Origin of the sequence: Aquaspirillum sp. LM1 (assembly GCF_002002905.1) — a bacterium.
In the GTDB taxonomy this organism is placed as follows: Bacteria; Pseudomonadota; Gammaproteobacteria; order Burkholderiales; family Aquaspirillaceae; genus Rivihabitans.
Genome location: NZ_CP019509.1, coordinates 1,602,992 through 1,660,329 on the forward strand (window position 1 = coordinate 1,602,992; position 57,338 = coordinate 1,660,329).

The 57,338-nt window shown below is 58.9% G+C and carries 51 protein-coding genes and 1 pseudogene (1 of these 52 cut by a window edge); 24 read left to right on the forward strand and 28 right to left on the reverse strand.

Going from position 1 to position 57,338, the window contains the following annotated elements:
- Positions 1-386: 386 nt before the first annotated feature.
- The 5 genes from BXU06_RS06880 to BXU06_RS06895 all read right to left on the reverse strand — a co-directional run bounded on the left by BXU06_RS06880 (position 387) and on the right by BXU06_RS06895 (position 4,508).
- A complete protein-coding gene (locus BXU06_RS06880) occupies positions 387-908 on the reverse strand; it encodes a M15 family metallopeptidase (protein WP_171982139.1) in 522 nt (173 codons plus the stop codon).
- A 531-nt stretch (positions 909-1,439) separates the two neighbouring features.
- Positions 1,440-2,321 (reverse strand): hypothetical protein, encoded by an 882-nt coding sequence (locus tag BXU06_RS06885; protein ID WP_171982140.1) that lies wholly within the window; start codon positions 2,319-2,321, stop codon positions 1,440-1,442.
- Positions 2,322-2,348: 27 nt separating this feature from the next.
- Positions 2,349-2,723 carry a hypothetical protein gene (locus BXU06_RS18595; RefSeq protein ID WP_077298074.1) on the reverse strand — a complete coding sequence of 125 codons (375 nt, stop codon included), beginning with the start codon at positions 2,721-2,723 and terminating at the stop codon, positions 2,349-2,351.
- A gap of 42 nt (positions 2,724-2,765) precedes the next feature.
- Positions 2,766-3,227, reverse strand: a complete 462-nt coding sequence (locus BXU06_RS17340; RefSeq protein WP_150125138.1) for a hypothetical protein — start codon at positions 3,225-3,227, stop codon at positions 2,766-2,768.
- Positions 3,228-3,323: 96 nt separating this feature from the next.
- Complete coding sequence (locus BXU06_RS06895) at positions 3,324-4,508, reverse strand: NAD(P)/FAD-dependent oxidoreductase (RefSeq protein WP_077298076.1); 1,185 nt, start codon at positions 4,506-4,508, stop codon at positions 3,324-3,326.
- A 231-nt stretch (positions 4,509-4,739) separates the two neighbouring features.
- Here BXU06_RS06895 and sodB point away from each other — a divergent pair, with 231 nt between their 5' ends.
- A complete protein-coding gene (sodB, locus tag BXU06_RS06900; RefSeq protein ID WP_077298078.1) occupies positions 4,740-5,318 on the forward strand; it encodes a superoxide dismutase [Fe] in 579 nt (192 codons plus the stop codon).
- 160 nt (positions 5,319-5,478) lie between these two features.
- Here sodB and map read toward each other — a convergent pair whose 3' ends face one another.
- From map to hrcA, 6 genes are all read right to left on the reverse strand, one after another.
- The gene (gene map / locus BXU06_RS06905; protein WP_077298080.1) at positions 5,479-6,276 is read right to left on the reverse strand and encodes a type I methionyl aminopeptidase; all 798 of its coding nucleotides are present in this window, start codon (positions 6,274-6,276) and stop codon (positions 5,479-5,481) included.
- 158 nt (positions 6,277-6,434) lie between these two features.
- Entirely contained in the window at positions 6,435-7,520 is a 1,086-nt protein-coding gene (locus tag BXU06_RS06910) for a porin (RefSeq protein ID WP_077298082.1), read from the reverse strand.
- A gap of 252 nt (positions 7,521-7,772) precedes the next feature.
- Complete coding sequence (locus tag BXU06_RS06915) at positions 7,773-8,045, reverse strand: nitrogen fixation protein NifZ (RefSeq protein WP_077298084.1); 273 nt, start codon at positions 8,043-8,045, stop codon at positions 7,773-7,775.
- A 4-nt stretch (positions 8,046-8,049) separates the two neighbouring features.
- Positions 8,050-8,376 (reverse strand): ferredoxin, encoded by a 327-nt coding sequence (locus BXU06_RS06920; protein WP_077298086.1) that lies wholly within the window; start codon positions 8,374-8,376, stop codon positions 8,050-8,052.
- Positions 8,377-8,593: 217 nt separating this feature from the next.
- Positions 8,594-9,652 carry a porin gene (locus tag BXU06_RS06925; protein WP_077298088.1) on the reverse strand — a complete coding sequence of 353 codons (1,059 nt, stop codon included), beginning with the start codon at positions 9,650-9,652 and terminating at the stop codon, positions 8,594-8,596.
- Between the two features lie 259 nt (positions 9,653-9,911).
- Complete coding sequence (hrcA, locus tag BXU06_RS06930) at positions 9,912-10,937, reverse strand: heat-inducible transcriptional repressor HrcA (protein WP_077298090.1); 1,026 nt, start codon at positions 10,935-10,937, stop codon at positions 9,912-9,914.
- Between the two features lie 270 nt (positions 10,938-11,207).
- Here hrcA and BXU06_RS06935 point away from each other — a divergent pair, with 270 nt between their 5' ends.
- The 4 genes from BXU06_RS06935 to BXU06_RS06950 all read left to right on the forward strand — a co-directional run bounded on the left by BXU06_RS06935 (position 11,208) and on the right by BXU06_RS06950 (position 17,083).
- Entirely contained in the window at positions 11,208-12,392 is a 1,185-nt protein-coding gene (locus tag BXU06_RS06935) for a hypothetical protein (RefSeq protein WP_077298092.1), read from the forward strand.
- On the forward strand, positions 12,389-15,142 hold the full coding sequence (locus BXU06_RS06940) for a tetratricopeptide repeat protein (RefSeq protein ID WP_077298094.1): 2,754 nt from the start codon (positions 12,389-12,391) through the stop codon (positions 15,140-15,142). Before BXU06_RS06935 ends, BXU06_RS06940 begins: the two co-directional genes overlap by 4 nt.
- A gap of 136 nt (positions 15,143-15,278) precedes the next feature.
- Entirely contained in the window at positions 15,279-16,361 is a 1,083-nt protein-coding gene (recA, locus tag BXU06_RS06945) for a recombinase RecA (protein ID WP_077298096.1), read from the forward strand.
- Positions 16,362-16,507: 146 nt separating this feature from the next.
- Complete coding sequence (locus tag BXU06_RS06950) at positions 16,508-17,083, forward strand: regulatory protein RecX (RefSeq protein WP_150125139.1); 576 nt, start codon at positions 16,508-16,510, stop codon at positions 17,081-17,083.
- Positions 17,084-17,766: 683 nt separating this feature from the next.
- Here the strand turns inward: BXU06_RS06950 and BXU06_RS06955 are convergent.
- Entirely contained in the window at positions 17,767-19,353 is a 1,587-nt protein-coding gene (locus tag BXU06_RS06955) for a PAS domain-containing methyl-accepting chemotaxis protein (RefSeq protein ID WP_171982141.1), read from the reverse strand.
- A 175-nt stretch (positions 19,354-19,528) separates the two neighbouring features.
- Between BXU06_RS06955 and BXU06_RS06960 the strand changes: the two genes are divergently transcribed.
- A complete protein-coding gene (locus tag BXU06_RS06960) occupies positions 19,529-19,873 on the forward strand; it encodes a helix-turn-helix domain-containing protein (protein WP_077298103.1) in 345 nt (114 codons plus the stop codon).
- Positions 19,874-20,153: 280 nt separating this feature from the next.
- Here the strand turns inward: BXU06_RS06960 and BXU06_RS06965 are convergent, their stop codons facing one another.
- Both BXU06_RS06965 and BXU06_RS06970 read right to left on the reverse strand, forming a co-directional pair.
- Positions 20,154-21,014 carry a hypothetical protein gene (locus BXU06_RS06965; RefSeq protein WP_150125140.1) on the reverse strand — a complete coding sequence of 287 codons (861 nt, stop codon included), beginning with the start codon at positions 21,012-21,014 and terminating at the stop codon, positions 20,154-20,156.
- Positions 21,015-21,082: 68 nt separating this feature from the next.
- A complete protein-coding gene (locus BXU06_RS06970; protein ID WP_077298107.1) occupies positions 21,083-23,116 on the reverse strand; it encodes a Cache 3/Cache 2 fusion domain-containing protein in 2,034 nt (677 codons plus the stop codon).
- Between the two features lie 527 nt (positions 23,117-23,643).
- On the opposite strand from BXU06_RS06970, the gene BXU06_RS06975 reads away from it, so the two are divergent.
- From BXU06_RS06975 to BXU06_RS06995, 5 genes are all read left to right on the forward strand, one after another.
- Complete coding sequence (locus BXU06_RS06975) at positions 23,644-24,213, forward strand: aminodeoxychorismate/anthranilate synthase component II (RefSeq protein WP_077298109.1); 570 nt, start codon at positions 23,644-23,646, stop codon at positions 24,211-24,213.
- Between the two features lie 63 nt (positions 24,214-24,276).
- Entirely contained in the window at positions 24,277-25,305 is a 1,029-nt protein-coding gene (gene trpD, locus BXU06_RS06980) for an anthranilate phosphoribosyltransferase (RefSeq protein ID WP_077298111.1), read from the forward strand.
- 91 nt (positions 25,306-25,396) lie between these two features.
- Positions 25,397-26,059: a cytochrome b/b6 domain-containing protein gene (locus BXU06_RS06985; protein ID WP_077298113.1), complete on the forward strand. Its 663-nt coding sequence runs from the start codon at positions 25,397-25,399 to the stop codon at positions 26,057-26,059.
- 156 nt (positions 26,060-26,215) lie between these two features.
- Positions 26,216-28,072, forward strand: coding sequence for a dihydroxy-acid dehydratase (ilvD, locus tag BXU06_RS06990; RefSeq protein ID WP_077298115.1), 1,857 nt, complete (start codon positions 26,216-26,218; stop codon positions 28,070-28,072).
- Between the two features lie 516 nt (positions 28,073-28,588).
- Positions 28,589-29,251: a sulfite exporter TauE/SafE family protein gene (locus BXU06_RS06995; protein ID WP_077302728.1), complete on the forward strand. Its 663-nt coding sequence runs from the start codon at positions 28,589-28,591 to the stop codon at positions 29,249-29,251.
- A 37-nt stretch (positions 29,252-29,288) separates the two neighbouring features.
- Here BXU06_RS06995 and recR read toward each other — a convergent pair whose 3' ends face one another.
- The 4 genes from recR to mltB form a co-directional block, all read right to left on the reverse strand.
- Positions 29,289-29,888, reverse strand: a complete 600-nt coding sequence (recR, locus tag BXU06_RS07000) for a recombination mediator RecR (protein ID WP_077298117.1) — start codon at positions 29,886-29,888, stop codon at positions 29,289-29,291.
- Between the two features lie 130 nt (positions 29,889-30,018).
- Positions 30,019-30,345 (reverse strand): YbaB/EbfC family nucleoid-associated protein, encoded by a 327-nt coding sequence (locus tag BXU06_RS07005; protein ID WP_077298119.1) that lies wholly within the window; start codon positions 30,343-30,345, stop codon positions 30,019-30,021.
- On the reverse strand, positions 30,345-32,504 hold the full coding sequence (gene dnaX / locus BXU06_RS07010; RefSeq protein WP_077298121.1) for a DNA polymerase III subunit gamma/tau: 2,160 nt from the start codon (positions 32,502-32,504) through the stop codon (positions 30,345-30,347). Before dnaX ends, BXU06_RS07005 begins: the two co-directional genes overlap by 1 nt.
- Positions 32,505-32,613: 109 nt before the next feature.
- A complete protein-coding gene (gene mltB, locus BXU06_RS07015) occupies positions 32,614-33,609 on the reverse strand; it encodes a lytic murein transglycosylase B (protein ID WP_077298123.1) in 996 nt (331 codons plus the stop codon).
- 181 nt (positions 33,610-33,790) lie between these two features.
- Between mltB and BXU06_RS07020 the strand changes: the two are divergent.
- Positions 33,791-35,012, forward strand: a pseudogene (locus tag BXU06_RS07020) (IS3 family transposase).
- Between the two features lie 12 nt (positions 35,013-35,024).
- On the opposite strand, the gene BXU06_RS07025 reads toward BXU06_RS07020, so the two are convergent.
- Both BXU06_RS07025 and BXU06_RS07030 read right to left on the reverse strand, forming a co-directional pair.
- A complete protein-coding gene (locus BXU06_RS07025) occupies positions 35,025-35,195 on the reverse strand; it encodes a helix-turn-helix domain-containing protein (protein WP_077298125.1) in 171 nt (56 codons plus the stop codon).
- Between the two features lie 492 nt (positions 35,196-35,687).
- The gene (locus BXU06_RS07030; protein ID WP_256364072.1) at positions 35,688-36,008 is read right to left on the reverse strand and encodes a UvrB/UvrC motif-containing protein; all 321 of its coding nucleotides are present in this window, start codon (positions 36,006-36,008) and stop codon (positions 35,688-35,690) included.
- A 318-nt stretch (positions 36,009-36,326) separates the two neighbouring features.
- Here BXU06_RS07030 and BXU06_RS07035 point away from each other — a divergent pair, with 318 nt between their 5' ends.
- Entirely contained in the window at positions 36,327-37,949 is a 1,623-nt protein-coding gene (locus tag BXU06_RS07035; RefSeq protein WP_077298129.1) for a DUF4435 domain-containing protein, read from the forward strand.
- Positions 37,950-38,215: 266 nt separating this feature from the next.
- Here the strand turns inward: BXU06_RS07035 and uvrB are convergent, their stop codons facing one another.
- Positions 38,216-40,219 carry an excinuclease ABC subunit UvrB gene (gene uvrB, locus BXU06_RS07040; RefSeq protein WP_077298131.1) on the reverse strand — a complete coding sequence of 668 codons (2,004 nt, stop codon included), beginning with the start codon at positions 40,217-40,219 and terminating at the stop codon, positions 38,216-38,218.
- Between the two features lie 103 nt (positions 40,220-40,322).
- Here uvrB and BXU06_RS07045 point away from each other — a divergent pair, with 103 nt between their 5' ends.
- The 5 genes from BXU06_RS07045 to BXU06_RS07065 all read left to right on the forward strand — a co-directional run bounded on the left by BXU06_RS07045 (position 40,323) and on the right by BXU06_RS07065 (position 45,729).
- Positions 40,323-41,249: a serine hydrolase gene (locus BXU06_RS07045; RefSeq protein WP_077298133.1), complete on the forward strand. Its 927-nt coding sequence runs from the start codon at positions 40,323-40,325 to the stop codon at positions 41,247-41,249.
- Between the two features lie 196 nt (positions 41,250-41,445).
- Positions 41,446-42,549, forward strand: coding sequence for a bifunctional 3,4-dihydroxy-2-butanone-4-phosphate synthase/GTP cyclohydrolase II (ribBA, locus tag BXU06_RS07050; protein WP_077298135.1), 1,104 nt, complete (start codon positions 41,446-41,448; stop codon positions 42,547-42,549).
- Between the two features lie 54 nt (positions 42,550-42,603).
- A complete protein-coding gene (gene ribH / locus BXU06_RS07055) occupies positions 42,604-43,077 on the forward strand; it encodes a 6,7-dimethyl-8-ribityllumazine synthase (protein ID WP_077298137.1) in 474 nt (157 codons plus the stop codon).
- Positions 43,074-43,529 (forward strand): transcription antitermination factor NusB, encoded by a 456-nt coding sequence (nusB, locus tag BXU06_RS07060; protein WP_077298139.1) that lies wholly within the window; start codon positions 43,074-43,076, stop codon positions 43,527-43,529. The genes ribH and nusB overlap by 4 nt, the downstream gene beginning before the upstream one ends.
- Before the next feature lie 946 nt (positions 43,530-44,475).
- Positions 44,476-45,729 carry an Hsp70 family protein gene (locus BXU06_RS07065; protein ID WP_077298141.1) on the forward strand — a complete coding sequence of 418 codons (1,254 nt, stop codon included), beginning with the start codon at positions 44,476-44,478 and terminating at the stop codon, positions 45,727-45,729.
- A 115-nt stretch (positions 45,730-45,844) separates the two neighbouring features.
- On the opposite strand, the gene BXU06_RS07070 is transcribed toward BXU06_RS07065, so the two are convergent.
- Positions 45,845-46,621, reverse strand: coding sequence for a ferredoxin--NADP reductase (locus BXU06_RS07070; protein ID WP_077298143.1), 777 nt, complete (start codon positions 46,619-46,621; stop codon positions 45,845-45,847).
- A 190-nt stretch (positions 46,622-46,811) separates the two neighbouring features.
- Positions 46,812-47,744, reverse strand: coding sequence for a cysteine synthase A (cysK, locus tag BXU06_RS07075; protein WP_077298145.1), 933 nt, complete (start codon positions 47,742-47,744; stop codon positions 46,812-46,814).
- Between the two features lie 241 nt (positions 47,745-47,985).
- On the opposite strand from cysK, the gene gltX reads away from it, so the two are divergent.
- On the forward strand, positions 47,986-49,383 hold the full coding sequence (gene gltX / locus BXU06_RS07080) for a glutamate--tRNA ligase (RefSeq protein ID WP_077298147.1): 1,398 nt from the start codon (positions 47,986-47,988) through the stop codon (positions 49,381-49,383).
- Positions 49,384-49,551: 168 nt separating this feature from the next.
- Here gltX and BXU06_RS07085 read toward each other — a convergent pair whose 3' ends face one another.
- Positions 49,552-49,920 (reverse strand): hypothetical protein, encoded by a 369-nt coding sequence (locus tag BXU06_RS07085; RefSeq protein ID WP_077298149.1) that lies wholly within the window; start codon positions 49,918-49,920, stop codon positions 49,552-49,554.
- Positions 49,921-50,274: 354 nt separating this feature from the next.
- On the opposite strand from BXU06_RS07085, the gene BXU06_RS07090 reads away from it, so the two are divergent.
- The 5 genes from BXU06_RS07090 to BXU06_RS07110 all read left to right on the forward strand — a co-directional run bounded on the left by BXU06_RS07090 (position 50,275) and on the right by BXU06_RS07110 (position 54,331).
- Positions 50,275-51,543 (forward strand): SpoIIE family protein phosphatase, encoded by a 1,269-nt coding sequence (locus tag BXU06_RS07090; RefSeq protein WP_077298151.1) that lies wholly within the window; start codon positions 50,275-50,277, stop codon positions 51,541-51,543.
- Between the two features lie 80 nt (positions 51,544-51,623).
- Positions 51,624-52,208, forward strand: coding sequence for a SiaB family protein kinase (locus tag BXU06_RS07095; RefSeq protein ID WP_253189546.1), 585 nt, complete (start codon positions 51,624-51,626; stop codon positions 52,206-52,208).
- A gap of 30 nt (positions 52,209-52,238) precedes the next feature.
- Entirely contained in the window at positions 52,239-52,622 is a 384-nt protein-coding gene (locus tag BXU06_RS07100; protein ID WP_077298153.1) for a DUF1987 domain-containing protein, read from the forward strand.
- A gap of 224 nt (positions 52,623-52,846) precedes the next feature.
- The gene (pgeF, locus tag BXU06_RS07105) at positions 52,847-53,593 is read left to right on the forward strand and encodes a peptidoglycan editing factor PgeF (RefSeq protein WP_077302732.1); all 747 of its coding nucleotides are present in this window, start codon (positions 52,847-52,849) and stop codon (positions 53,591-53,593) included.
- Between the two features lie 15 nt (positions 53,594-53,608).
- Positions 53,609-54,331 carry an SDR family oxidoreductase gene (locus BXU06_RS07110; protein WP_077298155.1) on the forward strand — a complete coding sequence of 241 codons (723 nt, stop codon included), beginning with the start codon at positions 53,609-53,611 and terminating at the stop codon, positions 54,329-54,331.
- A gap of 149 nt (positions 54,332-54,480) precedes the next feature.
- Here BXU06_RS07110 and lipA read toward each other — a convergent pair whose 3' ends face one another.
- The 4 genes from lipA to BXU06_RS07130 form a co-directional block, all read right to left on the reverse strand.
- Entirely contained in the window at positions 54,481-55,434 is a 954-nt protein-coding gene (lipA, locus tag BXU06_RS07115; protein ID WP_077298157.1) for a lipoyl synthase, read from the reverse strand.
- Positions 55,431-56,096, reverse strand: coding sequence for a lipoyl(octanoyl) transferase LipB (gene lipB / locus BXU06_RS07120; protein WP_256364073.1), 666 nt, complete (start codon positions 56,094-56,096; stop codon positions 55,431-55,433). The genes lipA and lipB overlap by 4 nt, the downstream gene beginning before the upstream one ends.
- Entirely contained in the window at positions 56,093-56,368 is a 276-nt protein-coding gene (locus tag BXU06_RS07125; protein WP_077298161.1) for a YbeD family protein, read from the reverse strand. Before BXU06_RS07125 ends, lipB begins: the two co-directional genes overlap by 4 nt.
- 500 nt (positions 56,369-56,868) lie before the next feature.
- Positions 56,869-57,338: the final stretch of a D-alanyl-D-alanine carboxypeptidase family protein gene (locus tag BXU06_RS07130; RefSeq protein WP_077298163.1), read on the reverse strand. 679 nt of this gene lie beyond the right edge of the window; the window shows 470 of its 1,149 coding nt (coding positions 680-1,149); its start codon lies off the right edge, out of view — the gene reads right to left on this strand; its stop codon occupies positions 56,869-56,871.

Below are 57,338 nucleotides of genomic sequence, written 5' to 3' on the forward strand. Positions count from 1 at the left end.
AAAGGGGATTTTAGCAGGTCTTGGCGGGGGCATGAGTGTGCTGGCGCGGCATGGTGCCAAGCCGGGTGAAACTGAAGGGTGCAGACGAAGCCGGCGGGATAGTCGCCATGCTGGCGTTTAGTTTGGCACTGGACAGGCCATGCTGAAAAAACCGTCATCCCCGCACCAGCAGAAATTCAGCACATCATCACCGTGCCGTCGTCCCCGCGAGGGAGGGGAACCAGCATTTTGATTTTGCAAGGTTTTCTGTTTAAGGATGCGCTGAAAAAATCGTCATGCCCGCGAAGGCGGGAATCCAGGGCGTTGATTTTTCCGGGTGTTGCTTTTGGCAAAAACGATTTTTCTGAATCAATCAGCGCTGACTTAAAAAAGCAACATTGACTGAATCACTCTGCATCAAAAATCAACTCTTCCACAGCACCATACCGCGCCTGGGCGCTGCCAGTCACGCACGCCCAATAGCGGTCACCATAAGAAAAATGCCACCACTCCCTCGGGTAATTCACCAACCCGGCAGCGGTCATCACTTCCAGCAACAACCGCCGATTGCTCGCCGCCGCGTCGGTCAGACCCGCATACTGCGTGGCACATAATTCGGGCGGAATCTCACCCCAATCAGACAAGGCCATGCCGAAATCCAGCGACTGCCCAGCGGCATCGATAATGTCAATATCCACCGCGCCGCCGGTGCTGTGTGGCGGAATCATCGGCTCCCCGGCAAAGGTGCGCAACGGCGAAGCCAACTGCGCCGCTTGTACATAACACCACGCGGCGCTTTGGGTGGGGTGCGCTATTTGCATCCTGCGCCACTGCGCGTCAAACAGCATTTGCTGGATTTTTGGATGCCGGTAGCCCTCGTACACACGCAAACGCAAACCCGCTGGCAAATATTGCTGCGCTTGTTCCAATCTGGCGACTACTCCACTGCGCAATAAGCGGTAAAACGGCGCGGTTTCCGGGCATTCCGGTGGCGGGCCGCAGGTGATGAGGCCGCTGTGGGTGACGTCGATTAAAAGCTCTCCGCAGTCAGCGATGGGAATGGCTTGGACTTGGGGGGAGGAGAGTTCGGGTGGAGGATGGGGTGGCAAAATAAATAATCCCAGTTCTGTTGTATTTGGCTACAAGTGCGCTAATTTATTCAGAAAAACTGTTTTGCCAAAAGCCACCCTCAGCAAAATCAACACCCTGGATGCCCACTTTCGCGGGCATGACGATTTTTTCAGCGTGCCCCTAATAGCTGCAAGATCCTTCCATTTTCTGCCATGTTCTGCACAAAGCACTCAATAGAGATAAATAAATATGTAACGAGAATTATTTTTCGCAAGACATTTGCTTGTGGTGCAAATATTTTTACCTTAGTTATGCAATTTTACTTGGCACTTAATATCTAAATCAAATGGATAGCCAATAGAAAGGCAGGGTTATATCAAGTTTTATTTCTACCTTGATCTATCCTGGCCTTCTTCAAAAAATGGCACCAAGTCAATATTTAATGCGGCATGGTCAGGACTGTTTAAGGATAAATGTTTTATGTTGCTCTCACATGAGTTTTCCTGCCTTACAATTTCAGCCGCACTAAATTTTAGGGCATGTTGAGCTACAGCAGCTAGCACTGATGCATTATCACTTTCAATTTTTTCTATCTGTCTCATCATTTGATGGGTCGCACTAGATTCTTTTAAGTGCCGTGATGCCATTTCTGCCAAATAACTGTTACGACCATCAATTTCGAGCTGCCTTACCATTTCTATTGCAGCTGAGTTTGCGTGATGCCCATAAAGAATAGAAGACTGCACTGAGGTCATTCCAGCTAAAGCTCTGATATCCTTACAATTATCAACTGAGGGGATTAGCCGAAGTTTTCTAACTTCATCTTGTAGCTGACTAAGCTTTCTCTTTGTTTCCTCATCTTGTTGCTTTCCTTTTTTTAGATCAGCAATCATGCTAGCCATAGCGGTCAATGCTTCTTCTTTTTCGCGGTTTGCTCGAGCTAGTTCCGTATTAGTCTCTTGGAGTCCATTCATTAACTTTTTTACAAAAGCCCCCATTTCATCTGCACTTCCTGCCAATCGATTAAATATGGTCAAAAAATAGGAAATAAGTGGATCATCCGAAAAATTCGGATAACGTACTCTATGGTCAATTTCACTCCAGGCTTCTTCAAAAATCGTACGGACTTGAATCTCCACTAAAACCTCTCGCAGGCCAGGCTGGCTCGAACAAATATAATGAACTGAACGGTAGCCAGCAGGATGTTGCTTAACATCAAATCCTAATTTTTTAAATTCTTCTGTTAGACTCGAGGAGTCACCTTCGCGCACATATGCAATAGGGGTTTCTACTGGGGGCTACCTTCCCTTGAGGTCAGAGTTTATTAAAAGACACTCATCTTTAAATAAATGTAAAACCCTAACTCCCACCAGATCCGAAACAATCTTAAAGTAGTTGTCTTTATTAATATCTCTGTATTTATCATTATGCGCAGCGCGCTTGCGAACAATCTTCTCGAGAAGGTGGTGGGTATCCTTTACTCTCCAGCGGACAGAATGTACTGTAGAAAATCTTTGCATGGTTCGAGCAAAAATTTCTGCAACATCGGATAAAGATTCAAGCTGAATCTCATGATCGTTCGCGATTTCTTTAAGCACGGTCCAATCAATATTGGCCCGAGTCCAAGTTTCATCATCGATTCTATTAATATTAAGAAAGTCTTCTTTATTCATGATGATCTACGAGAATTGATTAAATGTCTTCTGTGTACACATTCACTTCGGGCGAGAAGAATGATCCGCAAAACTCTTTAAGAAGTCTTCGATAAGAACAATAACGGAACGTTGATGTCCTTCAATATTCACAAACCAATCTTGCCAATTTTCACCCACATGTCCTGCGCTACTCCAAAAATCGCTATGCTCCCATTGAAGATCTTCTCGCACAGCCTGAGCATTACAGTGCTTTGTGCCATTGGCTAGTTGACGTATTACATCCCATTCGGGGTAGCAAGCCTTCATCTCTTCTCTTTCAGGCGTACTAAAATTTTTTCTATTAAGGTCTTTGATATAGTGCCAGTCAGCGATATGGTTTGCCATCAAAATCGCGCTGATTAGATCACGGTACTGTTTAGATTTTCTGAACTGTTGAACAGCTTCATTTGTCAATGCTGCAAGGTCATCTGCACATTGAATTTCAACGACATTCATCTTTATTTCATCCATCTTTATTTCCATGAAAATAATTTCTATACATTAAAAAATGGGCAACACGGAATTGATGTTTATTTTTTTATGACATAATACTCCACACCACCCACGGCTGTCACCCCCTCAACACCTCCCCCCCACCACATACCCCGACGACCACGCCCACTGGAAGTTGTACCCCCCCAGCCACCCCGTCACATCCACCACCTCCCCGACAAAAAACAACCCCGGCACCTTGTTCGCCATCAGCGTTTTCGACGACAGTTCCCGCGTGTCCACCCCGCCCACCGTCACTTCGGCCTTCTTATAGCCTTGTGTGCCGCCAGGGCGGATGGGCCAGGCGTGGATCTGCTCTGCCAGCGTGGCGAGGGTTTTCGGGCTGAGCTGCCGCATCGGCGCGTCGGCCACGCCTTGGGTGGCCAGCCATTGCACGGCAAAGCGTTTGGGCCAGGCTTGGGCCAGTACGTTGGAGAGTTTTTGCTCGCTATGCGCTTCGCCGTCAAGCACGTCGCGCGCGTTGCCGCCGGGCAGCAAATCCAGCTGGATCAGCTGGCCGGGCTGCCAGTATGAAGAAATCTGCAGGATGGCCGGGCCGCTGACGCCTTTGTGGGTGAACAGTGCCTGTTCCCGAAAACTGGCCTTGCCCAGTTCGGCGGCAATCTCCAGCGACAGGCCGGCCAGCGGGCCGAAGGCGTGTTGTTCGGCGGCGTCGAAGGTAAGCGGCACCAGGCCGGGTTTCAGCTGGGTGATGGCCAGGCCAAATTGTTCGGCCAGCCGGTAGCCCCACGGCGTGGCACCGATGGCGGGGATGGACAGCCCGCCGGTGGCCACCACCAGCGATTCGGCGTCGAATTCGCCGTGTGAGGTGGCCAGCACAAAGCGGCCTTCGTCGCTGCGGCTGACGTTGTGGATGGCGCAGCCCATCCGCCGGAGCACCTGGCCGTCATGGCATTCGGCGTCGAGCAGGTCGATGATCTGCTGGGCGCTGTCGTCGCAAAACAGCTGGCCAAGGGTTTTTTCGTGGTAGGTCACGCCGTGGCGTTCAATCAGCTTGATAAAGTCCCACTGGCTGTATTGCGCCAGTGCCGAGCGGACAAAGTGCGGGTTGGCCGACAGATAGCGCTCGGGGTGGATGTTCAGGTTGGTGAAGTTGCACCGCCCGCCGCCGGAGATGCGGATTTTTTCCGCCAGTTTGTCGCTGTGGTCCAGCAGCAACACCCGTCGGCCACGCTGGCCGGCGGTGGCGGCGCACATCAGCCCGGCGGCGCCGGCACCAACAATGACAACATCAAAAGACTTGGCGTGCATGCCCGTTTGCCTTATAACAAAAAATTAGTTTACTGATTTACTCAGGAATTGGCGAGCTTCACCCTATCCGGTAGAATCAGGGGTCAGAAGCTGTTGACGATCCAGGCAGCCAGCCTTGTTGTCAGATCGTCAGCAGGTTTTCAGGTGGAGCACACCGCCTGCATGACCCCCCCCGGCCTTGCCCACCCGGCAAGTCACCGCAACCCGACATTATCTCTCAGGAGTTGATTCATGGAACACAAACTGCCCGAACTGCCGTACGCACTGGATGCCCTGGCCCCGACCATCTCCAAGGAAACCCTGGAGTTTCACTACGGCAAGCATCATCAAACCTACGTGACCAACCTGAACAACCTGATCAAGGGCACCGAGTTCGAAAACGCCAGCCTGGAAGAAATCGTCAAGAAATCCAGCGGCGGCATTTTCAATAACGCCGCCCAGGTGTGGAACCACACCTTCTACTGGTTTGGTCTGAGCCCGAACGGCGGCGGCGAGCCGACTGGCGCGCTGGCCGATGCCATCACCGCCAAGTGGGGCAGCTTTGACGAGTTCAAGAAGGCGTTCAACGCCGTGGCCGCCGGCACGTTTGGTTCGGGCTGGGCCTGGCTGGTGAAAGCTGCTGATGGCTCGCTGGAACTGGTGTCCACCAGCAACGCCGCCACCCCGCTGACCGGCGACAAAACCCCGCTGCTGACCTGTGACGTATGGGAGCACGCCTATTACATCGACTACCGCAACAGCCGCCCGAACTACCTGGAAGGCTTCTGGAAGCTGGTGAACTGGGACGTCGTGGCGAAAAACTTTGCCTGATTCCCGCGCCTGGCCCGGCGCGCTGGCCTGATGCATTCAGACAGGCCAGCGCGCGCGGGCTGATGCAAAAAAACCCCGACCGGTGCGAGATGACGCACGGGCCGGGGTTTTTTGCTGGGGCGTACTGTTTGCGCGGCTTGCGCATCTGCGCTCACACGCTTTACTCGCGTCCTGGGCGCGCGGGCGTGGCGGCGGACAGGGTGAGCACGTCGTGGCCGGTTTCGGTGACCAGAATGGTGTGTTCCCACTGCGCCGACAGGCTGCGGTCTTTGGTGACCACCGTCCAGCCGTCGTTGAGGATTTTCAGGTGGCGCTTGCCGGCATTGATCATCGGTTCGATGGTGAAAATCATGCCTGGTTCCAGCTCCACCCCGGTGCCGGCACGGCCATAGTGCAGCACTTGCGGTTCTTCATGAAAGCCCCGGCCAATGCCGTGGCCGCAAAATTCCTGCACCACGCTGTAACCGCAGGCTTCGGCGTATTTCTGGATGGCGGCACCGATATCGCCCAGGTGTCCGCCGGGCTTGACCTGGTCAATGCCAATCCACAGGCATTCGTGGGTGATGCGCACCAGCCGCTGTGCCTGTGCGGTGGTTTCTCCCACCAGAAAGGTGCGGCTGGTGTCGCCGTGAAAGCCGTCCTTGATCACGGTGATGTCCAGGTTGACGATGTCGCCTTTTTTCAGCGCCTTGTCGCACGGCACGCCATGGCAGATGACCTGGTTGACCGAGGTGCAGATCGACTTCGGGTAAGGGGCATGGCCGTCGGGGGCGTAGTTCAGCGGTGCCGGGATGCAGCCCTGCTGATGCACCATGTAGTCATGGCACAGCTGGTCGAGTTTTTCGGTGGTGACGCCGGGTTGCACATACGGGGTGATGTAGTCGAGCACTTCACTGGCCAGCCGGCAGGCCACGCGCATTTTGGCAATATCGTCGGCGTTTTTGATCTGAATAGGCATTGAGAACGAACACGGGAAATCGAAAGAATTTACCATCTTAGCAAAAAAAACAGGGCCCGGTGGTGGCCCTGTTCAATCACTGAAACCTGAAAGCTGCCTGGCGCGTTTGGTCTGCTGCCTGGCCGGCAGCCCCGTCACGCGCCCAAAACTGGCCTGGCTTAGAACTTGTGGCTCAAGCCAACGCCAAAGCCGGTGGGATTGGAACCTGCGGCAATGCCGGAAATCCCGTTGCTGTCAAAGTTGATCTTGGCAGCATTTTTGTTGTCGATGCGGGTGTAGAAGGCATAAGCCTGGGTGCGCTTGGACAGGTCGTAAGTGCCCGACAGCGCCCATTGGTTGGCTTTGTAGTCTTCATCCTTGACCGCGCCACTGCCTGCGCCCTTGCGCTTGCCCAGGCTGACGTAGGCCAGGCCCAGACCGAAGTTGCCAAAGCGCTGGGTCACGGCGGCCATCCAGGCACCTTGCTTCTGGTCTGCGCCGGTCACGCGGTCCTGGTTTTCATATTCGTAGCCCAGGCCCAGCTCGGTGTCGGCAAACTTGTAGCGCGCCACGGCTTTCCAGAAATCCTGGTTGTTGGTGGTCTTGCTGCCGCCGGCCACGGCACCGGTGTCGTCACGGCGTTCAAATGCGCCGCCAACGGTCAGGCCATTGGCGCTGTACTGGGCAGCCAGTGCCCAGACTTGGGCGTTGGTGCGTTCGGTATTGGCCAGGGTCACGCGCGATTCATCGGTGCCGTAGGAAGCGCCCAGGCTAAAGCCGCTGAAATTCGGGCTGCGGTATTGCAGGCTGTTTTTCAGGCGGTTGCTGCCACGGTTGATGATGCCATCCTTGCCAGTGAAGTCGGCCACGCCGTCTTCCAGCGGTACCAGGTATTTCACCATCTTGTAGGCGCTGTCGTAGTTGCCCAGCATCACCTGACCAAAGCTGCCGTCCAGGCCAACAAAGCTGTTACGACCAGCCCAGGTGCCTTTGCGCGTGCCACCGTCGTCGATGGAGATTTCCTGCTCCACTTGCCAGATGGCCTTCAGGCCATTGCCCAGGTTTTCATTGCCTTTGAAGCCGATTTTCGAGGTATTGCTGCTCACCCGGCTGGTGGATTTGACATCGTTGGCCGAATTGGCGGCACCAGTGGCTTTCACCGATTCCAGCGAGGTATTCAGCGTGCCGTAAATGGTGGCGTCGGCCAGGGCCAGCGGGGAAACACAAGCTGCGCTCAGCGCAACGGCAAGCATTTTGCGGTTCATGAGTATTTGCTCCGAGGGGGAAGGTTCACATGGCGTGTGTCATCAGACAAACTGCCGCCAGCTTACGGAGCAAACATGACGAGACTGTGGTGAAAATGTGACGTGTGGCGTTTTAGTTGCAGATTGGCCGATCAATCTGGCCAAAAGTGGTAAAAAAACGGCAGAGACCGGCAAAAAATGGGTCAACCACCGTGATTGCCTGCACCACGGCCCTTCTGCTGGAGCAGGGATGGCGCAGGCAGTCGGTGACAATCAGCTGCTGATGGGCTGTTCCTGGGTCAGCTCTTCTGGCAGGCAGCCAATCGGCTGGCCCAGTTCGCCGTTGGCGTCTTCAAAACGCACCAGATAAATCATTTGCTGTTCGTCGGCTTCCAGATAGCCGGTTTGCACCACCATGCCACGGCTGCCCAGCGCAACCAGCACGGCGTCTTCATCGGCATCGGGCATGCCGCCATCGTTGAGCAGATCTTCGGTGCAGCAGAATACCAGTTCACCGATTTCATAGTGAGAAGAGGTGGCGCTCATGGTTTCAGCTCCAGACATCAGCCGGCGCGCGCAGGCGCTCGACCGGTTGGTCAAACATCAAATGTTCGTCAATGATCACACCCACATCTTCTGGCTTGACCCCGGTGTACATCACTCCTTCCGGGTAGACAATCACCGTTGGCCCCAGATGGCAAGGCCCCAGACAGCCGGTATTGGTCAGCAGAAACTGCGCCCACAAATTGCGTTGCTGAAATTCGTTGGAAAACGCCTGAAACACCTCGTTACAGCCTTTGGATTGGCAGGAGCCGCGCGGATGGCCGGGTGGGCGGCCCTGAACACAGACCAGAACATGTTTTTGCGGCTTGGGCATGATGGCATTCCTGTTGAACATGACGATGCTGCTGCACAGCAAATCTCGCGCCAGTCAGCAAGTGAATGTTTTAACAGGAAAATGGCTTTGGCAGGCTGTCATGAAGCTGACAATTGTGCGTGAGGAAAGCACAGCGCGAAGATCAGGGCGACGGGTAAATGCAAAACGGGCGTCCGAAGACGCCCGTTTCAGCCACAGTCAAATCGTCAGGAAACGATTAGAACTGGTGACGGATGCCCACGCCAATGGCTTGCGGGTCGGAGCCAGCAGCCACACCGGTCAGCTGGTTGATGCCGAAGTTGCGGGTAGCCGACTTGTTGTTGCTCAGCTTGGTTGCGTAAGCTTGCACTTGGGTACGCTTGGACAGGTCGTAGGTACCAGCCAGCACCCATTGCTTGGCCTTGCCGTCAGCTTCGGTACCGTTCTTTTCCTTGCCCAGCCAGCTGTAGGAAGCACCCACGCCAAATGCACCCAGCTTTTGGCTCACAGCCAGGGTGTAGCCGTCTTGCTTCTTGGAAGACTTGCCAGCCACATCCATGTCGCTACGTTCGTAGCCAGCGCCCAGGGTGGTGTCGCCCAGCTTGTAGGCAGCAACCAGCTTGTAGAACTCGGTATCCAAGCTCACGCCACCAGCGGCGTCATTGCGGTTTTCGTAACCGGCAGCCACAGACAGGCCACCCACGACGTACTTGCCACCCAGCGACAGCACGTAGGCATTGGCACGGTTGCCGCCCACGGTAGCGCGGGTTTCGTCAGTGCCGTACGACACGCCAGCGCTGAAGCCGCCCACCACGTTGCTGTAGTAGTGTACGCTGTTGCTCATGCGGCTATCGCCACGGCAGAAGATGGCCGGGCCGTTGCAGGTATCAGCCGAGGTGTCCGGCAGAACGTTGGTACCCAGACCGATGGTCAGGGTCTTGTAAGCGCTGTCATGCTTGCCCAGCAGCACGCGGCCAAAGTCGCCTTGCAGGCCGATGAAGCTGTTGCGGTTGGCCCAGCTGGTGCTGGAGTTGCCGGTGTCGATGTCAACGTTTTGTTCGACTTGCCAGATAGCCTTCAGGCCGTTGCCCAGATCTTCCCAGCCCTTGAAGCCGATGCGGGAGTTGTTGGCGGTCACGCGGTTGACCGACTTCACGTCCAGCGCGGAGTTGGTGGCGCCAGTGGCCTTGGCGAATTCGACGGAGGAATTGATCACGCCGTAGGTGGTCACATCAGCAAAGGCAGCCGGGGCAACAAAGGCAGCAGACAGGGCAGCAGCAAGCAGTTTCTTGTTCATAGGGTTTCAGCTCCACAGGGTTGTCGTGATGGACTGTGCCGCTTTGAATATGCGGTTTCTTTACAAATCCATGGCGGATGCTAACAGAGCTTGACGAGGAGGGCGGCAAAGTTTTGTTGCATTTTTGCGCGGCATTGCAGCAAATGTTGTTTTTTTACATCATCAAAGTGATATTCCCAGCGAATTTGCGTCATACAGCAACGCAATCGCGACATCCTCCCGCGCCAAATTGCCACAATGGCCGGCAAGCCCCGCCCGTTCAGGCTTCCATCGGGTAAGACAAGGCCGACGACACCAGCCGGGCGGTAATGTCCACAATGGGAATCACCCTTTCATACGCCATCCGCGTAGGGCCTACCACCCCCAGCGTGCCCACCACCTGGCCATTCATCCGGTAAGGCGCAGTAATCACCGAACAGCCATCCAGCGTATTCAGGCCGGATTCCTCGCCAATGAAAATATGCACGCCATGCGCTTCGCGGCTGAGATTGAGTAATTGCAGCAATTCGGTTTTATGCTCGAACAAATCAAATAATTGGCGCAAATTGGCCAGATTGGCCGACAGGTCGTCACTATTGAGCAGGTTTTTTTCGCCAGTGACCATCACCGACTGCTGCAAACCCAGCGTGCTTTGCCCGGCCACAATGGCCGCCCCCATCAAATTGGCAATATGTCCCTGCAGATAATGCAGCTCGGTTTCCACCTCGCGCGCCACCGCTTCCAGGCTGCGCCCGGCACCGTGCCGATTCAGAAACAGCGCGGCTTCGGCCAGCTCGCTGATGGTGTAATCGCGCTCGGTCAGCAGCAAGTGGTTTTGCACATCACCGTCGGCGGTAACAAAAATCAGCAGCACGCGCTTTTCCGACAGGCGCAGAAACTCCACCTGGCGAAACGTGGTACTGGCGCGCTCCGGCGTGGCCACCACCCCGGCAAAGCGGGTCAGGTCGGCCAGCAGTTGCGAAGCGGCGCTGACAATCCGCTGCGGGCTGTCCGGGTGCAGCTCGGTTTCCAGCTGCAGGCGTGCGGCGTGCTCCAGCGGCTGGATGGTGAGCAGATTGTCAACAAACACCCGATACCCCCGCGCCGTGGGCACCCGGCCCGCCGAGGTATGCGGGCTGCACACCAGCCCCATGTTTTCCAGATCCACCATCACATTGCGGATCGACGCGCTGGACAAGTCCAGCCCGGCGTGCATCGACAGCGTGCGCGAGCCCACCGGCTGACCATCGGCAATATAGCGTTCCACCAGAATTTTCAGCAGGCGCTGGGCGCGGTCGTTAAGCATGGGGAGTTCCTGAAAAATTAAGATGGCCAAGCACACCTGAACATCGGCGCAACCGGGGGAAATTCAAGCGGGGGCAGGCAAACCGCCTTGGGAAATGCGGAAAAAACCGTTGTCTGCACACCAGCCAGAATCCCGGCGCTTGTGCGGGGACGGACGGGGGATGGCCAACACCATGGTACAGGATTGGCCACAGCGGATTGCCTGCTTGCCATCGCCGGAAGAATATACCATCATTCATATGAATTTAAATTCATATGAACAAGGTCAAGCATGACAGTTCTTGCTCCGCACGCCCATCTGCTGCACAACCCGAAGTTCCGTTTTCGGGATAAAGAAATTGACCAGATTCACTATTGCTGGTCAGACGGCCAAAGCGTGCTGCTGACTGGCATCCGCCGCACTGGCAAAAGCGAAGTGCTCAAGGCGGCGTTGTGGCGCTATGCCCAAGCTGGCCAGGCCATTGCCCACCTGGATGTGCAGGATCAAAACAATCTGGCCAAGTTCTACCAGGACTTGCTCAAGGCCGTGCTCGGTGCCTTGCCCCGTGATATTGGCGAGCAGCTTGGCCAGGCCCTGGCCCAGGCCATGCAGCTACCCAATGCATTGTGCCTTTGGGTGCGCAGGCAAATCCGCAGCGTCAGCGTGGCGGAGCTGGTGGATGTCGAGCTGGTGCCGCCGCCAGAAGACGCCCATTTGGTGCGCCACTGGCAAGCGCTATCTGAACAGATTGCCGCCACCCTAGCCGGGCAATCACCAGACGCTTTGCCGGTGGTTGGCATAGATGAATTGCCGTTCATGCTGGAAAATTTGCTGCGCGAACACGTCAGCGCCAATGAGCTGATTCTGATGCTGGCCAGCCTGCGTAAACTGCGCGACGCCGGCTTGCGCTTTATCATTGCCGGCTCAATCAGCTTTGAAAACCTGCTCAGCCTGCACGGCATCCCGCACACCGTGCTGGGTGGGCTGGCGCGCCAGAATATCCCGCCATTCAGCCGTGAGGAAGCCCAGCAATATCTGACGGAAAAACTCCGCAGCCGCCCGGCGGCAGAGCACTTGGAACACATTCTGGACGGCCTGCCAGACTATGTACCAGAGTTTCTGCGCATTGCGGAGCCTTATTTATTCTCCTGCAAAGACGCCAACGCCTGCCGGCATGCCTTGAGCAACGATATTTTGCCAGCCATTCGCCGCGCGTTTTTACAGCAATTTGACGAGCGCCTGAACAAAAACTACCTGTCTGGCGAATTGCCCACTGCCCACGCCATTCTGGACCGCATTGCCCAGGCCGATGCCGCTGGTGCGGCGATTGATGGCCGCGCCCTGCCGGAGGATTACCAACGGGTGCTGCTCAAGCTGCAATACGATAATTTTTTGATTGAAGGCGAAGGGTTTAACTGGTGCTTTAGCCTGAACCTGATTCGCCAGTGGTGGCGCGGCCAGCGGGGCATGGCATGAGCGGCGTCCATGATGTGCGCTGGTTTGACCCACGCGGCATGCGCGACGAAGCCATTTTACAACTGGCCACCGGGCGCGACGTGCTGCTGCGCCAGCTGCTTGACGCCATCCACGAACGGCTGGTGCAACCCGGCACACTGAGCCACTGGCTGCTGACCGGCAACCGGGGGGCAGGAAAATCGTTTTTTCTGCGCCTGCTGCAAGCCAAGTTTGCCGCGCATTTTGAAGGGCGGGCGCGCTTTGTGCTGCTGCCGGAGGAACACAGCAATATTTTTGCCGCACATGAATTTCTGGCGGAAACCGAACGCATGCTGTCGGTTGAACAAGGGGCCACCGGCGCGCCGCCCAGCTGGAAAGTCAGCCAGCCCGAAGCCGCCTGGACACAGGCGCTGGATTCACTGCTGGCGGCATTCAGCGAGCCCTTGCTGGTGATTGGCGTAGAAAACTTTGACCAGCTGTTGGAGCAAGCCTTTGCCGATGACGCCAATAATGCCCGCCTGCGCCATCTGCTCAGCAACCAGCCGCGCATCATGCTGGTGGCCACCGCCGTGCATGGCCATTTTGACGAGCAATACCACCAGCGCCTGTTTCGCCAGTTCGAGCACCACCCCATCCCGCCCTGGGATGGCGCTGACCACCGCGATTATCTGACCCGCCGCGCCGCCCGCGCCAGGCAAACGCCCAGCGCCATCCAGCTGGCGCGTCTGCAAGCCTATAGCCATTACACCGGCGGCAACGCCCGCGCTGCTGCCGTGCTGGCGGGGTTTATTCTGGATGAAGACGACCCGCTGGCCGGCGCGCTCGACCTGGACGCCGCCATTGAAAAAATGAGCGACTACTACCGGGATTTGCTGAAAGCCGTGCCCACCCAATCGCGCAAACTGCTGGATGCGCTGATTCGCGGCGGCGAGCCGGCCTCGCAAAGCGAAGTGGCCGAGCGCACCGGTGCCCGGCAAAACGACATCTCGCGCGCTTTTGCCTGGCTGGTGGACCAGGGCTATGTCAGCGAATCACGCCTGCCCGGTGCCAAGGCCAAGCAATACCGGCTGCGTGACCGCCTGCTGGTGCAGTATTACCGCATGCGCTATATCCATCCCGGCCAGCGCAGCAAGCTGGCGCTGATGGCCGAACTGCTGGCCGACACCCTGGCGTTTCCAGATAAATGGCAATACGCCAACCGCTATATTGCCGATGGCCAGGAGCACGAAGCGCACACCCTGCTGGAACTGGCGCTGAAAGAACGCCAGGTGCTGTGGGATTTGCTGCCCACCTCACTACAAAACCCGCGCTCACTGTGCGCCGCTGGCGGCGACTGGGCAGCGTGGGATGCGATTTTGGCTGCGCCAAAAGGCACACAGTTTGAGGAAATGTTGCGGCGCTTTCCCGATGATGCCAGCTTTAAACGCAGCATGGACAGCGCCTATGCCCTGGCCAGGGCGGCCAGCCGGGAGGAGGTGTCGGGGGAGCAATTGGCACCCATGGTGTGGGCGTCGCTGTCGCTGGGCTTTGCGGAAAAATTTCGTGTATTGATTAGCATGCTGTCGCCCAGCATGACGGCATACCAATGGCGCGAACTGGTCAAAGTTTTGGAAGCGGGGGAGCAAAAGTTTGCTGAGCTGACGGAAAAATACCCAGATGCCATCGACCAGCTGTATGTAAGCAGAACCCTCGGTGAGCAGTATCCTCGCACACAAGCCATGACAGAAGGAGTGGAAAAGCTGTTAGCACAAGGCACACATGCCATGGTTTCCTCGGCAGAACTGCCGACTATCGCCCGCTGGGCCAGCGAAGCCGCGTTAGCCTGGCTGGCTGCCGAACACCCCGTTGAGGCCGATGGCGCACTGGAAATCTGCTGCGGTGCCTTGTTGAAAATGCAAGACGATGTGCGCTATTCGCCTGAACAGGTGTTGGCGCTATGCCAGCCCTTGCTGCCTTGGCAAGCGCAGTTTTCACTGGCACCTCGCCATATGTTGTATGAACGCCTTGGCGTGGCGCAGGTGGAGCTTGGTCGATATGCTGAAGCGTTGGCCTCGCACACCATGGGGCGTGATTTGGCGCAACAGGCGGGCCAAGCTAAAGTTGCCACCTGGAATTTAGCAAAAATGGCTTGGAGCTTAGGCCAATCGGGTCAGCCTGAGCAGGCCATGGCGCTACACCAGCAAGCCTTGGCCGAATGTCTCGCGCAACAAGATTTTGAACGCGCAAGCTGGTGCCTCGGCCAGATGGCCCGGCACACAGCCTCATTGTCCGGCTTGGACGCAGCCTGGGCATTACTGGATGCGGAACTGACGCATCTCCCCGGCCATGAAGTTAAGGCGGCACAACAGCTGGCCGATGCAGTCGCCGATGCAGCCCATCAGCAACATGAGGCTGCTGCGTTTGTCCTGGGCAAAGCCATGTTGCTGGGTTTGACGCAACGCCCGGCGCTGCCCACCGAGGCCGTATTGCGTGCGTGGTGGATCGACATGGTGGAGATGGCGGCGCCACACAGTGTGCAGCGCGATTTGCTGGACGAATGGCCAGTGGTGTTTGCCGAGCAAGCCTCCTCGCTGGAGGCCTTGCGTCAGATCTTGCGCAGCTGGCTGGATGACCTGGACACCCCCGCCGCGCAGCGGGAGCGCCGCCGACAAACGCTGGACCCGGACTTGGCCACCACCCTGAGCGCGCTGGATGCTGCTTTGCCGCCACGCGCGCGCCGGCGTCTGCGCTTGCTGCCGCCACCCACGCAGGAGGACAGTCACGACAAATAACGCCACATCGACATACTACACACCCGCCCCGTCACACAATTCGCGTTTCTGTCACGCCAATTGTGTGCCATAATGCCGGCATTGCCGCGAGCCGTGCCTGGACGCGGGCGTTTTATCCCATTTCCCTGGAGACACCATGGCAGACAACGACAAGGCCAAAGCACTGGCCGCCGCCCTTGCGCAAATCGAAAAGCAGTTTGGCAAGGGTTCGATCATGAAAATGAACGAAACGCAGGTCAATGAAAACCTGCAAGTGATCTCCACCGGCTCGCTGGGGCTGGACCTGGCGCTGGGGGTGGGCGGTCTGCCGCGTGGCCGCGTGGTGGAAATCTTTGGCCCGGAATCGTCGGGCAAGACCACGCTGTGTCTGCAAGTGGTGGCTGAAGCGCAAAAGCTGGGCGGCACCTGCGCCTTTATCGACGCGGAAAACGCGCTGGATCCGCAGTACGCCCGCAAGCTGGGCGTGATGGTGGATGACCTGCTGATCTCGCAGCCGGACACCGGCGAACAGGCACTGGAAATCTGCGACATGCTGGTGCGCTCGGGTGGCGTGGACGTGATTGTCATCGACTCGGTGGCGGCGCTGGTGCCCAAGGCAGAAATCGAAGGCGAAATGGGCGACAGCCACGTGGGCCTGCAAGCCCGGCTGATGAGCCAGGCGCTGCGCAAGCTGACCGGCAATATCAAGCGCACCAACACCCTGGTGATTTTCATCAACCAGATCCGCATGAAAATTGGCGTGATGTTCGGCAGCCCGGAAACCACCACCGGCGGCAATGCGCTGAAGTTCTACGCCTCGGTGCGTCTGGACATCCGCCGCATTGGCGGCATCAAGAAGGGCGACGAAGTCATCGGCAACGAAACCCGAGTGAAAGTGGTGAAAAACAAGGTCAGCCCGCCGTTCCGTCAGGCGGATTTCGACATCCTCTACGGCGAGGGCATCAGCCGCGAAGGCGAAGTGATCGAACTGGGCGTCACGCACAAGTTCATCGAAAAATCCGGTGCCTGGTACAGCTATAACGGCCAGAAAATCGGCCAGGGCAAGGACAATGTCCGCGAATACCTGAAGGATAATCCCGGCCTGGCGCACGAAATCGAAAACAAGGTGCGCGCCGCCGTGGGCGTGGGCGGCCTGCCCGAGTTCGAACCCAGCGAAGAAGAAAAGAAAGAAGCCGCACTGCCGGACGATCCGGTGGTGCTGGACGACAAGCTGCTGTAAGCCACCCCGGCTGACGCGCTCCCGCGCCCACCCCGGCCACGCCCTGACCCGGCATGGCCGGGGTGGGCGTTTTGCTGTACCGTGGACCCGCCGCCCGGCACCGGCCACGACTGGCTTGCTTACCCAACCCAAAAGGATCACGCCCGATGAGCGACACCTTGCGCCGACGGGCGCTGGATTTACTCTCCCGCCGCGAATACAGCCGCGCCGAACTGGCGCGCAAACTCACCCGGCTGGGCAAAGACGCTGAAGCCGCCGCCGACGCCGCCGAACTGGATGCCCTTGATAATACCCTGGACGCCGACGAAAGCATTGACCTGTCCCAGGCGGATGCTGATGCAGCAGAGATTCCCGCTTCGCTCAGCGACACGGTGAACGCCTTGCTGGATGAACTGGCCGAAACCGGCTGGCAGTCTGACCAGCGTTTTGCCGAGATGTGGATTCAGGCGCATGGCCGCCGCCATGGGGCAATGCGCCTGCAGCAGGATTTGCGCCAGCGTGGCATTCCTGCCGAGCTGATTCAGGCCGCGCTGGCCGAGCACCAGGCCGCCACACCAGAACAGGACGAACTCAGCCGCGCCAGGGTGATCTGGGCGCGCAAGTTTGCCCACCCGCCCAGCAACCCGCAGGAACGCAACAAGCAGTATCGCTTTATGCTGTCGCGCGGTTTCAGCGCCAGCGTGGTCAGCAAGGTGCTGGCGGGCAGCAGTGAGGATGCCTAGTAGCCAGTCACGTTGAAACACGAGGGTGCCTGCGAGCAAGCCGACGTCGGATGTCTTGCTTTATTTATGTCAAACATCTTGATTTGACACAGCGAACCATCCGCCGCACCCCACCGCGTCATTCCCGCGCAGGCGGGAATCCAGGAGCATCCACAGCGCGCTGACTATCCGACAACGCTCAACACCCACCGCGCACGCTGTAGCGCGGTCTGGGTTCCCGCCTGCGCGGGAACGACAAGTGAGGTGGAGCTCATGCCGAAAGAGGTCTGGTCACCCATCACTTTGAAACGCAAGGGCATATGTGAGCAAACTGACGCCGGGCATCTCTATTTATTGTTCTAAAACAAAACCTTGCCTTGCCTAGCCACAGCGAACTACCCGCCGCACCCCGACCCCGTCATTCCCGCGCAGGCGGGAATCCAGGAGCATCCACAGCGTGCAGCAGGTGCGAGTTCTCACGACCACCACGCCACGCTCAACCCCCACGGCGCACGATGTGGCAAGACCTGGGTTCCCGCCTGCGCGGGAACGACAAGTCAGGCCAGGCTCATACCGAAAGAGGTTGAGTCACCCATCACCTTGAAACGCAAGGGTACATGCGAGCAAACTGACGTCGGGCATCCGCACCAATGATCCGGTTATATCATGATGAATGACTGCTGGCGTGTCCTTAACTAACGGCCTTAACCGCGCCGATCCCCGGTATCAAACCGTCTGACCATCCCCTGCACTTGGTCGGCCTTGGTGGCCAGTTCGGCAATCAGCGTGCCGGCCTGGGCAATTTCCTGGGTGGATGCCTCAATCCGCGTGCTGATATTGATCGTGCGTTCGGCCAGGTCGTGGGCGGTGGCCGATTGCTGCACATTGGTGTCGGCAATGCCACGCATCATCTGCTCCACCGCCCGGCTGGCCTGCAGGATGTCATCCAGGCTGCGGGCGGTGTCGGCCAGGTGGATTTCGCTTTGCTCCGAACTGTCGCCCACTTTGCGCATATTGGCGACAGCCGAGTCGGTGACCACACGGATGCTGGCAACAATCTGGTTGATTTCGGCGGTGCTGTGGCCGGTGCGCTCGGCCAGCCGGCGCACTTCGTCGGCCACCACGGCAAAGCCGCGTCCCTGCTCGCCAGCACGGGCGGCCTCAATCGCGGCGTTCAGCGCCAGCAGATTGGTCTGGTCGGCAATCTCGCGGATGGTGTCGGTGACGGTACTGATCTTGATCACCGACTGATACAGATCCTGGATGGTGGCCTGGGCCGCGCTGACATTCTGGGCGGCTTCACGGGTTTCCTCGCGCGACTGCGCCATATGGCCTGCACCCACCTGGGCGACGCCAGTGGCCTGGCCGGCAGCCACGGCGGCGCTGCCGGCGTGTTCGGCCACTTGTGAGACCGAGACGCTCATTTCTTCCACTGCGCCAGATACACCGGCCACTTCGTGCGATTGCTGGGCAAAGCGCTCCATCAGCTGTGACATCAGCTGATGCAGGCCGGTGCTGTGGGTGTGCATCAGGCTGGCGGCGTTGGACAGGTCGTCGATCATCACCTTGATATGCACTTGCATGGTGGCCAGACCGGCTTCGATGCGGCCGATTTCGTCAAAGCGGTCGGTGTCCAGCTGACTGGTCAGCCGGCCTTCGGCAATCTGGTCGAGGGTGTGGATGATGTGTTGCTGGCGGGCACGGCCACGGTAGGCACGCCAGCCCATCAGGCCGGTGATGGCAATGCCCAGGGCAATACAGGCCACTTTAAGCGCTGGACTATCCAGCCAGGCCGCCAGAACAATCAGCAGGTTGTATAGCAGCATGGTGGTTAGCCGGGTGGCAAAAGTCGATAGCCCCCCGGTGCGTTTGGCCGGCAGCTGGCCGTCCTTGCCAATTTTCTGGTAGAGCGCTTCGGCCTGGGCGATGTCCTGACGGCTGGCCGGGGAGCGCACCGACATATAGCCAATAATCTGGCCTTGCTGCTTGACCGGCACGATAAATGCCGACACCCAGTAGTGGTCGCCGTTTTTACAGCGGTTTTTGACCATGCCTTTCCAGGTGTGGCCGTTTTTTAGTGTGCGCCACATATCGGCAAAAGCAGCCGGGGGCATGTCGGGGTGGCGGACGATGTTCTGGTTGCTGCCCAGCAGTTCTTCGCGCTCAAAACCGGACAGTTGGACAAAGGCATCGTTGGCGTAGGTGATCACGCCTTTGAGGTCGGTTTTGGTGACAATCGTGCCACGGGTGAAAGGTTTTTCGGTTTGGGTAATCGGAAGGTTTATCTTCATGGTTTTCCTGAATTGCTCAGTGGGCATCCTTCACGCCCGTGTCAGGTGCGTGCAAGCAGTTCATTTTTGGCATTTTTCATGCGAATCAGCCAAGATACCGACGTAGAGCATGCTATGAAACTAAAAAATCTTTAGTGTAAAAATATCGAAAAACACGGGATGCTTGTCACTATTTATGACCGACACCCAAAAAATCCCTTCCTCCACGCTCTTTGCCCAGCGTTTGCGCGCTTGTCGTTTGCAGTGTGGTCTATCACAAATGCGCCTAGGTGTTCTGGCTGGCATTGATGAGCGGTCTGCCAGCCCAAGAATCAACCAATACGAACGAGGCAAGCACTTTCCTGACTTTGGCACCATAGTCCGCTTGGCGGCTGTGCTTGGTGTGCCTGCCGCCTATTTTTTTGCCGAAGATGAGCAGCTGGCTGACTGGATTTTATGCTGGGGAAAGCTGAATGCATCAGATAAATCATTCTGGCTGGAAAAAGTCAAGGAGGATTTATCCATGGTGTTTCAGGTGTAATTTTGCCAGTGAGGGCAGCGTGTGACTGATTATTAAACACAATGTATTTTTTGTTTTTAGTTGGCATCCGTGGCCACACATCGTCTTGGCGAATCGCTGTTATATATAAGCTATTTATTTTAAATCAATAGCATGTCCAGGGCCTCATGAAAATTAGCCTTATGTGCTTAATAAATGCTATAGACATTTTTATTTTAGCGAGAACGGGAGTCCAGGATATTGATTTTCCTGGATTTTGCGGTTGGCAAATACGATTTTTCTGAATCAGTCAGCGCGTCCCTTACGGTGCTGCCCTGCCGTATTGTTGCCAGGGCAGCGTGGCAAATGCTGTCAATCCTGCCAGGCTATCGGTGTTGTACTCAATGTCACAGATGGCATTGGCCACCTCCCGGAGGGCGGATAGCATGTCCTGCGAAGCGTTGATGCTGGCATTTAGCCATCTTGAGATATGGTCCAGCCTGGCTTTGGCTTCAGAAATCATTGTCTGAGTGCTGTCAATATAAATCCTGATGCTTTTGCTGGCATCAAGGATATGATTTGCTGCGCGCACCAGTGGTTGACTGACGCCTTGTGAATTTTTCAGGGAAAAAACTTTCTCGTCAATGTCCAGTGCCGTCATTTTTTCGGCAACATTCACGATCAAATTATCGACATGTGACAGATCCTGCTGGGCCTGTTGAATACGTTCGCTGAGTATATGATATCGTGACAGCAGCCTCTCAATTTCAGCTATTTGCTTGCCGGCTTCCTTCAAAAAATCCTCATGCTCGACCAGAGGGACGGCGTAGTACGGTGCTTGCGAGTTGGAGAGCCGGCCCACCAATGCCACCATTATGTCATAGGCTTTGTGAATCATGCCGGAGACCAGTTTTTCTATTTCTTCATGGCCGGTCAGCGTGAGAAGCTCCTGTTCCATCCGGTGAATCACCGACAGCAGAATGGCAACATTTTTATGGATATGCTGCAAGGTTTCCCATGTGCTGCGCTGAATCCGCCCAATATTGACAAGTTGTGGGTGAGTATCCGGGCTATTGTCTTCCATACGGTAAGCTCCACTGAGTGTCGTGCATATACGGCTGAGGGCAACGCTGATTGATTCATAAAAGTTGTGTGTGCCAAAAGCAACATCCAGCAACATCATCCCCCTGGATTCCCGCTTTTGCGGGAATGACAATTTTTTCAGTATTCCCTGAGCAGGTAAAATATGCCCTATTGTCCAAGATGGAAAAACGCCACGGCATCATGCAGGCCATCAGATAGTTTTCTGAGGGTGTTGGCCAGCGCGGCAGAAGCCTGGGCGTGCTGTTCATTCTGGCTGGCGTGCTCGCCAATCTGGGTAATGTGATTGGCCAGGGAGGCGCTGGAATGCGCCTGTTCATGCAAGGTGCTGACCATGCTGGCCACTGCTTCGGTCACGCTGTGTGCCGCCATGCGGATATCGGTCATGTGCTGCAGGGCAATATCGGCAACTTTGCTGCCTTCGGCCACATGCTGCACCCCGTCGGCCATGCCGGCCATGGCCTGCTGGCTGCCTTGCTGAATGTGTTCAATCATGCGCGCCACTTCTTCGGTGGATTGACTGGTGCGTTCCGCCAGCTTGCGCACTTCGTCTGCCACCACGGCAAACCCCCGGCCAGACTCACCCGCCCTGGCTGCTTCAATGGCAGCATTCAGCGCCAGCAGATTGGTTTGTTCGGCAATGCTCTGGATCACTTCCACAATGGAAACAATCTGGTGAGCCTGCTGGCCCAGCGAGTCCACCACCTCTGCCGCACGATTGACAGTATCGGCAGTGCTGCTCATGCTGGTTTGTGTGGTTTCAATCACTTGCCGCCCGGTTTGGGTGGCTTGGTCGGCTTGTTGCGTCAGCTGCTGGGCATCCTGTGCATGTTCCGCCAGGTGCTCAATACTGCTGGACAGCTCTTCCACCGCAGCTGTCATGCTGGCTGCCGCCTGGCTTTGCTGATGCGCGCCACTGGCCACGGTATCCGACTGGGCGGTCAAGCGCACAGAAGCCTGCTGCAATTGCATGGCCATGGCTTGAATTGGCCCAATGCTCTGGCGCATTTGCACCAGCATATGCTGGTTGGCCTGCAGCAGTTGGCCGGTTTCATCTGCAGCGCCGGCGGGGATATCAATGTCAAGCCGCCCATTGGCCAAGGCCTGGCTGACCGTCACCAGCTGGCGGAGCGGGCGAGTGATCAGGCGGCGAATCAGCACATAAATCAGCACCATGGCGCACAGCAGCACAGACACCGCCATGCCGGCCAGTTCCCAGCCCAGCATCCTGGCATCTTGCTGTTCTTCTGCAAATGAAGCAGACAGGCACACAGACCAAGGTACCGTGTTCAGCTGCTGGCAGCGGATAAATCGCTGGCTGACGGTTTGCTCGCCAGGGTTTTTCCAGTCGTAAAACGCGATTCCCCTGGGCTGTTGCAGCACATGGGTCAGGATGGCCTGGGTTTCGCCACTGGCCAAGTCTTGCAGCTTTTTACCGGTATGGAATGGGTGGGCAATCAGATAGCCTAAATTTTTGGGATCATTGGCGGCAATAAACAGATAGCCATCCTCACCCGTCCGGAAAGTTTTCAAGGCATGCTGCAAGGGTTCCAGTTGTGCTTTGGCCGGTTTGCCAATAAAAAGCGCGCCAATCAACTGGCCGGAAGCATCTTGAATGGGGCGATACCAGGTCATGTAGTCGCGCGCAAACAGGGTGGCAAGGCCGGTGTAGGATTGATTGTGATTTAGCTTTTCATAGGCAGGGTGTGTTCTGGCCAGCAAGGTGCCGACTGCGCGCATGCCTTTTTCATCGCGCACACTGGTGGCAATCCGGACCCAGTCGTTTCCCTGGCTGCTCTCCCGCAGGGCAAAAATAGTGGCTACCGCGCCTGTTTCCTGCACAAAATCGTCAACATAACCTGTATGGCCATTCAGTGGCACGTGGTTCAGCAGGAGGGTGGGCTCGGTATTCTGCTTGTCCTGACGGCTGAACGTGCCCTGCAGTTTGCGGGCAAATGCCTTGCCCAAGGCTTCGGCTGAAGCCGATTCCGTCAGCAGATAGGCTTGCGCCATGCCAGTGGCCAGCGTCAGGGTATTCTGGGCGCGAACCTGATTGTGTGCTTGCTGGGTGTCGGTAATGTGCCAGATGACAATGCTGGAGCCCAGAAAAAATACCATGGCAAGTGACAGGCAGATTGCCAGATTGAGCTTGGTGGCCAAAGGGATGAAACGGCGGGTCTGCATGGTGACGGTGCTACTTTACTATTTATAGTTAAATTCTATGATATCACATAATGCAGACCGATAAATCTAAATATTTCTTAGTGTCAAGTGTATTTGACAAATAATTATTGATTAACCCATTGGCTTAAGCTGGTTTTTAAAGCTTGTTTGATGACATGCATTTGATAGGTGACCAAAATTAAGGTCGCGCTGATTGATTCAGAAAAATCGTATTAGCCAGCAGCAAAACCCAGAAAAATCAACACGCTGGATTCCTGCCTTTGCGGGAATGACGATTTTTTCAGTGCATCCTTAAACAATGTGCATTTTAGGCCGCCAGCAGCATTGCATGCCGGGCGTGAGGTGAGACATTCTGCCTCTGTGTGCCACCCACACCCACTATTGCCGCCCCTGCGGGCAAAGGGGGATAATCCAGCGTATGCGTGGTGGCACCGGAAAGGCGCGGCAGCAAAAGCCGCACAAGCCCCCGGACAACAACATGGCAACCTAGCCAAAGCACCCTTATGAATCAATAGGATAGACCGAATATGCTGCTGATGATCGACAATTACGACTCCTTCACCTACAACCTGGTGCAGTACTTCGGTGAGCTGGGCCAGGAGGTGCAGGTGCACCGCAACGACGAAATCAGCCTGGATGACATTGCCCGGCTGGCCCCGCAGTATCTGGTGGTGTCGCCGGGGCCGTGCTCGCCGCTGGAGGCGGGCATTTCCGTGGCCGCCATCGAGCGCTTTGCCGGGCAGATTCCACTGCTGGGCGTATGCCTGGGCCATCAGAGCATTGGCCAGGCATTTGGCGGCAAGATTGTCCACGCCAAGCAGCTGATGCATGGCAAAACCTCACCGGTTCATCATCTGGACGTAGGCGTGTTCCGTGGCCTGCCCAACCCGGTCACCTGCACCCGTTACCACTCGCTGGTGATTGAACGCGACAGCCTGCCAGACTGCCTGGAAATCACCGCCTGGACCGACGATGGCGAGATCATGGGCGTGCGGCATAAAACCCTGGCCGTAGAAGGCGTGCAGTTTCACCCGGAATCCATCCTCACCGAACACGGCCACGCCATGCTGCGTAATTTTCTGGCCGACCACGCCTGAGCCCCCCTTACTGTACCGCCCCGCCGGGGCGGTTTTTTCATGCCCTGATTGCGAGCCTGCCCGATGATTTCTGCCCAAGCTGCCCTGAACCGCCTGATTGACGGCAACGAACTGTTTTACGACGAAATGCTGGACATCATGCGCCAGATCATGTCTGGCCAGCTGACACCGGCGCAGATTGCCGCCATTCTGATTGGCCTGCGGGTAAAAGTGGAAAGCGTGTCGGAAATCGCCGCCGCCGCCACGGTGATGCGCGAATTTGCCACGCCGGTGCCGGTGGCCCGGCGCGAGTATCTGGTGGATACCTGCGGCACTGGCGGTGATGGCGCGCATACCTTTAATATTTCCACCACGTCGGCCTTTGTTGCCGCCGCCGCCGGCGCGCGGGTGGCCAAGCATGGCGGTCGCTCGGTGTCGTCCAGCTCGGGCAGTGCCGACGTGCTGGAAACCCTGGGCGTCAAGCTCAACCTCAGCGCCGAAGCCGTTGGCCAGTGCATCGACGACATTGGCCTGGGTTTCATGTTTGCCCCCAACCACCACAGCGCGATGAAACACGTGGCCCCGGTGCGTCGCGAACTCGGCGTGCGCACCCTGTTCAATATCCTGGGCCCGCTGACCAATCCGGCTGGCGCGGATAATCAAGTAATGGGCGTGTTCCATCCCGACTTGGTGGGGATTCAGGCGCGGGTGCTGCACCAGCTGGGCAGTCGCCATGTGATGGTGGTACACGGCGAGGACGGTCTGGATGAAATCACCCTCACCGGCAACACCCGGATTGCCGAACTCAAGCACGGCAGCATCCAGGAATACACCCTCGATCCACGCGACTTTGGCCTGCTGTACTGCCAGACCAGCGACCTGAAAGCCGGCAGTGCGGCAGAATCTGCCGCCCGCGTGCAGGCAGTGCTGGCCGGCGAGCCGGGCGCATGCCGCGATATCGTGCTGCTGAATGCTGGCGCGGCCATTTATGTGGCCGGGGTGAGCGACACGCTGGCCAGCGGCATCGACGCCGCCCGCCACGCCATCGACAGCGGTGCGGCACAGCGCACGCTGGCGGCGCTGGTGGCACGCACCCAGGCGCTGGCGCAATAAGCACCGCTACGAATGAATGATTCAGCATGCCCGGCGCGGAACCCTGCGCCGCCAGCCGGGTCAGTCCGGCTTTACCGGGAGAAAGCCTGAGATGGAATACCGAATCAAAATCTGGGATACGCCCACCCGGCTGTTTCATTGGTCGCTGGTCGGCCTGTTTGCCGCCATGTGGTACACCGGCGAAGGCGGCGGCGATCTACTGCGGTTTCATTTGCTGGCCGGATACGGCGTGGCCGGGCTGCTGGTGTTTCGCCTGCTCTGGGGCATTGCCGGCAGTGACACCGCCCAGTTTGCCCGCTTTGTGCGCGGCCCCAGCACCATCATCGCCTACCTGCGCGGCAGCCTGCCCGAACACCGCATCCCCGGCCATAACCCGATGGGCGCACTGATGGTGCTGGCGCTGCTGGGCCTGCTGATGTTTCAGGTGGTCAGCGGCCTGCTGGCCACTGATGTCGATTCGTTTTTGTGGGATGGCCCGCTGGCCCGGCGCATCGACAGTGACTTGTCCGAGCAGATCACCAGCTGGCACAAAACCTCGTTCAACCTGCTGCTGCTGGCCGTTGGCCTGCATGTGCTGGCCATTGTGTTTTACCGGCTGGTCAAGCGGCGCAATCTGGTGTCGGCCATGCTGACCGGCCAGCAAAGCTACGGTGCCCAGCCGCCGGCGCTGCGCTTCTCGCCGGCCTGGCTGGCGCTGCTGTGCGCCGCGCTGGCGGCGCTGGCGGTCACTGCCGTGGTGCAGGGCTGGGTATAAAACCCGCCGTCACGGCCCTCTGCCTGGATGGGTTGGGGGCTGTTTTATGCCCGCCAGGCGGGTAAATCCGCCCAAATCCCGCCCGCCTGCCTTGCCCTGTCCGCCAAGCCGCCGCACAATATGCGTTTTGCCGCGTCTGCTACAGGATTCCCGACTATGCCCGCTTACCGTTCCCGTACCTCCACCCATGGCCGCAACATGGCCGGCGCGCGCGCGCTGTGGCGCGCCACCGGTATGGAAGATGCCGATTTTGGCAAGCCCATCATCGCCATTGCCAACAGCTTTACCCAGTTTGTGCCCGGCCATGTCCACCTGCACAACCTGGGCCAGCTGGTGGCGCGGGAAATCGAAAAAGCCGGCGGCATCGCCAAAGAATTCAACACCATCGCCATCGACGACGGCATTGCCATGGGCCACGGCGGCATGCTGTATTCGCTGCCCAGCCGCGACTTGATTGCCGACAGCGTGGAATACATGGTCAATGGCCACTGCGCCGACGCGCTGGTGTGCATCTCCAACTGCGACAAAATTACCCCCGGCATGCTGATGGCCGCGCTGCGGCTGAACATTCCGGTGATTTTTGTGTCTGGCGGCCCGATGGAAGCCGGCAAGGTGCAGTGGGGCGACGGCGTGCGCAAGCTCGACCTGGTGGACGCCATGGTGGAAGCCGCCAACGACAAGGTCAGCGATGAAGAAGTGGCCGCCGTCGAACGCTCGGCCTGCCCGACTTGCGGCTCCTGTTCCGGCATGTTTACCGCCAACTCGATGAACTGCCTGACCGAAGCGCTGGGCCTGTCGCTGCCGGGCAATGGCTCGCTGGTGGCCACCCACGCCGACCGCAAGGCGCTGTTTTTGCAAGCGGGCCGTACCATCGTCGAACTGGCCAAGCGCTACTACGAACAGGACGACGCCAGCGTGCTGCCGCGCAGCATCGCCACCTTTGAAGCCTTTGAAAACGCCATGAGCCTGGACGTGGCCATGGGCGGCTCGACCAACACCGTGCTGCACCTGCTGGCCGCCGCGCGCGAAGCCGGCGTGGACTTCACCATGCAGGACATCGACCGGATTTCGCGCCGTGTGCCGTGCCTGTCCAAGGTGGCCCCGGCCACGCAGAAATACCATATGGAAGACGTACACCGCGCCGGCGGGGTGATTGGCATTCTGGGCGAACTCGACCGCGCCGGGCTGATCCACCGCCATATTCCCACCGTACACGCGCCCACCCTGGGCGAAGGGCTGGACCGCTGGGACATTCAGCGCCCGACCTGCGACGACGCGGCCAAAATCCTCTACCGCGCCGCGCCTGGCGGCGTGCGCACCACCATTGCCTTCAGCCAGGACATGCGCTACCCCGAACTGGACGCCGACCGCGCCGAAGGCTGCATCCGCAGTCAGGCCAACGCCTACTCGCAGGATGGCGGCCTGGCCGTGCTGTACGGCAATATTGCCGAGCGTGGCTGCATCGTCAAGACTGCCGGGGTGGATGAATCCATCCTCACCTTTACTGGCCGGGTACGGATTTTTGAAAGCCAGGACAGCGCGGTGGCAGCGATTCTGGCCGACCAGATTGTGGCCGGCGATGTGGTGCTGATCCGCTACGAAGGCCCGAAGGGCGGCCCCGGCATGCAGGAAATGCTCTACCCCACCAGCTATCTGAAGTCCAAGGGCCTGGGCAAGGCTTGCGCGCTGCTGACCGATGGCCGCTTCTCCGGCGGCACCTCTGGCCTGTCCATCGGCCACGCCAGCCCGGAAGCCGCCGAAGGCGGGCTGATTGGCCTGGCAGAAGAAGGCGATACGCTGGAAATCAATATCCCGGCGCGCACCATTCACCTGGCGGTCAGCGACGAGGTGCTGGCCGAACGCCGTGCGGCCATGCTGGCGCGGGGGGCCGACGCCTGGAAGCCGGTCAACCGTGACCGTCTGGTCAGCCCGGCGCTGCGCGCCTACGCGGCCATGACCACCAGTGCCGATACCGGCGCGGTGCGGGATGTCAGCCAGATTGAACGCCGTTAAGCACACGCTGACCACATCGTCATCCTCGCGAGAGCGGGGATGACGAACGGTGTTGGGGAGAGGCTGGGAAAATCGTCATGCCCGTGAAAATTTGAATCCAGGGTATTGGTTTAAACGATTTTTCTGAATCAATCAGTGCCTCCTTAGCGCCGCTCACAACACTCAGCGCAGCGATTCTGGCGAGTAGCCAGTCACCATGATCTGAATCGAATGACTGGCAATTCGACCGCTTTCGGCATGAGCTTCACCTCCGGCGTCGTTCCCGCCTGCGCGGGAATGACGCGGTGTAGTGCGGCGAGTGGTTCGTCGTGGAACATGAACGCTTGTGTTTCAGCGTGACTGGCGACTAGTCGTGCCACCACGTCAGGAGGGTTTTGTGAGCGGTGCTTAACCGTTTCTCCTGTCTGCCCTGGCATGGCCGCCCAAATGGGCGGCTGCGCCTTCCGGCCTTTGGGCCTATTGCTGTCTTTCGCCCTCCTGCGTGGGCGGTTTCCGTTTTTGACGTTGGAATTTGCCATGCAAGAATTTGATCTGGCCGCGCTGTTCATGCTCGGTTTTCTGGCGGGCGGCCACTGCCTGGGCATGTGCGGCGGTATTGTTGCCGCCTTGTCCCTGCAGCAGCGCCAGGCCACCCGCCACTGGCCGCTGATGCTGGCCTATAACAGCGGACGGCTGGCCAGCTACAGCCTGGTGGGGGCGCTGGTGGGTGGCATTGGCGGGCTGGGCATTGCCGCGCTGAATATCGAAGCCTTGCAGTATTTGCTGTATGCGCTGGCCAATCTGCTGCTGATCGCCATGGGCTTGTACCTGATGGGGGTGTCGGCATTCATCACCCAGCTGGAGCGGCTGGGCAAGCCGCTGTGGCGCTATCTGCAGCCGGCCATGCAGCGCTTGCTGCCGGTGCGCACCCTGCGCCAGGCGGTGCTGGTGGGCGCGCTGTGGGGCTGGCTGCCGTGCGGGATGGTGTACACCGCCAGCCTGAGCGCGCTGGCCAGCGGCAGCGTCAGCAAGGGCGCGCTGACCATGCTGGCGTTTGGCCTGGGCACCTTGCCCAATCTGCTGGCCATGGGCGCGTTTGCCGATGCCTTGCGCACGCTGGCGCGTCAGCCGCTGGTGCGCTGGACGTCGGGTGGGCTGATTTGTGCGCTGGGGCTGTGGCGGCTGGTGCAGGTGCTGTAGGCGCGCCCAGCCCATTGGTCTGGTCTGCGCGGGGGGGTCAGGGCAGCTCGCGCCGTTCAAACAGCGCTTGCGCCAGAGTGCCGGGGTCGCTGTGCTCCAGCTCGCCGCCCACCGGCAGGCCGCGTGCCATCCGGCTAAGCTGCAGGCCGTGGCCCTTGAGCAGCGCACCCAGTGCATGCGCGGTGGTTTCGCCTTCCGGGGTAAAGTTGGTGGCCAGAATCACTTCCTGCACCTGGCCATCCAGCGCCCGGTGTGCCAGTTTTTCCAGCGGCAGATCGCGCGGGCCAATGCCGTCCAGCGGCGATAAACGCCCCATCAGCACAAAATACAAGCCATCGTAACTTTGCGTCTGTTCCAGCGTCAGCATGTCGGCGGGCATTTCCACCACACACAGCTGATCCTGGCGACGGGCGCTGTCGGCGCAAATGGCGCACAGCGGGGTTTCACTGAAAGTATTGCAGCGCTGGCAGTGGCCAATATGGCTGAGCGCGTGCTCCAGCGCCCTGGCCAGTTTTTCGGCACCGGGCTTGTCGCGCTGCAGCAGGTGATAAGCCATGCGCTGGGCCGATTTTGGCCCCACGCCGGGCAGCACGCGCAGGGCGGCAATCAGGTGGTCAAGGCTGGGAGGGTTTTTCATCGGGTGTCCGGCGGGCAGGGCAAAGGCAGGCTGCGGCCACGCAGTGAGCGGGCCGGCGGGGCAATGGCCGGGCTGACAGCCACGGCGGCACAGGGCATTGCGCCAGGCAAGGCCCTGTGCGGGGTCTGGCTCAGAACGGCAGTTTCAGGCCCGGCGGCAGGTTCAGCCCGGAGGTAAAGCCGGACATTTTTTCCTGGGTGGTGCTTTCCACCTTGCGCACGGCGTCGTTGACGGCGGCGGCCACCAGGTCTTCCAGCATTTCCTTGTCGTCCATCACGCTGTCGTCGATGCTGACGCGCTTGATGTCGTGTTGGCAGGTCATCAGCACCTTGACCATGCCGGCCCCGGACTGGCCTTCCACCTCGATGGTGGCCAGCTGTTCCTGGGCCTTTTTCATGTTTTCCTGCATTTGTTGGGCTTGTTTCATCAGCCCGGCGATGCCGCCTTTGTTGAACATCAGAGTGACTCCTGAACAGGTTGAATGGTGTCTTGGCGCAAGGTGGCGGCAAAGTCGCGCACCAGCGCCATCACGACGGGGTCTTGTTGCAGCCGCGCGCGCGCGGCGTCCAGCGCTTCGCCACGCAGGCGTTGCTGTTGCATGAAAGGGGTTTCGCCGCTGATATCGCCCAGCGTCACGTCCAGCGTCACCGGCTGGCCCAGCGCCTCGCCCAGTGTGGCGGCCAGCAGCGCCTGCACCTCGGCACTGGCGCTGAAGCGGAACTGCGGCGGCACACGCAGACGCAGTGTGGCACCGTCCACTGCCGACAGCTCGGCATTTTGCGCCAGCATGATTTCCTTGGCCCCCAGCCGATCGCGCAGGCCGGCAATCAGCTCGCCCCAGTTGCCGGTAAACACGGGCGGCTCAGCAGGGCGATCGGTATCGGCTTCGGCCTGTTCAGCCTGCGCGACAGGCGGGGCGGTCGGCACCGCCAGTGGCAAGGGCTCGGCCTTGACCAGATCCCTTTCAACTTCAACGGCGAGTTCAACGACGGGTACCACGCTGCGTGCCACGGGGGGCATTGGCGCAGAGGGGGGCAACGCCGGCGCTGGCTCAGCCGCCAGCATCGGTTCGTGGCTGGCCCATGGCGCGTCCTGCTCTGGCGGCAGCGCGCTGGGCAGCGGTGGGCGCTCGGGTTCTGCGGGTGCGGTGTGCGGCACGGGCTGGCGCGGCAGGCTGCCTTCCGGTGGTGGCGGCGGCGGTGGGGCGTCTTCCCACGGCGGTACGCTGTCGGCGGCAGGCGGTACGGCACGGGCCGCTGGCGCGCTGGACGGTGCCGCTGCCGGGCGTGGGGCCGGGGCCGTACGGACTGGCGCGCCGGCGTCTGCTGCACCGCTGCGCTTGTGCATCAGCTTGGCCAGCACGCTTTGTGCGCCGCTGCCACTAGCACTGGCCGGGCTGGCCGGTGGACGCGCCGCCGGTGCGGGAGATGCGTCGGAGTGGGGCGCTGGCGACGGTGCCGCAGGGCTGGCCGCTGCCGGCAAGGCCACGGGCGCATGGCCACCGGCTGGCGGCGTGGGGCTGGCCGGCAGATTGGCCGGATGAAACGCCAGCATGCGCAGCAGGGTCATGTTGAAACCGGCGTGCTCGTCCGGGGCCAGCGCCAGGTCGCGCCGACCAGTAATGGCAATCTGGTAGTACAGCTGCACATCGGCAGGCGGCAGCAGCTCGGCCAGCGCCACAATGGCGTCGCGCTCGGGCTCGTCCGGGGCCAGGGCGGCGGGCACGGTCTGGGTCAGGCTGATCTGGTAGAGTAGCTGGGCCATTTCGTGCAGCGCCGAATCAAAGCCAATGCTGCGCGCTGCCAGCTGCTCGGCTTCGGCCATCAGCGCCGGGCCATCGCCATCGGCCAGGGCGGCCAGCAGGGTAAACAGATAGCGGCGGTCTACCGCGCCCAGCATGGCGCGCACGCCGTCTTCGTGTACTTCACCAATGCCGTAGGCAATGGCCTGGTCCAGCAGCGACAGCGCGTCGCGCATCGAGCCGGATGCCGCCCGGCCCAGCAGGGTCAGCGCGGCAGGTTCATACACCAACTGTTCGGTGTCCAGCACATGGGCCAGGTGTTTGGCCACCTGCTGCGGGGTCATATTGCGCAGCGAAAACTGCAAACAGCGCGACAGCACGGTGACCGGCACTTTTTGCGGGTCGGTGGTGGCCAGGATGAACTTGACGTGCGCGGGGGGTTCTTCCAGCGTTTTCAGCATGGCATTGAACGCCGACTTGGACAGCATGTGTACTTCATCGATGATGTACACCTTGAAGCGGCCCACGCTGGGCGAATACTGGGCGTTGTCCAGCACCTCGCGGATATTGTCGATGCCGGTGTTGCTGGCGGCGTCGATTTCCAGCAGGTCAACAAAGCGGCCTGCGTCAATCTGCCGGCACGCCCCGCACACCCCGCACGGCTCGGCGGTCACCCCGGTTTCGCAGTTCAGGCTTTTGGCCAGAATCCGGGCAATGGTGGTTTTGCCCACGCCACGGGTGCCGGTCAGCAGGTAGGCGTGATGCAGGCGCTGTTCAATCAGCGCATTGGACAGGGCGCGCACCACGTGTTCCTGGCCAACCAGGTCGGCAAAACGCTTGGGACGCCACTTGCGGGCAAGAACTTGATAGGTCATGGGCGCGGATTTTACCCGATTTTGCCCCAACGCCGGCAGCGGATATCAGCCGGCGCAGACAAATCGGCAAAAAGCCGGCACCCATCGGCGCACGCCGTGCGGCTGGTGCTTAGCGTCCGTTCTGGCGGCGCTGGCGAATCTGTTCGGCCAACTGCTGGGCGGCCATGGCGTACAGCGTGCTCTTGTTATACCGGGTGATGGTGTAAAAGTTTTGCAGGCCCAGCCAGTATTCGGTTTCCCCCGGTGCCACTTCCAGCGGAAACAGCACCGCCTTGGCGGTGTCGTCCAGCGTGGCGGCTGGGGTGACGCCCATGGCGCGCAGTTCGGCCACGCTATAATGCAAATTGAATTTATCCTGCGCCAGCTGATCGGCCACCGCCTTGGGGGCCGTAGCGGCCACCACAATGGCCCCGCCGCGCTGCCAGCCATGCTGCTGGAAATAATGCGCCACGCTGGCAATCACATCCGCCGGGTTATTCCAGATATCGCGCTGGCCATCGCCATCACCATCCACCGCCCACTGGCGAAAACTGGATGGCATAAACTGCGGCCAGCCCATCGCCCCGGCGTAAGACCCCTTGAACTGAGTTGGATCGCGGCGTTCTTCCTGGGCCAGCAGCAAAAACGCCGCCAGTTCCTGCTGAAAATAACTGGCCCGACGTGGGTAATCAAACGCCACCGTTGCCAGCGCATCCAGCACGCGGAAGCTGCCCATATTGCGGCCAAAGCGGGTTTCAATGCCGATAATGGCCACAATCATCGCCTCGTCCACCCCGTATTGCTCGCTGGCCCGCTGCAGCAGCGCCGCATGCCGCGCCCAGAACGCTGCGCCTTCCTGGGTCAGCGTGTCGTTGACAAAGCTGGGGCGAAACCGGTACCAGGGCCGGGCGGTGGACGGCTTGTCAAATACCGCCAGAATCGACGGTTTGGTGTCGGCCTGCAGCAGGGTGGCGCTCAGCTGGTCACGGTTAAAGCCATGGTTGCGCACCATTTGCTCGATAAAGGCGTCCACATCTGCCCGCCCGGCCAGGCTGGCGGCGTGGGCAGGGGCAATCAGGCTCAGGGCAAGGCAGGCAGCAAGGGCAAGTGGTTTCACGGCAGTCATCCGGCAAAAAGGCAAAGATGGCGGATGGTAGCCTGAAATGCGCGGGCGCGCTGCAGCTGGTGTGAAAAACCGGGGCAATCAGCGGGGTAGCGGCTGGTCTGGCGTGGCAACGATGTAGTGGTCTAATCTTTTCGAACAGCCCGATAGGTGGAACAATCCCACCACCCAAAGGACATCGAACATGCCACAAACCCGTCGCCACTTTGCCCCCGAGTTCAAACTCGAAGTCGCCAAAAAAATCGTTCAGCAGCAATGCAGCATCACCCAGCTCTGTCATGAACTGAACCTTGGCGAAACCGCCGTCCGCCGTTGGGTCGCCCAATACAAAGCCGAACTCAACGGCCAGCCAGGCATCGGTCTGCCTCTGACCCCAGACCAGCAACGCATCCGGCAACTCGAAGCCGAACTGCGCATTGCCAAAGAGGATAACGAAATCCTAAAAAAAGCCTCGGCCTTGTTCGCCCGCGCTTATCGATGATGTTGCCCATCGTTAGCCAACTGGACAGGGCGCACAGCAAAAGCACACTCTGCCGCGTGCTGGGCGTGAGCCGCTCCGGCCTGCATCACGCTCGCCAGCGCGGTGATCGCCCGGTGTGTGATCTGCGCACCGAAACCGTGTTCAAGGCCGTCTTTGCCGAGCACCAGCAAACCTATGGCAGCCGCAGAATGCGCAGCGAGCTGGCCAAACGTGGCTTGGCGCTTGGGCGCTACAAAGTGCGTAAACTTTTGAAAGCATTTGATTTAAAAGCCTGCTGGAAGCGCAAATTTGTTCACACCACGGACAGCAAACACACGCTGCCGGTGGCGGAAAACCTGCTGAACCGCAAGTTTAACCCCAAGGCCTTGAACCAGGCCTGGGCTTCAGACATCACCTATATTCGCACGCGCAGCGGCTGGCTCTACCTGGCCGTGGTGATGGATCTGTGCTCACGCCGGGTGATTGGCTGGGCCATGGAGCCACATATGCGGGCGGAGCTGGTTTGTCGGGCGCTCACCATGGCACAAGGGCAGAGAAACCCCGCTGCAGGTGTGCTGCTGCACTCAGACAGAGGCAGCCAATACGCCAGTGCGGAATACCAGGCGCTGCTGAAGAAACACAAGATGGTGTGCAGCATGAGCCGGAAAGGAAACGGTTGGGAAAACCAGCGTAGCGCAGTTTTGCGAGCCGTAGGCGAGAGGGCATAGCCCGGCACAACGCCCCGATGGAGCGCTTCTTCCTGAATTTAAAGATGGAGCGGGTATGGCGTAAAGATTACGCCAACCATGAAGAAGCGCGCCGGGATGTGGCGGATTACCTGATGAAGTTTTACAACCAGAAGCGTTTGCACTCGGCGCTGGGTGAGATGAGCCCGGCAGAGTTTGAAAGACAATGCCAGCTCAGCCCTGCGCCTGTGCAGGCTTGAGCGGCTGACTCCCTATCGGGGTGTTCGAAAAAACTTGACCAGTACACATTGCTCGTAGCGCTCCTTTTGCAACGCCAGCGCCTTGTTGAAGACGAACCGGCACGAGCCAGCGAAGCGGCGCATTTGCCGCTCTTGCTGGCCGTCTGGCCGCAATTCGTATTTGTAGGCTTGAAGGCGTTGCATACTGGGTATTTTATACAGCCCACCCCCATCGATGGCAAGGACGGCTACGCCGTCCGCGCCATCCTTCCCCGCCCTGAATGGCGGGGCTTGCCGCGCACCGGGTCAGTCACGTTGAAACACAAGGGTGTACATGAGCCAATTTATGCCGGGTATCTCGGTTTGATTTCTGTTAAAACAAAACCTGACTTTGCCACAGCGAACCACCCGCCGCACCCTGCCGCGTCATTCGCGCGCAGGCGGGAATCCAGGGGCATCCACAACGTGCAGCGGGGGTGAGCGCTCACCCCCGTCCCGCCATGTGCCACACCCACGTGTGCACGCTGTGGCGCGGTCTGGGTTCCCGCCTGCGCGGGAACGACAAGTCGGGTGAGATTCATGCCGAAAAAGGTCTAGGGATACGCTGAAAAAATCGTCCTGACTACTACCTACCGCCCGTGCGCAAGCGGTGGACACCCGGCCCTGGCCGGGGGAGTGCCGGCCAGGGCCGGGCGGTTAGCCTTCGTCGCCAAACAGCCGCTGCTTCAGCTCTCGCAGGCTGTCGCGCAGGCGGGCGGCGTCTTCAAAGCGCAGGTCGCGGGCGGCGTCCATCATGGCTTTTTCGGTTTCCTTGATCCGCCGGGCCAGCTGTTTCTCATCCAGCACTTCGTCCTTGGCCTTGCGCGCCTGGCTTTCTGCGCTGTACACCCCATCAATGATGTCCTTGATGCGCTTTTGCACCCCGCGCGGCACAATGTCGTTCTCGGCGTTAAACGCCAGCGGCTTGTTGCGCCGGCGTTCGGTTTCGCCCATGGCCCGCTCCATCGAGCCGGTGATGCGGTCGGCTTAGAGGATTGGCCTTGCTATTTCAGACTAAAATGTTGCGCTTCCACCTTGCGCCTAGTGTGGCTTACAATATGCTAAGGACACGCTGATTTATTCAGAAAAATCGTGTTTGCCAAAAGCAAAACCCAGTAAAATCAAAGCCATGGATTCCCGCCTTCGCGAGAATGACGATTTTTTCAGCGTATCCCTAAGGCTGATTTTTAGGTCGATTGCATTGTTAAGCAATGCTCTCACAACAAGGCAAGAGTAGTTAGTAATGTGATTTATTAGCTTGATAATTATCGCCACCACATCTAAAACAGGAAAAAAATGACCAGTTCTTTCTTAATTCTAACTCGTTCTGGCCAAAAAAATATTAACGTTGAACCTGGAACTTCTGCTTATTTTGTTGGCGCAAACGGGGGAGGAAAGACCAGGCTCGCAGTCCGCATCGAAGAGCAGCTTGGCGAGAAATGTCATCGCATATCTGCTCATCGCGCACTTAACTTAAATCCAGCAGTTGCCAAAATTGGTGAAGATAACGCATTACTTGGATTGCGGTATGGCTATACACCTAAACCCCTTAATAGTGCGCTACCGCACCTTACTTTGCGTCTTAACAATCGCTGGCAGCAAAAAGCTGCCACAAACCTACTTAATGATTATGATTTTTTAATTCAAGCGCTATTTGCAGAGCAGTCAAATACAGCACTTGGCACTCATAAAAATGCTAGAGCGCAAAATGGAATACCTGCTAAGCAAACAAAGTTTGAATGGCTAGAAGAAATCTGGGAAAGGTTATTGCCACATAGAAAGCTGAATATCTCAGGCGATAATATTACCGTAAAAACAACTGACTCAACCAGTGATTATTCGGCTGCAGATATGAGTGATGGTGAGAGATCTGTTTTTTATCTCATCGGACAAACTTTGATGGCGGTGCAGGGTTCTTTGCTGATTTTTGATGAGCCAGAACTACATATTCATCGCTCTATTGTTGCTGCTTTATGGGATGAGCTAGAAGCTGCACGGCCTGATTGTGGAATGGCCATTATTTCACATGATCTAGAATTTATTGCATCGAGAAAAGGCCAGAAATTCATATTGCGTGCTTATCATCCGGACACAGGATGGGAAATTGATGACATTCCTGAGGATGCTGGATTTTCTGAAGAGATTGCCACGCTGATTCTTGGTAGTCGAAAGCCAATCCTTTTTGTTGAGGGTGGAAATTGTAGCCTTGACAAAGCTGTTTTCCGTGCATGCTATCCAGATTGGACAGTCATTCCAAGAGGTTCTTGCGAAGAGGTTTTGCACGCAGTTGTAACGATGCGAGCAAACCAAATGCTGACCAGAGTACATTGTGTAGGTTTGATTGATGCAGATGGCTATTCTGAAGAGGAAATTCAAATTTTTCAGGCTAAAGGGGTTGAGATTTTGCCCGTATCAGAGATTGAAAATCTCTTCTTACTTCCTGAAGTAGTCGAGGCGATTGCTAAGTCAGAAGGTTATAACCAAGATGACGTGCGTCAAAAAATCACACAAGTTCATGCCGAACTATTTTCACATGCTGCAGAATCAAAAAACAAAGACGCCGTGATATTGCGTTATTGCAGACGCAGAATTGATAGAGCACTAAAGAAAATTGACCTAAGCAATGCTTCCGATGTAAACAATTTATCTAGGGTTTATAAAGAGAAAACCGGCTCCCTTGATATAAGCACGCTTGCTCGAAACGCAGACGATGCAATCCAGAAAGCAATCTCCGAAAAAAATGTAGCTGAATTGCTAAGGTGGTATGACAACAAAGGGATTCTCACCTTGGTGGCAAAAGTAAAAGGCACTACAAAGGATAAATTTGAGCAATGGGTGGTTCGTATAATGCGCAGCAATACAGATCTGGCAGTAGCTAATGCAGTCAAAAGTAAATTGCCTATTCTACAAACAAGGTAAAATAGGCTCCATTTTTTAGTGGCGGATAAGAATATGTTAAACCAAACAGCTCCACAAATATTTATGCCCACTCACAACCAATTAGTTAGTAGAGATTAAAAACCTATAGCCCCCCGTTTTAGCTTAAGGGCACGCCAATTTATTCAGAAAATTGCTTTTGCCAAAAGCAAAATCCAGCAAAATCAAAAATCTGAACTCCCGCTTTTGCGGAAATGATAATTTTTCAGCATGCCCTTAATAGCTTGGCGCTCTCACTCCGCCACAGCCTACGCGCCCTCCTCGCCAAACAGCCGCTGCTTCAGCTCTCGCAGGCTGTCGCGCAGGCGGGCGGCGTCTTCAAAGCGCAGGTCGCGGGCGGCGTCCATCATGGCTTTTTCGGTTTCCTTGATCCGCCGGGCCAGCTGTTTCTCATCCAGTACTTCGTCCTTGGCCTTGCGCGCCTGGCTTTCTGCGCTGTACACCCCATCAATGATATCCTTGATGCGCTTTTGCACCCCGCGCGGCACAATGCCGTTCTCGGCGTTAAACGCCAGCTGCTTGTTGCGCCGGCGTTCGGTTTCGCCCATGGCCCGCTCCATCGAGCCGGTGATGCGGTCGGCGTACAGAATGGCCATGCCGTGCAAATTGCGCGCGGCGCGGCCAATGGTTTGAATCAGGCTGCGCTCGCTGCGCAAAAAACCTTCCTTGTCGGCGTCCAGAATGGCCACCAGGCTGACTTCGGGAATATCCAGCCCTTCGCGCAGCAAGTTGATGCCCACCAGCACGTCAAACACCCCCAGGCGCAGGTCGCGCAGGATTTCCACCCGCTCCACCGTGTCGATGTCCGAGTGCAGATAGCGCACTTTCACCCCGTGCTCGCTGTAGTAGTCGGTCAGTTGCTCGGCCATGCGTTTGGTCAGCGTGGTGACCAGCACCCGCTCGCCACGGCTCACGCGCAGGGTGATTTCCGACAGCAGATCGTCCACCTGGGTGGTCACCGGACGCACTTCAATCAGCGGATCGACCAGCCCGGTCGGGCGCACCAGCTGCTCGACCACCTGGCCGGCGTGGTTGGTTTCGTAGTCGGCTGGGGTGGCGGAGACAAAAATGGTCTGTGGCATTTTCTGCTCGAATTCCTCGAACTTCAAAGGCCGGTTGTCCAGCGCCGACGGCAGGCGGAAGCCGTATTCCACCAGGTTTTCCTTGCGTGCGCGGTCGCCGCGATACATGCCGCCAACCTGGCTGACGGTGACGTGCGACTCGTCGATGATCATCAGGCTGTTTTTCGGCAGGTAGTCAATCAGCGTGGGCGGTGCATCGCCCACGGCGTGCCCGGAAAAATGCCGCGAGTAGTTTTCGATGCCCTTGCAAAAGCCCATTTCGTAGAGCATTTCCAGATCAAAGCGGGTGCGCTGTTCAATCCGCTGTGCCTCTACCAGCTTGCCCTCCTGCTCAAACCATTTGCGCCGGGCGTTCAGCTCGGTTTTGATTGCCTCGCAGGCGCGCAGCACGGTGTCGCGCGGGGTGACATAATGGCTGGACGGAAACACGGTAAAGCGGCCCACCCGCTGGCGGGTTTGCCCGGTCAGCGGGTCGAACAGCTGCAGGCTTTCCACTTCATCGTCAAACAGGCTCACCCGCAAGGCCAGCTCGGCGGATTCTGCCGGGAAGATATCGATCACGTCGCCGCGCACGCGGAACACGCCGCGCTTGAACTCCAGTTCGTTGCGGTCGTATTGCATCAGCGTCAGCCGGCTGATGATGTCGCGCTGGGCCTTTTGCTCGCCTTCTTTCAGGTGCAGAATCATCTGGTGGTAGGCACTGGGGTCGCCAATCCCGTAAATAGCCGACACCGTTGCCACAATCACGCAATCCGGACGTTCCAGAATGGCCTTGGTGGCCGACAGCCGCATCTGCTCGATATGTTCATTGATGGACGAATCCTTTTCAATGAACAGGTCGCGGCTGGGCACATAGGCTTCCGGCTGGTAGTAGTCGTAGTAAGACACAAAATACTCGACCGCGTTTTCCGGAAAAAACTCGCGCATTTCGGCGTAGAGTTGTGCCGCCAGGGTTTTGTTCGGTGCCATGATGATGGCCGGACGCCCGGTGCGGGCAATCACATTGGCCATGGTATAGGTTTTGCCTGAACCGGTGACCCCGAGCAGGGTCTGGTAGGCCAGTCCGTCTTCCAGCCCTTCAACCAGCCGGGCAATGGCCGTGGGCTGGTCGCCGGCGGGCGGAAACGGTTGATGAAGCTGATAGGGGCTGCCGGGGAACGTCACAGACATGGGGCGGACTCGCTGACGAAAAGGCGAAAAACCCCGATTTTAGATTGTTTCGCCCCCAGCGCGTGCGTAGAATCTCACCGATTGCAACAAGGACCCAAGCCACATGCTGAATCGTGTCATCTCGCTGGCGTTTACCGCCTGCCTGACCACCCTGCCATTACTGGCCTGCGCCACCGGGCCGCAATCTGCGCCGGGGCCGTCTTCTTCCCATCCGGTGGTGCCCAAGGTGGCCGCCAACGCACGCATCGCCGACAACTACGACAACGGCAGCGCCCCGGCGCTGCATTCCAACGCCGCGCTGGTGATGAATGCCCAGACCGGCGAACTGATTTACGCCAAAAACAGCAATGTCACCCTGCCGATTGCCTCAATCACCAAGGTGATGACCGCCATGGTGACGCTGGATGGCCGCCAGTCGCTGGATGAGCTGATCACCATCACCGACGACGACGTGGACAAGGTCAAGCGCTCTGGCTCGCGCCTGGTGGTAGGTGCCACCCTGCCGCGCCGCGACATGCTGCTGCTGGCGCTGATGTCGTCGGAAAACCGCGCCGCTTCGGCGCTGGCACGCACCTATCCGGGCGGCACCCGCGCCTTTGTCAGCAAGATGAACCAGAAAGCCCGTGCACTGGGCATGCGCAATGCGGTGTTTTACGACGGCACCGGGCTGAACAGCGGCAATAGCGCCACCGCCAGCGACCTGGCGCGCATGGTGCAGGCAGCGTATCACTACCCGCTGATCCGCCAGTTCACCACCACCGCCGAGCAGGAAGTCTGGATCACCAATAACCGTCGCCTGCAGTATCGCAACAGCAATGCGCTGGTGCGCGAAGGCGAATGGCAGATTGGCCTGTCGAAAACCGGCTATATCAAGGAAGCGGGCCGCTGCTTGGTGATGCAGGCCACGGTGAACCATCTGCCGCTGGTGATTGTGCTGCTGGACGGTGCCGGCAGCCAGACCCGCATTCAGGATGCCCGCTCGATCCGCACCTGGCTGGAGCGTCAGCCGGGCAGCTGGCTGGCAGGCTAGGCTGATTTTTATCCTGCGCCGGTACTGGCCGGCGCAGGGGGTTGCCCCCGCACCAGCATGCTGCACTGCACACCGAGTTCGGCACAGCGCGCCAGCGTAGCGTATGATGAAAACCATGACGCCCCCTGCCCGCCAGCCATGCGCGCCCAGGCCGCAGCGGCGGGCCCATTCGTGATTTCCCAATTTTCCTTAAGTTATGCTCAGTCCAATTCAAGACATCATCGCCGACATCAAGGCCGGCAAGATGGTTATCCTCGTTGACGAGGAAGACCGCGAAAACGAAGGCGACCTGGTGCTGGCAGCAGAATATGTCACCCCGGAAGCCATCAACTTCATGGCCAAGCACGCGCGCGGCCTGATCTGCCTGACCCTGTCCGAAGCCCGCTGCCGCCAGCTGAACCTGCCGCTGATGGTCAGCAATAATGGTTCATCGCACGGCACCAACTTCACCCTGTCGATTGAAGCCGCCGAGGGGGTGAGCACCGGGATTTCTGCTGCTGACCGCGCCCGCACCATTCAGGCTGCGGTAAACCGTCTGGCCAAGCCGGCGGATATTGTCCAGCCGGGGCATATCTTCCCGCTCAAGGCGCAAAACGGCGGTGTGCTGGTGCGCGCCGGCCACACCGAAGCCGGCTGCGACCTGGCTGCCCTGGCCGGCCTGGAGCCGGCTTCGGTGATCTGCGAGATCATGAACGACGACGGCACCATGGCCCGCCTGCCCGAACTGCTGGTGTTTGCCGAGCAGCACGGTTTGAAGGTGGGGGCGATTTCCGACCTGATCCACTACCGCAGCCGCCACGAATGCCTGATCGAACGGGTGGGCCAGCGCGTGGTGAACACCCCGTTTGGCCAGTTCACCCTGCACGCCTTCCGCGACAACACCACCGGCGAAACCCACCTGGCGCTGAGCAAGGGCGACATCCGCGCCGACAGCGACACCCTGGTGCGGGTGCACGAGCCACTGTCGGTGATGGACTGGCTGGACACCGGCTACAGCCCGCATTCGTGGAGCATGAGCCAGGCGCTGAGCCGGATTGAAGCCGAAGGCAAGGGCGTGGTGGTGCTGCTGCATCGCACCGAACACGGCAGCGAGCTGCTGGAACGCGCCCTGCCCGACCTGAACGCCGCCCAGCCGCGCGCCAAGTGGGACGCCAAAACCTTTGGCATTGGCGCGCAAATGCTCAAAGCGCTGGGCGTGGGCCGGATGACGCTGATGTCCCAGCCGCGCAAAATTCCCAGCATGACCGGCTTTGCACTGGAAATTTCAGGATATTTGCTGCCCGATCCGCTAAACACGTAAAATAACCGGTTTTTCGGCAGCCGACCGGCTGCCGTTTCCGCGACGGAGACTTTCATGCATCCCGACATCGTTACCCTTGAGCCCAACCTCGACGGCAAAGACCTGAGCATCGGCATTGTCATGAGCCGTTTCAACCCGGTGGTTTGCGAAGGCCTGCGCGACGCCTGCCTGGCCGAACTGCTGGCCCTGGGCGTGGCCCCGCAAGACATCGTGCTGGTGACGGTGCCGGGCGCGCTGGAAATTCCGCTGGCCCTGCAAACCATGGCCATGTCCGAAGACGATGACTTCGACGCCCTGATTGCCCTGGGCGCGGTGATTCGCGGGGAAACCTACCACTTCGAGCTGGTGTCCAACGAATCCGGCGCGGGCGTCACCCGCGTGGGCCTGGACGCCGGCATCCCCATTGCCAACGCCATCCTCACCACCGAAACCGACGAGCAGGCCGAAGTCCGCATGGTGGAAAAAGGCCGCGACGCCGCCCGCGTGGCGGTGGAAATGGTTAATCTGCAAAAGAGCTTTTTTGAATGAAAACTGCCCGACGCCGTGCCCGCGAGTTTGCGGTACAAGGGGTGTACCAGTGGCAACTGAACGCCCACTCCGCCTCCACCATTGAAAAAAACCTGCGCGAAAACGAGTTTTTTGCCAAGGCCGACGAAGCGCTGTTCCGCACCCTGCTGTTTGGTGTGCTGCAGGACGTGCCCGCCCTGGATGCCCAGCTCAATCGTCACTACGAACGCGAAGCCGAAGAAGTCAGCCCGGTGGAGCGCGCCATCCTGCGCGTGGCCGCGCTGGAGCTCACCCAGCACCCGGATACCCCGTATCCGGTGATCATCAACGAAGCGATCGAAATCGCCAAAACCTTTGGCGGCACCGACGGACACAAGTTTGTCAACGGCGTGCTGGACAAACTGGCGGTGGAAGTACGCGGCGATGAAGTGGACGCGCAAAAGCGTCAGCGCCGGATCAGCCGGGAGGGGTGAGGCCATTTTTGGCTGCATCGCTAGCAAAAAACGCGCTTAGGCTTGCTCTGGCGCGTTTTTTATATCGACTGGGCTGTATTGCGCCAATTATTTAGGCTAAAGGATACGCTGATTTATTCAGAAAAATCGTGTTTGCCAAAAGAAAAACCCAGCAAAATCAAAACTCTGGGTTCCCACCTTCGCGGGAATGACGATTTTTTCAGTTTATCCCTAGTAGCCAGTCACCATGATCTGAATCGACTGACAGGCGATTAGAGCGCTTTCGGCATGAGTGTCACCTCAGGTGTCGTTCCCGCGAAGGCGGGAACCCAGACCGCGCCACAGCGTGCGCGGTGGGCATGGCGCAGGTAGCGCTGATGAGCGCTCACCCCGCTGTACGCTGTGGACACGCCTGGATTCCCGCCTGCGCGGGAATGACGCGGTGGGGCGCGGCGAGTGGTTCGTCGTGGAAGTGAGCCATCGTGTTTCAACGTGACTGGCTACTAGTCGTCAGTCACCCTGATATGAACCGATCATTGGCACAGATACCCAAGGTCAGCGCGTTCGCCTGCAGGTGGGTATTTTTCAACGGGACGGCGACTCGACCGCTTTCGGCATCAATCTCACCCGACGTGTCGTTCCCGCGCAGGCGGGAACGACACGATGGTGTACGGTGGGCAGTTCGCTGTGGCAAAGTAAGGCTTTGTTTTAAAATAGATTAAACTGAGATGCCCGGCATAAACTTGCTCGGTGGTGTAGCGTGGTGGATGGGTGGGCTCAAGCTACGCCAGCTGATTGCAGTAATACCAGATCAATACCACATGAGTGTCGCCAGCAGCGTTGCGGGCTTGGTTGGTAGAGGCGTTTATACGATGGCCCTGACTGTCACACAATCGCCACCCTGAAGTGTGCTGGCCTGCGCTATAATCGCGCGCCCTTACTTACGCCCCGCCGCGCAGGAACAGCCATGATGGTTCAAGCATGTGGTGTCGATTTCGGCACGTCCAACTCCACGGTAGGCTGGTGCCGCCCCGGCCAGCCCACCTTGCTGGCGCTGGAAGACAATAAATCCACCCTGCCCTCGGTGGTGTTTTTCAATGCCGAAGAAGACCGCACCGTGTTTGGCCGCCAGGCGATTGGCGAATACCTGGAAGGCTACGAAGGCCGGCTGATGCGTTCGCTGAAAAGCATTCTGGGTACTGGGCTGATGAATGGGCAAACCGAAGTGAATGGCCAGACCGTGCGCTTTATGGATCTGCTCACCCTGTTCATCCGCTCGCTCAAGCAACGGGCGGAAACCCAGGCCGGGCGCAGTTTTCAGCACGTAGTACTGGGCCGACCGGTGTTTTTTGTTGATGATGACCCGGTGGCCGACCAACTGGCGCAAGACACCCTGGCCGACGTGGCCCGGCTGGCCGGGTTTACCGAGATTGAATTCCAGTTTGAACCGATTGCCGCCGCGTTTGACTACGAAAGCCGGATTGAACGCGAGGCGCTGGTGCTGATTGTCGATATTGGCGGCGGCACCTCGGACTTTTCCCTGCTGCGCCTGGCCCCGGAACGCAGCCAGCGGCTGGACCGGCTGGACGATATTCTGGCCAATGGTGGCGTGCATATCGGCGGCACCGACTTTGACAAGCAACTGAGCCTGAATGCGGTGATGCCGCTGCTGGGCTACCGCTCGCGGCTGAAAAACCACACCGAAGTGCCGTCCAGCTACTACTTCAACCTGGCCACCTGGCACACCATCAACTTTGCCTACACCCGGCAAACCCAGGCCGAACTGCGCGCGGTGTACGCCGACGCGCTGGAGCGTGACAAGCTCGACCGCCTGCTCAGGCTGATTGAACAACGCACTGGCCACTGGCTGGCCATTCAGGTAGAAGCCGCCAAGATTGATCTGTCTGGCGCAGACCAGTGCCAGCTTGACCTGAGCGAAATCCAGGCCGGGCTAAGCCACACCATCGCCCGCCAGGAATTCGACCAGGCGATAGAAGCGCAGCTGCTCAGCATCGAAACCACCCTGCAGCGCCTGCTTAACGACGCACAACTGCGTGCGGATCAAGTGGACACGGTGTTCTTTACCGGCGGCTCCAGCGGCGTGCCACTGCTGCGCCAGCGGGTGGCGGCGATGTTTCCGGCCGCCCAGGCGGTGGAAGGTGACCGTTATGGCAGCATTGGCTGCGGCCTGGCGCTGGATGCCGCCCGGCGGTTTGCCTGAGCGACGCAGAGGTGGCGGTTTACCGCAACGCATCATCCAGCCAAAACCCTGCACACGAAAAACCCCCCGCACAAGCTGCCCTGTGCGGGGGGTTTTTAACGCTGGCGCAGCAGAATTACTTCTCGACAAAGGCGCGTTCAATGGCGTAGTCAGCCGGATCGCCCATGCGCGGGGATTCCTTGAAGCCCAGGCCGTTGAGGATGTCGCACAGGTCGGTGAGCATGCTCGGGCTACCGCAGATCAGCACGCGGTCGTTTTCCGGATTGAGCTGCGGCAGGCCGATGTCGGCGCACAGCTTGCCATTGGTGATCAAGTCGGTCAGCCGGCCCTGATTGCGGAACGGCTCGCGGGTGACGGTGGGGTAGTAGATCAGTTTTTCCCGCACGATGTCGCCAAAATATTCATTGTTTGGCAGCTCATTCAGGATGTAGTCGTGGTAGCCCAGTTCGCTCAGCCAGCGCACGCCGTGGGTCAGCACCACTTTTTCGTAGCGTTCGTAGACTTCCGGATCCTTGATGATCGACATGAACGGTGCCAGGCCGGTGCCGGTGGACAGCAGGTACAGGTTTTTGCCCGGCAGCAGGTTGTCCTGCACCAGGGTGCCGGTGGGCTTTTTGCTGATCAGCACGGTGTCGCCTACTTGCAGGTGTTGCAGGCGCGACGTCAGCGGGCCATCCTGCACCTTGATGCTGTAGAACTCCAGATGTTCTTCGTAATTGGAGCTGACAATGGAGTACGCCCGCATCAGCGGCTTGCCGTCCACTTCCAGTCCAATCATCACAAACTGGCCGTTGATGAAACGCAACCCTTCGTCGCGGGTGCAGGTGAAGCTGAACAGGGTATCGTTCCAGTGGTGAACGGAAAGCACGCGTTCTGCGGTCATGTTGGCCATGGTATTGAATCGCTCTCAGATAGCTGAATAATAAGTAAGTACCGATTTTACCGCCGGATCGGCTCCGGGCATACAGGTATTTCGGGTTTTGCTGAACAACATTTGCCCTGCATCAAATGCACCAGCCCGCTGACCACAGGCGCAGCGGGCGGCAAAACCTGCGCCAGACGGCGCAGGGCAACTGGCAGGCTCAGTCGGCCAGATGCTGGAACAACGGGGTGGACAGGTAGCGTTCGCCAAACGACGGAATCACCACCACAATCAGCTTGCCGGCATTTTCCGGGCGGCGAGCCAGTTCCAGCGCAGCCCAGGTGGCGGCACCAGAGGAAATGCCCACCAGCAGCCCTTCCTGGGTGGCCATGGCGCGGGCAGTGGTAAAGGCGTTGTCGTTGCTGACCTGAATCACTTCATCATAAATTTCCGTGTTCAGGATGGCCGGCACAAAGCCGGCACCAATGCCCTGAATCGGGTGCGGGCCTTTCGGGCCGCCGGACAATACCGGCGAAGCTTCCGGCTCAACCGCCACAATCTGCACGCCCGGCTTTTTGGCTTTGAGCACTTCCCCCACGCCGGTGACCGTGCCACCCGTGCCGACGCCCGAGACAAAAATATCCACCTGGCCATCGGTATCGGCCCAGATTTCTTCGGCGGTGGTGGCGCGGTGAATGGCCGGGTTGGCCGGGTTTTCAAATTGCTGCGGAATCAGGTAACGGCTGTCTTCGGCGGCCAGCTGGGTGGCGCGGGCAATGGCACCACCCATGCCTTCCGGGCCGGGGGTCAGGATCAGTTCGGCCCCGTAGGCGCGCAGCAGCTGGCGGCGCTCCCGGCTCATGGTTTCCGGCATGACAATCGTGCAGCGGTAGCCACGGGCGGCGCACACCATAGCCAGGCCAATGCCGGTATTGCCGGAGGTGGGCTCCAGAATGATGGTATCCGGGCCGATCTTGCCTGCCGCTTCGGCGGCATCCAGCATGGCAACGGCAATCCGGTCTTTCACACTGTGGCCAGGGTTGAAAAACTCCAGCTTGGCCACCACGGTAGCCTGGGCACCGTCGGTCAGCCGGTTCAGCCGGACCAGCGGGGTTTTGCCGACCAGTTCGGCAACATTCTGCGCAATTTTCATGATGGGGATATTCCTGATGGTTAGTTCAACAGGGACTTCACAGACAGGAGTGGAATAATAATCCAGCCCTTGTCCCCGTGCAGGAGTTCTTTCTTCTATGGGCAGACCGGGGAGTTATAACCCGCGCCATCCCAATCTCAGTGGCGCACGCCGATAAAGACCACGCCCGATGGTCCTGTGCATTTCCCTTCCCTGTCTGGCAGAGTAAAATGCCGGTTTTTCTGATCGGTTGACCCTTCTCATGATCCGCACCCGTTTTGCCCCCAGTCCTACCGGTTTCCTGCATATTGGCGGCGTCCGCACGGCGCTGTTCTCCTGGGCTTATGCCCGCAAGCACGGCGGCACCTTTGTGCTGCGCATCGAGGACACCGACCTTGAACGCTCCACCCCGGAGTCGGTGCAGGCGATTCTGGACGGCATGCACTGGGTGGGCCTGGATTACGACGAAGGTCCGTTCTACCAGACCCAGCGCTTTGACCGCTATAAAGCGGTGATTCAGCAGCTGCTGGCCAGCGGCCACGCCTACCTGTGCTATTGCAGCAAAGAAGAGCTGGAAGCCTTGCGCGCCGAGCAGGAAGCACGCGGCGAAAAGCCGCGCTACGACCGCCGCTGGCGGCCAGAAGCCGGCAAAACCCTGCCGCCGCCGCCAGCTGGCGTGCAGCCGGTGGTGCGCTTTGCTACCCCGCTGAGTGGGTCGGTGGTGTGGGAAGACGCGGTCAAGGGCCGGATTGAAATCAAGAACGAAGAACTCGACGACCTGATCATCGCCCGCCCGGATGGCAGCCCGACGTATAACTTCTGCGTGGTGGTGGACGACTGGGACATGAACATCACCCATGTGATTCGCGGTGACGACCATGTCAACAACACCCCGCGCCAGATCAACATCCTGCAGGCGCTGGGTGCGCCGCTGCCGGTATACGGCCATCTGCCGATGATCCTGAATGAAGACGGCCAGAAAATGTCCAAGCGCCGCGATGCGGTCAGCGTGGTGGATTACGCCGCCAAGGGCATTTTGCCGGAAGCGCTGCTCAATTATCTGGCCCGGCTGGGCTGGGGCCATGGCGACGAAGAATTCTTCAACATGACCCAGTTTGTCGAATGGTTCAGCCTGGAAGCGGTCAGCCCGTCGGCCAGCCGTTTCAACCAGGAAAAATTCCTCTGGCTGAACGCCCAGCATATGAAAGCAGCCGACAACAGCCGTCTGGCCGAGCTGGTGGCACCGCGTCTGGCGGCTGCCGGGGTGTCTTGCGCCAGTGGCCCGGCGCTGGCCGAGGTGATTGGTCTGGTGAAAGAACGGGTGCAGGAACTCAACAGCCTGGCGCAGGAATGCGATTACTTTTACCAGCCTCGTCAGCCGGAACAGGCCGAGCTGGACAAACACATCCTGGCCGACACTCGCGCGCGCATGGCCCGCTTTGCCGAGCAACTGGCCGCGCTGCCGGAATGGACTACCGAGGCGATTCACGGCTTGTTCAAGCCGTTCTGCAGCGCCGAAGGCATCAAGATGGGCCAGCTGGGCATGCCGCTGCGCGTACTGGTGTGCGGTACCACCCACACGCCGTCGGTGGATGCCGTGCTGGCGCTGATGGGGCGTGATGCCGTGTTGCAGCGGCTGAAAAACACGACGATTGGGTAAGTTTCCCGGCGCAATGCAGGTTGTCCGTGCGAGTTGGATCCAAAAAAGCCATCGCGTTTGCGATGGCTTTTTTTATTGTCCGCCAAACAGCATGGAGACTATCCACGTTTACCTTGCCCAGTAAACTGCATTATGTTGCACTTTAGCTACACGCTCAGGGGATGATGTTCAAACCAGGCCCGCACGACGCAGGCACAGCTTGGGTTCGCCTTTCAGATCCGGGCGGGTGTTCAGGTAAAAGCCTTCTGCCGGGTAGGTGCCCGGAATATAGGCGTAACGCTGCTCCGGCATGATGTCCGGGCTGTAGCGGATGCGCAGGGCACCGTGTTCGGGCTTGACCCGAAACGTGCCGCTGACCATGGTTTCTGGCTTATCTTCATCCATTTTTAGCACAAAATTGCCATTACGCTGCAAGCTGAGGGTGATGTCACCGCATTGCCAGTCTCCGGCCAGTTGCAGGTTTTCCGGGTAGCAGGCGCTCAGGCCCAGACAGGCTAGCAAGGTGATGGGAAGGGTTTTCAGGGTATTTGCCAGCATGACAGGCTTTCTGAACCACGGGTGGGGTTGCTCAAACTGGTTTGAGCATAGCGCAACCTAAGTAGAAATACTTAGTTAATTCTACCCCATCATGATCTATCCCCCAATAAGGTATCCGGCCAGAATCAGCCAGCCCATGCCTTGTCCGGCCTGAGCGCGGCACCCAGGCAAAACCCTTGCCCGCCTGCCCTGACGGGGCTGACGGCGTGGCCTGCTGCCAACAATTGTTTGACTCATCAACATATTCCCGTCACATCCACTTCGTAGCATGGGCATGTTGATTCTTTTCTTGCCCTTTTCCAGTGCAGCCACCTCCGGACATCTGGCTGCCTGCTTGATGTGGAGCTGCCTACCATGCCGACTTCTGCTGCGTCCTCCCGGCTTACGGCTGCACGCCGGTCTGCCGTTCTTCCCCGCTCGCTGGCGGGCCACCTGGCGCAAACCTGCCCGGTTGCCTCACCCGACGACACCAACGAACAAGTGCTGACGCTGTTTTCAGAAAACCAGAACATGGGCTCGCTGCCCGTGGTGGAAAACGGCCTGCCGATGGGCATCATCAATCGCAACCAGTTCATGAGCCAGCTGGCCAAGCCCTTCCACCGCGAGGTGTACGCCCGCAAAAGCTGCATTGCCTTCATGGACACCGCACCGCTGGTGGTGGAGCACGATGTCAGCCTGCAGGAACTCAGCTTCATGGCGGTGGCTAACGGCGAAAAAGCCCTGGCTGACGGGTTTATTGTCACCCGCGACCACCAGTACATCGGCATTGGTGCCGGGGTGGATCTGGTCAAGGCCATTGCCGATCTGCAGGCCGAAAAAAACCGCCTGGTGATGGAGTCGATCAACTACGCCAGCGTGATTCAGAAATCGTTTCTGCGCAGCAGTCGTGAAGACATGGCCGCCGCGCTGAACGACTATTTCATGCACTGGGAGCCGCGTGACGTGGTGGGCGGCGACTACTACTACTTTGTCAAACACGAAGACGGCTTTTTCTGCGCGGTGATCGATTGCACCGGCCATGGCGTGCCCGGCGCGTTCATGACGCTGATTATTGCTTCGGCGCTGAATCAGGTACTGAAAGAAACCGACCTGCACGACCCGGCCACCGCGCTGGCCGAGGTGAACCGCACGGTCAAGCAGTCGCTGGGCCAGTTTGACGGTGGCCGCCAGGGCATGGACGGCGATGACCATGAAATGCACTCCGACGACGGCATGGACACTGCGTTCTGCTGGGTGGACACCCGCACGCGGATGATGACCTTTGCCGGGGCAAAAACCCCGCTGTTCTTGCTGCCACCCGGCGCGGACGATCTGGACGTGATCAAGGGCGACAAAAAGGGCGTGGGCTATATCGACACGCCAATGGACTACTGCTGGGAAAACCAGAAAATTGCCCTGAAGCCGGGCAGCCAGGTGTATATCACCACCGATGGCATCATCGACCAGATTGGTGGCCCCAAACAGATTTCGTTTGGCAAGAAGCGGCTGAAAAAAGTGATCATGGACGCTGCCAAGCAGCCAATGAGCGAACAAAAAGAGCACATCATGCAGGCATTTTACAAATACCAGGGCGACAACCGCCGGCGTGATGATGTGAGTATTTTTGGTTTCCGCATCGACTGAGCCGGTTTTCTGCGCAGGTGGGCCAGCCCACCTGTCATCTTGCTGTCATCTTTATTTAATCATTTATAGGCATACTTGACATGACCGAGCACACCCTGCGAGTGAATGACATGTTGCAAAGCGAAATCAACAGTTTCCGCGAGCTGGAAAAAAAATGCAGCGTGATTTTTTACTACTCCGGACTGTTTTCGCAAAACATTGTTGCTGCCATGGCAGAAGCACTGAAACACCGCCTGGCGCACAGCGGTAATAAATCCACCTCCCAGCGCAAGGTGTTTTCCACCTTTATCGAGATGGCACAAAACGTGATTCACTACTCAGCCGATGGACTGAGCGAAGCCGAGCAGCGCAATCACGAACTGCGCCACGGTGCGGTATGGATTGGCGAAAGCGACAACAAGTTTTTCATTGTCTGCGGCAATCCGGTAGACATCAATCAGGTTGAGCGGATGCGCCACAAGCTGGATGCCCTGCAAACCATGTCGCAGGAAGAAATCAAGGCGGCCTACAAAACCCAGCTGCGCAATGAAACCGAAGCTACCAGCAAGGGGGCCGGTCTGGGTTTCCTCACCGTGGCCCGCGACGCCTCCGAACCGATCGAGTTTCATTTTGACGATCAGCCCGACGGTAAAACGGCCATGTTCTACCTCAAAGCGAAGTTTTGATCCACGCTTGCTGCCCAAGAGTTCCCCATTATGGAAAACCTGTACATCCCGGCTACCCCCAGTGAACCAGAAGTCGATTTCCGCTTTGACAGCCACAGCCTGACGCTGAAAGGCGAATCGTTTCCGGAAAACGCCGCCGCGTTTTACGTACCTATCATTGCCGCAGTGGAAAGCTACCTGGCTGGCCGCAGCGACACTACCATTCAGGTCAATGTCACCCTGGCATATTTCAACAGCTCCAGCACCAAAATGCTGTTTTCCCTGTTTGAAATTCTCAATAATGCCGTGCTGGCCGGTAATGTGGTGATTCTCAACTGGCTGTACGACGAAGACGACGACACCATTCTGGAATTTGGCCAGGAAATTGCCGACGATTTTGCCGCGCTGGAGTTTCGCCCGCAGCCGCTGGCGTAATGCCTGGCGGGTACCCTGCCCCTCGCCTGCCGTCGCCCTCAGCGCCGATAAGGGCGACGGCAGGTACTGCGCCACCCCTCTTATTCATACCTCCCCCGCCTGAGCCCAAGGGCCATGCGCCCGCCGCTACACCACGCACGACGCCAGCCATGGCGCGATAAAACCCGTGCATCCCACCCTTGGCTGCGCCACAATGCGGTTTTTCTGTATTCACCCTGTCTGCCATGTCCGATTTGCCCGTCTTGCGTCCCGATTGGCCTGCCCCCGCCCAGGTTCACGCCCTGAGCACCACCCGTGTCGGTGGCGTCAGCCAGCCGCCATATGCCAGCCTGAATCTGGGTCAGCATGTGGGGGATGACCCGGTTGCTGTCACGGAAAACCGCGCCCGCCTGCGCCAGCTGCTGCCGGCAGCGCCGGTGTGGCTGAATCAGGTGCATGGCGTGCAGGTGGTTGACGCCGCACAGGTAAAGGGCGTGCCCGACGCTGACGCCAGTGTCAGCCGCCAGCCCGGTGTGGTGTGTGCGGTGATGACCGCAGACTGCTTGCCGGTGTTGTTCACCGACCGCGCGGGCAGCGTGGTGGCTGCCGCCCATGCCGGCTGGCGTGGGCTGCTGGCCGGTGTGCTGGAAGCCACGCTGGATGCCATGGCCTGCCCCCCCGGCGAAGTGCTGGCCTGGCTGGGGCCGGCCATCAGTTGCGATGCCTTTGAAGTGGGGGCCGAGGTGCGGGAGGCATTTGTCAGCCAGCACGCCAGTGCCGCCAGTGCCGCCAGCGCCTTCAGCCCGCTGCCCGACGGCAAGTTTCTGGCCGACCTGCCACAGCTGGCCCGCCAGCGCCTGAACCGCGCCGGTGTGCCCAGCACCCACTGCTTTGGCGGCGAGGTCTGTACGGTGATTGAACGTGAACAGTTTTTTTCCTACCGGCGCGATGGCGTTACCGGTCGCATGGCCAGCGCCATCTGGCTGGCCTGAGATGAAAGGGCTCCCATGGGCGTAAAAGCCATTGTCACCGGCCACAGCCGTGGGCTGGGTGCGGCGATTGTTGACACCTTGCTGGCGCGCGCCATTCCCGTGCTGGGCCTGGCCCGCCATTGCCACCCCAGCTCCGACCCCCGCCTGAGCCAGCACACGCTCGACCTGGCCAACCCGCAGGCGCTGGCCGAATGGCTGGCCGACAGCCATCTGAAGGATTTTCTGGCTGATGCCAGCCAGGCGCTGCTGATCAACAACGCCGGCCAGGTGCAGCCGATTGCCCCGGTAGGCCAGCAAAGTGCCGCAGAAATCATCCAGGCGGTGAGCCTGAACGTCACTGCACCGCTCTTGCTGAGCAATGCCTTTGTAGCCGCCTGCCCGCATTGTGCCGACCGTCGTCTGCTGCATGTCTCCAGCGGCGCGGCGCGGCATGCCTATCCGGGCTGGAGTGTGTACTGCGCCAGCAAATCGGCGCTGGACCGCCATGCCCAGGCGCTGGCCGAAGAAAACCAGCCCGGCGTGCGCGTGGTCAGCCTGGCACCCGGTGTGGTGGATACCGACATGCAGGCCGATATTCGCGCCAGCGCGCTGGAAAATTTTCCACTGCGCCACCGTTTTGACGCGCTGAAGGCCGAAGGCCGGCTGTCCAGCCCGCACGATACCGCCTGGCAACTGGTGGACGCGCTGCTGCATCCGGGTTTTGGCGAGGTGGTGCTGGCGGATGTGCGCCAGCATTAAGAAAACGCGGCAAAAGCCTGTTCCCGTGACAGTACGGGGGCAGGCTTTTGATTTTTATGGGTTTTTGGCTTTTTGCGGAAACGGTTTTTCTGAATCAATCAGCGCGGTCGGTTAAACAAGACACGCGCCAAGTGCGTCAATACGCAGCCTTACACCGCCGCTGCCTGATGCGCCTGCTGGTCAGCATGGTAGGACGAACGCACCAGCGCGCCCACTGCCGCATGGCGAAAACCCATGGCGTAGGCCTGCTGTTCGAACTGCTTGAACATATCCGGATGGACATAGCGCAGCACTGGCAGGTGGGCGGTGGCGGTGGGTTGCAGGTACTGGCCGATGGTCAGCATGTCGATGTCGTGGGCGCGCATGTCGCGCATCACTTCCAGCACTTCTTCATCGGTTTCGCCCAGGCCCACCATGATGCCGGACTTGGTGGCCACGTCCGGGTTGCGCGCCTTGTACTGCTTGAGCAGGTCCAGCGAATGCTGGTAGTCGGCACCCGGGCGGGCTTGTTTGTACAGGCGCGGCGCGGTTTCCAGATTATGGTTCATCACGTCTGGTGGGGTGGCACTGAGGATGTCCAGCGCAATATCCAGCCGGCCACGGAAATCTGGCACCAGCACTTCAATCTTGGTGTTGGGCGACAGTGCGCGCACTTCGCGGATGCAGTCGGCAAAATGGCCTGCGCCGCCGTCGCGCAGGTCGTCGCGGTCCACGCTGGTGATCACCACGTATTTCAGCCGCAGCGCTGCCACGGTTTCTGCCAGATGGCGTGGCTCGTTGGCGTCCAGCGGGTTGGGGCGGCCATGGCCCACGTCGCAGAACGGGCAGCGCCGGGTGCAGATGTCGCCCATGATCATGAAGGTGGCGGTGCCGCTGCTGAAGCATTCGCCAATATTCGGGCAACTGGCTTCCTCACAGACGGTGTGCAGCTTTTGTTCGCGCAGGATCTCTTTAATCTCGGTAAACCGGGTGCCGGACGGCGACTTGACCCGGATCCATTCCGGTTTTTTCAGTCTTTCGTCCAGTTGCACCACCTTGATCGGGATGCGGGCAGTCTTGGCTTCGCCCTTGAGTTTGACGCCCTGTGTGTTGTCGATTTTCATGTTGTCTCCAGGTGGGGTGCAGTCAGGTGCTGCAGCAGGTGTGGCAGCAGGCGTTCGGCCACGGCGTCCACATCCAGCGCCACGCCCTGCTCGCGCAGTTGGGTAACGCGCAGGCCGCTGTAACCGCAGGGGTTGATCCAGCTGAACGGGGTGAGGTCCATGTCCACGTTCAGGCTCAGACCGTGGTAGGTGGCGTGGTTGCGGATGCGCAGGCCCAGCGAGGCAATTTTGGCCCCATCCACATACACGCCAGGGGCGTCCACGTCGCCATTGCCGCTGATGCCGAATTCGGCCAGCAGGTCGATCACCGCCTGCTCGATATGGCGTACCAGCTCACGCACGCCCAGGCCCAGGCGCTTGAAGTCGATCAGCAGATACACCACCAGCTGGCCAGGGCCGTGATAGGTGATCTGGCCGCCCCGGTCGGTTTTCACCAGCGGAATGGCGGTGGCGCACAGCAGGTGCTCGGGCTTGCCGGCCAGGCCCAGGGTGTACACCGGCGGGTGCTGTACCAGCCACAGTTCGTCGGGGGTGTGTTCGTCGCGGGCGTCGGTGAACGCCTGCATGGCCCGCCAGGTGGGTTCGTAGTCCACCAGGCCCAAGTGTTTGATCTGCATAGAGCGTTCCGCCGCGCAGGCTGTTGAAGTAGGGTGAAGGGTCAGAACACCATCTTGACCATCGGATGGCCGGTCAGCGCCCGGTACAAGTCGTCCAGCTGGGCTTGCGACTGGGCCTGGACGGTGACGGTGACGGCCAGATAGGTGCCGGCGCTGCTTTCGCGCACCACCAGGTCGACTTCTTCAAAGTCGGGGGCATGCACGCGGGTGACTGCCACCATGGTGGGGGCAAATTCCGGGTGTTTGTGGCCCATGATCTTGATGGGAAAGCGACAGGGAAATTCCAGCACGGGGGTGGCGGGTGGGGTATTGGCCATGGCTGCCTCAATAACGCATCAGGGCGGCCAAAACCGACCGCCCGAATAAAGGGTTAAGGCCCGAAACGGGCATGGCGCTAAACATGCGCCCATTTGGTCAAAATTTCAATATCGAACAGGTCATGTTCTGAATAACACTTTTTATGGCAGGGTATCTGTGGACTGCGCTGCGCGCAGGCGTGATTAAAGCAAGAATGCGTCTCGCGCCCGCCTGACTTTCTTTGTATCGACAAAGTAAAGTCAGCAAAGAAAACGACCCCAGCCGCCGCGCCCTACCGCGTCATTCCCGCGAAGGCGGGAATCCAGGCCGCGCCACAGCGTGCGCTGTGGGCGTTGAGCGTTGTCGGATAGTCAGCGCGCTGTGGATGCCTCTGGGTTCCCGCCTGCGCGGGAACGACACGTCAGGTGAAACGCATGCCAAAAGCGGTCTAGCTGCCAGTCATTTGGTTCATATCATCGTGACTGGCTACTAGGCTGACCGACTGGCGGTTAAAGCAGGGCTACTTGATCATCATCTTGATCGAATCCACCAACCGCCCCAGCGCGCCAGCCTCGGCCACTGCCGCCAGCGCCACCACCGGCTGCTGCACCAGCACCTTGCCATCCAGCGTCAGCGTCAGCTGGCCAATCTGCTGACCGGCCTTGATTGGGGCCACCAGATAGGCCGGCGTGTTCAGCTTGGCCTGAATCCGCCCGGTACTGCCCTTGGGCACGGTGGCGTAAATATCGCGGCCAAAACCAATGTTCAGCTGGCTGGCCTCGCCCTTGTATACCGTCAGGCTGGAAACCGGTTTGTTGGCAGCATACAGCTTGGGTGCTTCAAAAAACTGCAGGCCGTAGTTCAGCAGCTTGCCGCTTTCCGTTGCCCGCGCTTCCGGGCTGGCCGTGCCCACCACCACCGATACCACCCGGCGGCCATCAATCCGTGCCGAGGCAATCAGGTTATAGCCGGCAGCGTCGGTGTAGCCGG

Excerpts from the sequence above, each read along its gene's own strand:
- BXU06_RS18595 (WP_077298074.1), bottom strand. The coding sequence starts at position 2,723 with ATGAATAAAGAAGACTTTCTTAATATTAATAGAATCGATGATGAAACT.
- BXU06_RS17340 (WP_150125138.1), bottom strand. The coding sequence starts at position 3,227 with ATGGAAATAAAGATGGATGAAATAAAGATGAATGTCGTTGAAATTCAA.
- BXU06_RS06895 (WP_077298076.1), bottom strand. The coding sequence starts at position 4,508 with ATGCACGCCAAGTCTTTTGATGTTGTCATTGTTGGTGCCGGCGCCGCC.
- sodB (WP_077298078.1), top strand. The coding sequence starts at position 4,740 with ATGGAACACAAACTGCCCGAACTGCCGTACGCACTGGATGCCCTGGCC.
- map (WP_077298080.1), bottom strand. The coding sequence starts at position 6,276 with ATGCCTATTCAGATCAAAAACGCCGACGATATTGCCAAAATGCGCGTG.
- BXU06_RS06910 (WP_077298082.1), bottom strand. The coding sequence starts at position 7,520 with ATGAACCGCAAAATGCTTGCCGTTGCGCTGAGCGCAGCTTGTGTTTCC.
- BXU06_RS06915 (WP_077298084.1), bottom strand. The coding sequence starts at position 8,045 with ATGAGCGCCACCTCTTCTCACTATGAAATCGGTGAACTGGTATTCTGC.
- BXU06_RS06920 (WP_077298086.1), bottom strand. The coding sequence starts at position 8,376 with ATGCCCAAGCCGCAAAAACATGTTCTGGTCTGTGTTCAGGGCCGCCCA.
- BXU06_RS06925 (WP_077298088.1), bottom strand. The coding sequence starts at position 9,652 with ATGAACAAGAAACTGCTTGCTGCTGCCCTGTCTGCTGCCTTTGTTGCC.
- hrcA (WP_077298090.1), bottom strand. The coding sequence starts at position 10,937 with ATGCTTAACGACCGCGCCCAGCGCCTGCTGAAAATTCTGGTGGAACGC.
- BXU06_RS06935 (WP_077298092.1), top strand. The coding sequence starts at position 11,208 with ATGACAGTTCTTGCTCCGCACGCCCATCTGCTGCACAACCCGAAGTTC.
- BXU06_RS06940 (WP_077298094.1), top strand. The coding sequence starts at position 12,389 with ATGAGCGGCGTCCATGATGTGCGCTGGTTTGACCCACGCGGCATGCGC.
- recA (WP_077298096.1), top strand. The coding sequence starts at position 15,279 with ATGGCAGACAACGACAAGGCCAAAGCACTGGCCGCCGCCCTTGCGCAA.
- BXU06_RS06950 (WP_150125139.1), top strand. The coding sequence starts at position 16,508 with ATGAGCGACACCTTGCGCCGACGGGCGCTGGATTTACTCTCCCGCCGC.
- BXU06_RS06955 (WP_171982141.1), bottom strand. The coding sequence starts at position 19,353 with ATGAAGATAAACCTTCCGATTACCCAAACCGAAAAACCTTTCACCCGT.
- BXU06_RS06960 (WP_077298103.1), top strand. The coding sequence starts at position 19,529 with ATGACCGACACCCAAAAAATCCCTTCCTCCACGCTCTTTGCCCAGCGT.
- BXU06_RS06965 (WP_150125140.1), bottom strand. The coding sequence starts at position 21,014 with ATGATGTTGCTGGATGTTGCTTTTGGCACACACAACTTTTATGAATCA.
- BXU06_RS06970 (WP_077298107.1), bottom strand. The coding sequence starts at position 23,116 with ATGCAGACCCGCCGTTTCATCCCTTTGGCCACCAAGCTCAATCTGGCA.
- BXU06_RS06975 (WP_077298109.1), top strand. The coding sequence starts at position 23,644 with ATGCTGCTGATGATCGACAATTACGACTCCTTCACCTACAACCTGGTG.
- trpD (WP_077298111.1), top strand. The coding sequence starts at position 24,277 with ATGATTTCTGCCCAAGCTGCCCTGAACCGCCTGATTGACGGCAACGAA.
- BXU06_RS06985 (WP_077298113.1), top strand. The coding sequence starts at position 25,397 with ATGGAATACCGAATCAAAATCTGGGATACGCCCACCCGGCTGTTTCAT.
- ilvD (WP_077298115.1), top strand. The coding sequence starts at position 26,216 with ATGCCCGCTTACCGTTCCCGTACCTCCACCCATGGCCGCAACATGGCC.
- BXU06_RS06995 (WP_077302728.1), top strand. The coding sequence starts at position 28,589 with ATGCAAGAATTTGATCTGGCCGCGCTGTTCATGCTCGGTTTTCTGGCG.
- recR (WP_077298117.1), bottom strand. The coding sequence starts at position 29,888 with ATGAAAAACCCTCCCAGCCTTGACCACCTGATTGCCGCCCTGCGCGTG.
- BXU06_RS07005 (WP_077298119.1), bottom strand. The coding sequence starts at position 30,345 with ATGTTCAACAAAGGCGGCATCGCCGGGCTGATGAAACAAGCCCAACAA.
- dnaX (WP_077298121.1), bottom strand. The coding sequence starts at position 32,504 with ATGACCTATCAAGTTCTTGCCCGCAAGTGGCGTCCCAAGCGTTTTGCC.
- mltB (WP_077298123.1), bottom strand. The coding sequence starts at position 33,609 with ATGACTGCCGTGAAACCACTTGCCCTTGCTGCCTGCCTTGCCCTGAGC.
- BXU06_RS07025 (WP_077298125.1), bottom strand. The coding sequence starts at position 35,195 with ATGCAACGCCTTCAAGCCTACAAATACGAATTGCGGCCAGACGGCCAG.
- BXU06_RS07035 (WP_077298129.1), top strand. The coding sequence starts at position 36,327 with ATGACCAGTTCTTTCTTAATTCTAACTCGTTCTGGCCAAAAAAATATT.
- uvrB (WP_077298131.1), bottom strand. The coding sequence starts at position 40,219 with ATGTCTGTGACGTTCCCCGGCAGCCCCTATCAGCTTCATCAACCGTTT.
- BXU06_RS07045 (WP_077298133.1), top strand. The coding sequence starts at position 40,323 with ATGCTGAATCGTGTCATCTCGCTGGCGTTTACCGCCTGCCTGACCACC.
- ribBA (WP_077298135.1), top strand. The coding sequence starts at position 41,446 with ATGCTCAGTCCAATTCAAGACATCATCGCCGACATCAAGGCCGGCAAG.
- ribH (WP_077298137.1), top strand. The coding sequence starts at position 42,604 with ATGCATCCCGACATCGTTACCCTTGAGCCCAACCTCGACGGCAAAGAC.
- nusB (WP_077298139.1), top strand. The coding sequence starts at position 43,074 with ATGAAAACTGCCCGACGCCGTGCCCGCGAGTTTGCGGTACAAGGGGTG.
- BXU06_RS07065 (WP_077298141.1), top strand. The coding sequence starts at position 44,476 with ATGATGGTTCAAGCATGTGGTGTCGATTTCGGCACGTCCAACTCCACG.
- BXU06_RS07070 (WP_077298143.1), bottom strand. The coding sequence starts at position 46,621 with ATGGCCAACATGACCGCAGAACGCGTGCTTTCCGTTCACCACTGGAAC.
- cysK (WP_077298145.1), bottom strand. The coding sequence starts at position 47,744 with ATGAAAATTGCGCAGAATGTTGCCGAACTGGTCGGCAAAACCCCGCTG.
- gltX (WP_077298147.1), top strand. The coding sequence starts at position 47,986 with ATGATCCGCACCCGTTTTGCCCCCAGTCCTACCGGTTTCCTGCATATT.
- BXU06_RS07085 (WP_077298149.1), bottom strand. The coding sequence starts at position 49,920 with ATGCTGGCAAATACCCTGAAAACCCTTCCCATCACCTTGCTAGCCTGT.
- BXU06_RS07090 (WP_077298151.1), top strand. The coding sequence starts at position 50,275 with ATGCCGACTTCTGCTGCGTCCTCCCGGCTTACGGCTGCACGCCGGTCT.
- BXU06_RS07095 (WP_253189546.1), top strand. The coding sequence starts at position 51,624 with ATGACCGAGCACACCCTGCGAGTGAATGACATGTTGCAAAGCGAAATC.
- BXU06_RS07100 (WP_077298153.1), top strand. The coding sequence starts at position 52,239 with ATGGAAAACCTGTACATCCCGGCTACCCCCAGTGAACCAGAAGTCGAT.
- pgeF (WP_077302732.1), top strand. The coding sequence starts at position 52,847 with ATGTCCGATTTGCCCGTCTTGCGTCCCGATTGGCCTGCCCCCGCCCAG.
- BXU06_RS07110 (WP_077298155.1), top strand. The coding sequence starts at position 53,609 with ATGGGCGTAAAAGCCATTGTCACCGGCCACAGCCGTGGGCTGGGTGCG.
- lipA (WP_077298157.1), bottom strand. The coding sequence starts at position 55,434 with ATGAAAATCGACAACACACAGGGCGTCAAACTCAAGGGCGAAGCCAAG.
- BXU06_RS07125 (WP_077298161.1), bottom strand. The coding sequence starts at position 56,368 with ATGGCCAATACCCCACCCGCCACCCCCGTGCTGGAATTTCCCTGTCGC.